Raw genomic sequence first — 57,671 nt, forward strand, 5'->3', positions numbered from 1 at the left:
ACCGAGCGCGGTCACGGCAATGCCGCCGGCGAAGTCGATATAGTCGCGGCCTTGCGTATCCCAGACGCGTGAGCCGAGACCGCGATCCGGCACGAACCCGGCGGGCGAAAACACCGGCACCATCACTTCGTCGAAGGTCTGGCGTGTCACAGTCAGGTCGTTCATGGCAAATCCTCGTTACAGGTGAGAGGTAATACACGTAGTGTAGGAAACCGCACGCGATACGTCTTGCGCATACGCGACGCTTTCTATGAGCTTCCGGGCGGATCGGCGTTGCATTAGCCGCAAACCGCGCGTTTTTTGCATGCTTCCCGGCGTGCCTAATCCGCCTCGCCGGGCCGTTCGATCAGCGCGGCCGGTCGGGGCTCACTGGCTGCGGCGCCGGTCGCGCCCGTCTGCTTATCGATCCAGTTACGACGATCCTCGCGTGGTGTGACACCAAAGCGTTCGCGGTAAGCATTCGAAAAGTGCGCCGCCGACGAAAATCCGCAAGCCAGGCTGATCTGCACCACCGATTTGCTGGTGCGTTGCAATTGCGTGCGCGCTTTCGAAAGCCGCAGACCCAGATAGTATTTGGACGGCATCGAGCCGAGATACTGGCGAAACAGCCGTTCCAGTTGTCGCCGCGACACACCGACGAGACCGGCAATGTCATCGGTGGTCAGCGGGTCCTCGATATTCGCTTCCATCAACATCAGCGCATCGTTCAGGCGCGGATGCCGCTCGCCCGGCGCGGTCACAAATGGAATGCGTTGCCGCTCTTCGCCCGCGCGCAATACGCCGACGCCCAGCGTATCGGCGATCCGGTCAGCCAACTCCGGCCCGTGATCGCGGCCGATCATTGCGAGCATGAAGTCGACTGTTGCCTGACCGCCCGCGCAGGTGGCGCGATCGCGGTCGATTTCGAAGATCTGCTGGGTGACGATCGAGCGTTCGAACTGCTCGGAGAACTGCTGATAGGTTTCCCAGTTCACGCTCACGCGATAGCCGGACAACTGCCCTGCCATCGCGAGCCACCAGACACCGTGATGAATGCCGGTGACGAGCGGCGTGCGCTGCCCGACCCGTGAAAGACTCGCGAGAAACAGGCGATAGTCGGCGAATTGCTGGAACCGTTCGCTGACGATGATCAGCCAGTCGCACGCAATCGCGTCGCCGAAGGCGGCATCGGCCGGCCATTGTGCGCCGCCCGACAGAGGCACCGCGCGGCCGTCCCACGAGCACACCTGCACGCGGTACAGGGCGCGGCCGTCGATTTCGTTGGCGAGATTGAGCGCGTCGACGATCGGCCCGACGCCCGACATCGACACCGGCGGCAAGGCGACGATCGCGACCTGGGTGGTGCGAGCCGGGTTGGACGTACGAGCCATCACTTATCGGTAAAACGCGAAGCGCGCGAGCGGCGCGTTACTTCAGGCTGCCGGACAGGAACTGCTTGAGCCGTTCGCTGCGCGGCGTGGTCAGCACTTCGGCGGGCAGGCCCTCTTCTTCGGTACGGCCCTGGTGCAGGAACATCACGTGGTTCGACACATTGCGCGCAAAACCCATTTCGTGCGTGACGACGATCATGGTGCGGCCTTCTTCGGCGAGCTTCTGCATCACTTTCAGCACTTCGCCGACCAGCTCGGGGTCGAGCGCGGAGGTCGGCTCGTCGAACAGCATCACGTCGGGGTTCATGGCCAGCGCGCGTGCAATGGCCACGCGCTGCTGCTGACCGCCCGACAGATGCGACGGGTACTGTTTTTCCAGACGCGGCGCGAGGCCTACTTTCTCGAGATATTCGCGGGCCCGGTCTTCGGCTTCGCGACGCGGCAGGCCGAGCACATGAATCGGCGCTTCGACGATATTCTCGATCACGTTCATGTGCGCCCACAGGTTGAAGTGCTGGAACACCATCGCCAGTTTCGTGCGGATGCGTTGCAGTTGCTTGTGATCGGCCACTTCCAGATTGCCGGCGCGGTCGGCTTTGGTCTTGACCATTTCGCCGTCGACGACGATCTGCCCCGCGTTCGGCCGCTCCAGAAAATTGATGCAGCGCAGGAAGGTGCTCTTGCCCGATCCGCTCGCGCCGATGATGCTGATCACGTCGCCCTTGTTCGCGTTTAGCGAGACGCCCTTGAGCACTTCATTGTCGCCGTAGCGTTTATGGATGTCCTGAACGGCGAGCTTGCAAGCTTCGGTTTGAGTCGTGTGGAGCAAGATGCTCTCCCTTTGAAAATACGGATCAATCTATATGACGGCGCGCAACGGGCCGCGCCGCTCAATCGAAACAGGCCTGCTCAGTGCGTACGCACCGCCAGGTAACCCAGCCAGTGACGCTCGGCGCGGCGGAACAGGGCCACCAGCGCGAACGACACCACGAGGTAAATCAGCGCCGCGAGGCCGAACGCATCGAACGACTGATAGGTGGCCGAATTCGCGTCGCGCGCCACCTTCAGGATGTCCGGCACCGTGGCCGTAAACGCGACCGTGGTGGCGTGCAGCATCAGGATTACTTCGTTACTGTACAACGGGAGCGCCCGGCGCAGCGCGGACGGTATCACAATGCGGCGGTACATCGTGAACCAGCTCATGCCGTAGGCACGGGCCGCTTCCACTTCGCCGTGCGAAGTCGAGCGGATTGCGCCGGCGAAAATCTCGGTGGTGTACGCGCAGGTGTTCAGGGCGAAGGCGAGAATCGCGCAGTGAAAACCGCTGCGGAAAAACGCGTCGAGCAACTCATGCGAGCGCACGAATTCCAGGCTGTACATGCCGGTGTAGATCAGCAGCAGTTGGACATACAGGGGCGTGCCGCGAAACACGTAGGTATAGAGACGCACCGGCGTCGACAGCCAGCGCTTCTTCGACACGCGCGCCACTGCGAGCGGAATTGCCATGAAAAAACCGATCCCGATCGACGCCACCAGCAGCCACAGCGTGACCGCGAGACCGGACATACGCTGACCGTCCCAGTAGAGGAACGCGCGCCAGAATTGATTGAGGATATCGATCATGGTGTTAGAGCTCCGCGTGGCGCACGCCGATCGAATAGCGCTTTTCCAGCCAGATCAGCACGAGGTTCGACGCGGTGGTGATCGCCAGATAGATCAGCGCGGCGATCAGGATGAAGAAGAACATGTTGAAGGTGCTTTTACCGGCGTCCTGAGCGGCTTTGACGACATCGGCGAGACCGATGATCGACACCAGCGCCGTGGCCTTGACCAGCACCTGCCAGTTATTGCCGATACCGGGCAGCGCGAAGCGCATCATCTGCGGAAACAGGATGCGTGTGAACACTCGCGCGCCGCTCATGCCGTAGGCACTGCCCGCTTCGAGCTGGCCGCGCGGTACGGCGAGAAACGCGCCGCGAAAGGTTTCGGTGAAGTACGCGCCGTAGATGAAGCCGAGGGTTAGCACGCCGGCGACGAATGGGTCGATATCGAACTGCGGCAGATTGAGCGCGTCGGTGAGATTGTTGACGGCGATCTGGATGCTGTAGAACAGCAGCAGCATGAGCACGAGGTCGGGCACTGAGCGGATCAGCGTGGTGTAGCCGGTTGCGATTGCCCGGAGCGGGCGATTGAACGAGAGTTTCGCCGCCGCGCCTGCGAGGCCGAGCAGCACGGAGGCTGCCAGCGACAGGACGGACAGCTCGATCGTCTGGATCGTACCGGCCAGTAGCACCGGACCAAAGCCGTAAAGGAACACGCGTGTCTCCATCCAGGTTTTATTGACGATGTCATGGATGGGGGCGGGTTATGGTCGCCCGACTCATCCGGCATGGCGCGGAGTCTCGCAAGCGGAAATTAATTTCTCAAAGAAGGTGGAGGGTTGTGCTGCGGCGCAGCAATTGCTTGTTTGGGGTGGGTTGCTGGCTGCAGGGGCTTGGTTTTGTGGGGGATATGGTTTTGTAAGGTGCAATGTGCGGCGGCGGCGCTGCCGCGATTTAGCAAGTTTTGAGTCGCTTTTTTGATAGGAGTAAGTGGGGGGTTTTTGCCTGCCCGGCAGGTGGGGGCCTTCGCGGCGCTTTTTTGTTGTTGGTCTGGGTCTTTGGGCTTTCCTTGCTGGGCTCGTGGTTTGTTCTTGGTGTTGGTCTTTTGGCCTTTCCTTGTTTTGTTAGCGGTCTATTAGCGTTCCCCCTGTGCGGGGGGGCACCTACTTTTCTTTGCCGGCCCTCCATGTCAGGCTAGTTGTCGCCTCACTCGAACGATTGATGTAAAGATGGAGGGCGGACAGCGAATGGAATATGAGACGCTATTCAGCAGAGACGCGGGAATGGGTAGTCAAACAGATGATGCCGCCGTTCAATCGTGCGGTCATCGAGCTGGCAGGGGCGACGGGCATCACGACGGTGACACTGCGTGCCTGGCGGCAGAGCGCGAGACAGGCTGGGGGATTCATGCCGGGCAATGGCAAGACAAGCGATCAATGGTCGAGCGCCGACAAGTTCAGGGTGGTGCTGGAGACGGCATCGCTGAACGAGGTGGAGACCTCAGAATACTGCCGTAGCAAGGGCATTTATCCGGAGCAGATCCGGCAGTGGCGTCAGGCGTGCGAGCAGGCCAACGTGCCGGAGGCGAAACTCACGGCTGCCCAGCGCAAGGAAGTGAAGGCTCACCAGAAGCGCATCCGTGAACTGGAGCGCCAGCTCAAGCGCAGCGATGCGGCCCGTGCGGAGGCGGCGGCGTTGCTGAACCTGCGAAAAAAAGCCGACGCGATCTGGGGCAAGGAAGAGGAAGACTGATCAGCAGCCCGGATCGCGATGAAGCCATGCAGTTGATCGATGAAGCCGTACGGCAAGGGGCATGCCGCTCGCGAGCATGCGAGCAGTTGGGGCTCAGCATACGCAGTGTCCAGCGCTGGCGCCTGTTGCCGCATGACGGGCGCACTCAGGTGAAGCGTGCAGCGCCGCCCAACAGGCTGAGTGAAGCCGAGCGGCAGGCCGTACTCGATGCGGCCAACCGCCCGGGCTACGCGAGCCTGACGCCGCACCAGATCGTGCCGAAACTGGCCGATGAGGGGGTTTATCTGGCTTCCGAATCGACGTTCTACCGGGTGCTGAAAGCGGCAGGACAGGGCCAGCGCCGGGGCCGCGCGCGTGCCCCGCAACGACGCACGCTCACGACGCATTGTGCCGATGGTCCGAATCAGGTGTGGTGCTGGGATATCACCTGGATGCCGACCACGGTAAGGGGCCGGTACTTCTACTGGTACATGATGAAGGACATCTACAGCCGCAAGCTGGTGATGAACGAGGTCTGGGAGCAGGAGTCGGCCGAGCACGCGAGCGTGCTGCTGGCCAAGGGGTGTCTGCGTGAAGGCGTCGCCGGGCGTCCGCTGGTGCTGCACTCTGATAACGGCAGTGCAATGAAAGGCGCCACCATGCGCGCGGCGATGATCGATCTGGGTGTGCAGCCTTCGTTCAGCCGGCCGCGTGTGAGCAACGACAACGCTTTTGCCGAATCGCTGTTCCGAACGGCGAAGTACTGTCCGTTGTGGCCAGAGCAGCCGTTCGACACGCTGGAGGCGGCTCGGCAATGGGTGCAGCGCTTCGTGCAGTGGTACAACGAAGAGCACTGTCACAGCGGTCTGAAGTATGTCAGCCCGGGCCAACGTCACCGGGGCGAAGCCAGTGACCTGCTGGCCCGACGGCGAGCGCTGTACCGGAGCGCACGCATGCGAAACCCGGCGCGCTGGTCAGGAGCTATCCGGAACTGGCATCTGGCAGACGCGGTCTATCTGAATCCGGAACGAACCTCGGCCTCGACCCAAATGTACAGGCAGGCAGCGTAACGGTTCACGCGACAACTACCTTGACACACACCGCAGGCAAAGAAAAGTAGGTGCCCCCCCGCACAGGGGCAACGCTAATAGACCACTAACAAAACAAGGAAAGGCCAAAAGACCAACACCAGAAACAAACCACAAGAACACCACAAGGCAACGCCAAAAAGAACCAGACAACAAAAAGCGCCGCGAAGGCCCCCACCTGCCGGGCAGGCAAAAACACCTACCCTATCCCCAACCGCGCCCGAATCGCCGGCAACATAACCTCCACCGCCGCCCGGCCTTCTTCAATGGCCGGCCCAGCCCGGTGAAAATCAAAAATCCCCATCCCGCCCAGCCGCGGCTGAATCAAAATATCGGCCGGCTCGCCAGCCAGGCGACTCCGCGTAATCCGCACCTGCATGATGTCAATACTCTGCGCAATCGAACTCAGCATCGAAGGCACCCGCGCGCTCGGCGGCGGCGGCACCCGCACATCGTCGGAAGCACGCCCCTCGGCAGGGGCCAGCCACTTCGGCCAAGGCTTGCCGTTACGCCGCAATGACCCCGGCGGCGGCGCATCCGGATCGAGCGCGGGTGTATCCACCACCGCGCCGTCAAAATCGCGCCCATTCAGAATGTCATTGTTCAAATCGACAGCAATCACGCAGTCCGCCCGCATGCCGCGCGCCACCGAAACCGGCACCGGATTGCTCAAGCCGCCATCCACCAGCCAGACACCGTTGTGAAACACCGGCGTGAAAATCCCCGGAATCGCAATCGAGGCGCGCACCGCGTCGACCACGCTGCCGTCCTGCAACCAGCTCTCGCGCCCCGAGTCGAGTTCGGTGGCCACCGCCGCGAACGGCATGTTCAACTGGGCAATCGAGCAACCGTTGAACTTGTCCGCGAATATCTTGATCACCTTGCGTCCGCCCAGCAAACCGCCCGACAGCCGCAGATCAAGTAGCCGCACCACCGTCTGCCAGGTCAGCCGCGAAACCCACTCCTCCAGCCAGTCGAGGTCGCCGTTCGCGTAGATCGCGCCCACCAGCGCGCCAATCGACGTGCCGCACACCACGTCCGGCTTGATGCCCGCATCGTGCAACGCGCGAATCGCGCCGATATGCGCCCAGCCACGCGCTGCACCGCCCCCCAACACCAGCCCGATCCGGTTATATCGACGTCGATGGATCATGTGTTCCCCGCCTTTTATCGACTATCGCCCACGTATCACATCCGAACGCGATGTCGTGTACACCTTCTGATACTGATCGAAATGCACGTTGAAAATACCCTCTTCAGTCACTCCCCGCTCGCGCCATTTCCAGCTCCAGACGGTTTCCGGCTTGAGCGGAAACACCGCGACCTGGCCTGGCTTGCCGAGCAGGCGGCGCACCTCGTCCTCGGTCATGCCGATGCGAATCTTCGCGAAGTTGTCGGCGGTCAGCACCTGGGTGATCGCCTGCAATTTGCCGTCACGGTCGATGTCGACCATGTACGTGTTCAGCCCTTGCGGCCCACGCGGATATTCGAAACGCTTCGAGCCGTCGGTAAACGTGCGTTCGGTTTCCGGTTTGCCCATCTGGTCGCGGATCTGCGCCTCGGTGGTCATGCCCGGCGTCATATTCTTGAGCAGTAACGCGTCCGGCTTGACGGCGTTGAAGAAATCCTTGAGTTTTTGCACGGCGCGGTCGCTCTGTTGGTCGTCGCAGCCGGTCAGTGCAACGCACCCGGCCAGCATGACGACAGTCAGCAATTTGAGGCTCACAGCGAGTTTCCTGTACGGACGCGAAGCGGTCATTCCACCCGCATCCCGTTGTGTAGGGGGTGCTACATAATAAACAGGATAACCGCGCACGGAAAAAACCGCGAGCGAGCGGCGCGCAGCCATAAGCGGTCGTCCGGCGTGGTATGGCGAAAGGGAGAGCAAAACCCGTGAAAACGGGCGCCACAAGCAAAAAGGCGACGCTGTGCAAAGCGTCGCCGGAATCGGCCGGTCGGGTCGATTGGGTCAATCGGGAATGTGATGGCGGCCAGCCAGCCGCCTGAAACGAAGCACCCTGGACGACGCGCAGCGGTCCGGTCCCGGGCAAGGCGGCGAGAGGCCTTGGCCTCTAACCTTGCGCCATCGCCGGAATGGCAGACCGCTGCTTGTTTGGCCGCCCTGGTCCCTCGATAAGCCTTCCAAGTGCAGCTAATCTAAACGGATTGGCGGATTTAGACGAGTGCGCGTTTACACCAAATCGGCAGAGGATTCGCCGCCAGCCGCACGGGCAGCGCTGCTCACGAGCGGAGCCACGCTGCGAAACCGGTGCGTCCGGCTCCCTGCAATACCGAATCGTTCTGTGGCGTATGGATCCGTGCGCACAGCACATCGCGATAGTGACGCTCGAGCGGATTGTCACGACTCAAGCCGGGATTGCCACTCGCCTCGACGGCCAGTTGCACCGCCTCGATGGCCTGATTCGTCACCGTGTATTTGACCAGCGGCGCTTCGTCGAGCGTCACGCGTTCGGCATGCGCGCTTGAGTCGAGCAACACGCGATTGCTGAACAGCAGCGCGTCGATACGGCCGAGCGTCTGCTGGAACGCGGGCAGACTCGCGAGCGGCGCGCCGAGATTGCCGGGTGTGCGCCCGGCCGCCCATTGCGCGAACCAGTCGCGCGCGGCCCGTGCGACGCCGTCATACACCGCGGACAACAGCACGCTCATCCACGCAAAGCCGAGCGGATCGAGTCCGGCACTCGGCTCGCCGGGTAGGTGAACGTCAACCGCGTGAGTGGCCGGCACCAACACGTTGTCGAATACAAGCTCGTGACTGCCCGTGGCGCGCATGCCCAGATGATTCCATTCGCTGCCGACCCGCACGCCAGGCGTATCGCGATGCACCAGCCACACGCCGACGCGCGGCGGCGTCTCGTCGCTGCGCGCCCATACCGCGAGCCACGTGAGGCCAGGGCTGCCGGTCGAGTACAGCTTGCTGCCGTCGATAATCCAGCCATCGGCGCTGCGCTTCGCGATAGTCGACGGTAAGCCGCCGCGAGCCGGCGTACCCAGCTCAGGTTCAACGCGCAACGAGTTGATCAGCGCGCCGTCGCGCACCGCTTCACGCGCCACCCGTTCGCGCAGCTCGACAGGCCAATGCGGATTGCCCTGCAAGCGATGATGAAACAGGTACTGCATCACCAGCACCAGCGCCGTGGACGGCTCGCCGCGCGCCACCGCGCGTACTACCTTCAAGGCCTGCGGCAGGCTCGCCCCGGCGCCGCCGAGCGATGCGGGCACCGTCAACGAAAGCAGATCGAATTCGTGCAGGCGCGCCAGGTTGGCGTGCGGAAATTCCGCCGTGCGGTCGTAGTGAGCCGCGCCGGCCGCGAACTCGCTCGTGAGCTGCGCGAGCAAGGCGTCGAATGTATCGCTATCGAGCGGTGGATGACGGCGCGTCACCGCGCTTTCGGCAATCGGGGCATTCATACGGGAACTCCAGGAGAGCGCATCGTCATCAAGGCAGAGGGAAGCTGCGATCGAAGCTTGTGCGCACATCGAGATGGGCCCGGATCACATTGGCGGCTTCGTAAGTATCGGCGGTGCGTTGCTGCGCGGCGACGACGCTGTCGTCGATCGCCACCGGATGCACCTGGCCACGCTGATAGACGGTTTTCAGCACGTCGGTCGGCAGACCCGTGACTTTCGATTGCATCGCCGCCACGTCGTCGGGATGCGAAAGCGCCCAACGCTGACCGGTCGCCACGCGTCGCAGGAAGTCGGCGAGTTGCGGGCGCTTGTCCGTAATCGCGCGTTCGGTCGCAACCTGATAGCTGAGTCCTTCGGAAAGACCGACGCCGTTGGCGATGATGCGATCGTGATCGCGCGCTTCGCCAAGCGCGGTGTACGGGTCCCACACCGACCATGCATCGACGCTGCCTGACGCAAGCGCCGCCTTCGCATCGGCGGGTGCGAGGAAGACGAACGAGACGTCGGTCAACGGCACGTTGGCCTTCTTCAGCGCGGCGAGCGCGAGATAGTGGCCAATCGAGCCGCGTGTGGTGGCGATGCGCTTGCCCTTCAGGCTCGCGGCATCGTTCAACGGCGAATGCGCGCCGACGACGATCGCGAGATCCAGCGGATTCGACCGGGTCGCCGCGACGGCCCGCACCCGGGCGCCGGCCGCGAGCGCGAACACGAGCGGCGCATCGCCCAGGCCGCCGACATCCACGGCACCGGCATTCAGCGCTTCACCGAGCGGTTGCGCCGCCGGGAAGTTGAACCATTCGATCTTGTACGGCAGGTCTTTCAGTTGGCCGGATGCTTCGAGAATGCCGCGTGTTTGCAAGGACTGGTCACCGACTTTGAGCACCGGTAAATCCGCGGCATGAGACTGCGTTGCGCTCACACTCGCGCATAGGGCGCATAGGGCGCACATCGCCGCGCCGAGCGGTTTGAACAACGCGCGCTGCAAAACGGATGAGGCGGACAAAGAGGAGCGGGAGGTCGGCATGGCGGCGATTGCGTCGTGGTGTTCAGATGATGTGCCATCGACGATAAGGCACACATCTGTATAAGACAAACGCATTATTCTGCTAAGCAAATATGCGAATTTTCTTGAGCGGCATAGCGTGCGCCCGCATCGATCCGGGTATCATCGAACGCACAAAACCTGCGCCTCTGGCGCACTCACTGAGTCACCGCTCACCATGAAGATCGACGATATCGACGCCTACGTCACCGTCATTCGCTGTCAGTCGTTGCAACAGGCGGCGCTATCACTCGGCCTCACGCAACCGGCGATCACGCGCCGCCTGCAGAACTTCGAAGAGGCGCTCGGCGTCGAACTGCTCGACCGCAATACACGTCCGCTCAAGGCGACCGCAACGGGCCGCATCGTCTACGAACAATGCCGCGTGATCCAGCGCGAACTCGACGTGTTGCGCGAGATCGTCGCCACGGATACGCCGCCGGTCGGCATGCTGCGCCTCGGCGTCGCGCAGACGATTGCCGATATCGCGCTCACCGATGCGATGCGCGGCCTCAAGACCGCCTACCCCGATCTGCAAGCGCGGGCGTCGACCGGTTGGGGCAGCCAGTTACTGCAACGCGTCGAGCAGGGCGAACTCGACGCCGCCGCGATCCTGCTGCCCAGCAACAAGACCTTCGACGAAACCTTGTCGGCGCGCTCGCTTGGCCGCGTCAAGCTGGCAGTGGTCGCGCAGAAAGGCTTGTTGAAGAAACGCGCGCATACGCTGGCGGAATGCCAGTCGATCGGGTGGGTATTGAATCCGGACGGTTGCGGCTTTCGCGACGGCCTGCAACGCGCGCTGACGGGCCTGGGGCTCGCGCTCAAGCTCAATCTGGAAACACTCGGCACCGAACTGCAATTGCAACTGGTTGCCGACGGCAACGGTCTGGGACTCGTGCCCCTACCGTTGCTGCAGGCCAGCGCTCATGCGGACGCGCTCGACATCGTCTCGATGAGCGACTTCAAGCCGCTCATCGATATCTGGCTCGTGCACCCGCGCGTGCTGGGTAAGTTGCAGCAGCCGGTCGAGCAGTTTGGTGCTGCGATCGAACGGCAATTCAAGGAGGCGCGGGCGCAGCGCGCCGCCTGAGCCCGCCCCTCAGATCACGCGAAAACCATGCGTCCCATCGCGTCCAAGCTGAGCGACCAATCCGTACTCCCACTCCAGATACGCGTTCATCGCTTCGCGCGCGTTATCGGTTCCCTCATACGGACGACGATAACGATCGATGCGCGGCGAAGCCAGACGCGCCTCGCCACTGTCCACGGCGAGACCCGCTTCGATCCACGCACTCGTGCCGCCGCTTAGCACCTGCACCGGCTTACCTGTCAACGCCGCCACGTCAGGCGCAGCGAAGCGCGCAAGCAGACTGCTGCCGCAGGTCACCACATACCGTTGCGCATCCGGCAGCTTGCGCAACGCCTCTTCGAGTTGCCCACGAATCGCGAACCATGCGCCCGGGATATGGCGCTTCACATAGTTCGCGCTAGTCGTGAAATCCAGCACGATGGTGCCGGGCGACTGCAGGAGCGCAACCAGTTGAGCCGGTGAAATTTCATCAACCTCGGGCGGCACAGGTGCATAACGCGCGGCGGGCGCGGGGCCTTTTTCAGCAAAGTCCGCATTGTTCAAGCCGTCTACGACGTACACCTCGACGTTCATCTGCGCGAGCCACGACGCAGTCATGTTCGCGCGCACGCCGTCGTTGTCGGCGAGAATCACGCGCGCGCCTCGCACCGGCGCGAACATGTCGGTCTCCTGCACAAGCTGACCGCCCGGTGCATTGCGAAAACCGGGCACGTGCCCCGCTTCGTATTCCTCCGGCGTGCGCACGTCGAAGCGATAGACGGTGCGCACCGCTTCGTCGGCCCAGCGGCGTGCTTCGTCACGCGAGGTGCGCCCCACTCTCGCACGATCGGCCACCTCGCGCGCGGAATCGGCGGCGGCGAGACGAAGCGTGTCATCGACAATCGGCTCGAAGCGGCGCGAACTGCCATGCGCGAGCGCTTGACCGGCCAGGGTCCAGCCGATGGTGCCATTGCGCAGCGCCGCCACCGGATTCGGCACCCCCGCATTGATCAGCGACTGCGCGCCGATGATGCTGCGCGTACGCCCCGCGCAGTTGACGACAATCCGCGTGGCGGGATTCGGCGCAAGCTGACGTGCACGCAGCACCAGTTCGGCGCCCGGCACGCTGATGCTGCCCGGAATATTCATGGTCTGGTATTCGTCGAAGCGGCGGGCATCGAGCACCACCACGTCAGCCTCGTGATCGAGCAGCGCCAGCACTTGCGGCGCGCCGAGAGACGGCGTGTGGCGTTCGCTTTCGACCAGTTCGCCGAATGCCTTGCTCGGCACATTGACGTCCTGGAACAGCTCGCCGCCCGCCTCGCGCCAGCCTTGCAAACCATTCTCGAGCAATGCCACGTCGGTATAACCCAGCTCGCTCAGACGGCTTGCAGCACGCTCGGCGAGCCCTTCGCCGTCGTCGAACACGACCAGCGGCACGTCGCGGCGCGGCAAACGCACCGGCGCGTCCAGTTCGAGCCGCGACAGCGGCAGATTCGCTGCGAACAACGGATGACTGCGTGCGTGCGGATCTTCCTCGCGCACGTCGACGAGCGCGATTTCCTCGCGTTCGAGCAGCGCGCGGCGCACGTCTTTGAATGATCGGATACGGAACTCTTTAGCGAAACTCATGAGATCAGGGACTCCCTCGAAACATTCCAGATATTCGGCAACACGTCGTTCGAGTAACCGGAGATAAATGTTTTGCACCCACCGCCGGCAGGATAGACGGAACGCGTCACCGCGCCAATATTTGCACCGTACACGTGAATGCTGATCGACGTACGGTCACGAAAAACATTACTCACACGATGGATATCGCCAATGCGCGGCGACACGGCATCCACGGCTCCGGTGTCGAGACGCTTTGGCACCCCGTCTTCCTCCAGCGCGCCGCCTGGCGTGATGCGATATCCCTGAGCAATTTCCGCACCACGCAACACGCCGATCAAACCCCATACGGTGTGATCGTGCACCGGCGTCGACTGGCCCGGTCCCCATACAAAACTGACGATTGAAAAGCGCTGCTGCGAATCGGCATGCAGCAGAAATTGCTGATAGCGCTCGGGATCGGGCTGCGCGAAGGCGTCGGGCAACCAGTCGTCGTGCGCGATCAGTTCGCGCAATGCGGCACCGCCCGCGTCGAGCAACTGTGCTTCGGGCCCACGTTCGTCGACAAGCGAAGCAATCCGGCCGACGAACGCGCGCAGCCGGTCCGGCCTCAAGGTTTGAGTCATTGAATGATCAGAAGGTAAGTTGGCTTGAATCGCTTACACACCGCGGGCGAGCGCGGCGTTGAAGGTATCGGTCCATAAGGGAGCGACGTCGACATGGCGGTCGATTACTGCCGCCCGCGCGAACGTATCGGCCACCTGCTGCTCGCTCGCGATGTCCGCCGCCGTGACGCCGGTGACGCGGCGTGGCTGGCTCTGGTTGCGATACAGCGAACGGATCGCCTCCTCGGGTACGCGCAACTCCGCCGACAACACCTTCGCGTACGCATCCTGATGCTGGCCGAACCACGCACAGGCACGTTGCAGCCGCACCAGCAGATCCGCCGACGCTGCCCGCCGTTGCGGATCGGCAAGCACCGACGGATGGCCGTAATACAGGTAATTGCCGGACAGATAGCCGTTGGCGTTTTTCAGCACGCGCGCGCCCGCTTGCGAGATCGCCAGCGGCACGTTGTAGCCGTAGATCGCCCACGCATCGAGCGACCCCGCGTTGAACGCCGCGAAGCCGTCGCGTGGCGCGAGCGAGGTGGCCTGAATATCGTTGAACGAGAGCCCTGCCTCTTCGAGCATGCGCAGCAGGTAGTAATGCGTCGTGGTGGCGCGCAGATAGCCCACGCGCTTGCCCTGCAGATCGGCGATGGAGCGGATTGCCGAGCCCTTCGGGACCAGCACGACCTGGTTGTTGACGTCGTCCTTGTAGACGGCGATCACACGCACCTGGGCGTTCTGCAGACGCGCGAAGATCGGCGGGATCTCGCTGCCCGAGGCGATGTCGAGCGAGCCGCCGTTCATCGCTTCGACCATCGCATTGCCGGACTGAAACTCGGACCAGTCGATGGCGTACGGCGTATCCGCGAGGCCAGCGGTTTTCAGCAGCGTAGCGTCGCCGCCTTTGTAGGTCGCGACACGCAAACGGACCTTGCTGAGATCGATGCGCGGCTCGGTTTTCTCACTGGCCGCGGGCGTGGTTGCGGCGGCCATTGCCGACATCGCGCCGGTGCCCGCTGCGCCGAGCAACGCGGCCGCCGGCAGCGCGGACACGAGCCGGCGGCGCCGGAGCGAAACCGGCGAATCAGAACGTTGGGTCATCTTGTGAGGGCCGTTCAGGTGAGGACGTCAGGCTCGGCTTCGACCAGCCCTTCCAGCAAGCTCTGGAACGCAAACAACGCACCGCCGGGGCGGCCTACCTGCTCGTGTGTGAGCGTGGCGACATCGTGCGGAATGGGCTGCGGCGTGCCCGCGGCTTCGGCGAGCAATTGCGCGTGGCAGGCGTTATCGAGTGCGATATACCACCAGGCCGCCGCCTCGACGGTCGGACCCGCGGTGAGGATGCCGTGATTCTTCAGGATCACCGCTTTTCGTTCGCCCAGCGCCGCGGCGATGCGCGCGCCTTCATCGGTATCGAGCACGACGCCGCGAAAGTCGTCGAACAGCGCGTGGTCCTGATAGAACGCGCACGAATCCTGTGTGAGCGGGTCAAGCGTGCGGCCGAGCGTCGACCATGCCTTGCCGTAGAGCGAATGCGTGTGGGCGGCGGCGACCACATCGGGGCGCGCCTCGTGAATTGCCGCATGAATCGCGAAGGCCGCCTGATTCAGCGGACCCTCGCCGACCACGATCTCCCCTTCTGCATTCACCAGCAGCAGATCGGACACGCGGATGCGGCTGAAATGCTTGCCGAACGGATTGACCCAGAAGTGATCCGGCCACTCCGGATCGCGCGCGGTGATATGGCCGGCGAGCCCCTGGTCGAAGCCATAGCGCGCGAACAGGCGGAACGCCACAGCGAGCCGTTCCTGCCGATAGCGCCGCTCTGCCGCGATGCTTTCACGCGGCGCAACGTCGTCGAACCAGAATTTGCGGACTGGCGCGTGACGCTGGAGCGGCGCCGTATCCGGGGCGTGGTACAACGCGGGCGCGCTGTGCGGCGCCGGGGTATTTTGCAGCACGGTGGACAGATCGGTCATTGTGACTCCGTTCAGGCGGCGACGCGCTCGACGCGCGCGATCCGTTCGCGGGCGGCCGGAATCAGTTCACGGCCGTAGTCGATGGCGTCTTCGAGCGGATCGAAGCCGCGCACGAGGAAGGTGGAGACGCCGAGCGCGTAATACTCCGCGAGCGTGTCGGCGACCTGTTCGGGCGTGCCGACCAGCGCGGTCGAATTCGAGCGTCCGCCGATTTCCTTGGCCACGCCGGTCCACAGACGTTCATCGACGCGATCCGATTCGCCGGATGCCGCGAGCAGCCGCCGCGCGCCTTCGCTTTGTGCCGGGCCGCCTGCACCGAGTCCTTGCACCGCGCGCAGGCGCTTCGTTTCCTCCAGGATGTGTTCCGCGCGTTCCCAGGCGGCCGCTTCGGTCGCGGCGAGAATCGGCCGGAACGACACTGAGAAGCGCACGGTACGACCGTGTTTGGCTGCTTCCGCGCGCACGCGGGCGACCTGCTCGCGGACTTGCGCTTTCGATTCGCCCCATAGTGCGTAGACGTCCGCATGACGCCCGGCAATTTCGAGTGCGGGCGCCGACGCGCCGCCGAAGTAGACGGGGATATGCGGTTGCTGCACCGGTTTCACTTCGGAGAAGCCTTGTTCGAAGCGATAGTACTGGCCGATATGATCGAAGGGTTTCGCCTCGGTCCAGATGCGGCGCAGGATGTGCAGGTATTCGTCGGTGCGGGCGTAGCGTTCGTCATGCGACAGGTGGTCGCCGTCACGGCGTTGTTCGGCGTCGTCGCCACCGGAGATGATGTGGACGGCGAGGCGTCCGCCCGAGTAGTGATCGAGGGTTGCCAACTGGCGCGCTGCGAGCGTGGGCGCGACGAAGCCTGGGCGATGCGCGAGCATGAAGTGCACTTTGCTGGTGACGCTGGCCGCGTGGGCCACGGTGAGAAGCGCGTCGGGGCTGGTCGAATGATGCGGCACGAGGATGCGGTCGAAGCCCGCGGCTTCGTGTGCGCGGGCGAATTGCTCCACGTAGTCGATGTCGATGACCGGGCCTTGCGGTAAGTGGGTTTCAGACACCTTGCGGGTCTGGATCATGCCGATGAATTCGATGGACACGGTGGGTGTCTCCCTAAGTGAGGTCTGTTTGCCCGGCGGGGCGGTGGCTTTTCTTTTCTGGCTGGATCTGTTGCTCTGTTCGAGGGGTTTAAGGTAGCAGCGCTACATGCGGTTGTTAAATATTGATCGGACATATCTATATCGGGTTTGCATGTAATGGGGTTTGGGGTCGTGCCTGCCCGGCAGGTTTGGGCCTGCGCGGCGCTTTTTGCTGTTGGTCTGGGTCTTTGGCCTTTCCTTGATTTGTTAGTGGTCTATTAGCGTTGCCCCTGTGCGGGGCGGCACCTACTTTTCTTTGCCTGCCGCAAAGAAAAGTAGGCAAAAGAAAGCGGCTCAAACCGCTAATTCTTAAGCGGGTCCCCTGGCTTGGAGGGGGTAGTGGTGCATCTGGAATCTGTCGCCTCGCACATTCGGCGTTAGTGACAAAGCAGTCATACCTCCGGCGGCCTGCGCCGCCGAAACCCGGTTTCGAAAACCATCAGTTATGCAAAGCGCCGGCCAGGTTTCCCAGGCAGACCCGTCCGCGACGCACGCAGTGCGGAGTGGGAGCTGATGAGCGCTTTGTCAACGGCGCGGAGTGTGCGAGTGCACGGATTCCAGATGCACCACTACCGTGGCTGCGCGGGGGACCCGCTTATGAGCTGGCGGGGTGAGCGGCGGATTCAACCGGTCATTGCAACACCTCTGTTCCAATACGGAAATGGAGTGTGGAGCACGATGGAACGACAAAGAAAACATTGGTTGAGCGCGGAGCAGAAGAACGAGATATGGAGGATGTGGCGCGAGGGTGAGTCGTTGAGCACAATCGCGCGCATGCTCGAGCGTCAGCCGAGTGGGGTTTATCGGGTTGTTCACAAGACCGGTGGAATCTCTCCGGTCGCTCGTACACGATCTGCCCGGTCACTGACACTTGCCGAACGCGAGGAGATATCGCGGGCCTTGGGGGCAGACAGATCGTTGGGCCAGATTGCCCTGCAACTGGGGCGCTCGAAATCGACCATCAGCCGGGAGATCGGGCGCAATGGCGGTATTCAGCGATATCGGGCGCACGAGGCCGATGCGAATGCCTGGGAGCGTGCACGGCGGCCCAAGGCGTGTGCGTTGTCGGGCAACGCGCGTCTGCGCCGGCTGGTGGCAGCCAAGCTCAAATTACAATGGGCTCCTGTACAGATAGCGGGATGGCTCAGGCGCGAGTTCCGGGTCAACAAGGACATGCAGATATCTCACGAGACGATCTACCGCAGCCTGTTCATCCAGGCGCGCGGGGTGCTTAAAAAGGAACTCGTCACCCATCTTCGTACGAACCGTACGATGCGTCAGGCGAAGAGCGCCTCGGCAAGCGGCCAGAACAGGGGCAAGATAATCGGGGCAGTGTCGATCAGCGAAAGACCCGCTGAAGTGGAGGACCGCGCGCTGCCCGGTCACTGGGAGGGCGATCTGCTGGCGGGTTCGAACAACACCTACATTGCCACACTGGTGGAGCGGCACTCGCGTTATGTGATGCTGGTCAAGGTGGCAGGCAAGGACACGGCAAGTGTGGTGTCCGCGTTGATAAAACAGGTGAACAAGCTGCCAAAAGAACTGCGTGGATCGCTGACATGGGACCGCGGCACGGAAATGGCGAGCCACCGGAACTTCACGATTGCCACGGACGTGCAGGTGTATTTCTGCGATCCGCGAAGTCCATGGCAACGGGGCAGTAATGAAAACACGAATGGCCTGCTGCGTCAGTACTTCCCCAAAGGCGAGCCGGTGGGCGGCTATTCGCAGTCAGAATTGAACAAGGTCGCCGCGCGCCTGAACGGTCGGCCCCGGCAAACCTTGCAATTTATGAACCCGGCTGAAAAACTGGCAGAAACGTTGGGTGTTGCGTTGACCGGTTGAATCCGCCGCCGCTTTCTTTGCTTATCTTTCTTTGCGGCGGTGTATAGACCGGAGACATAGCTGACAGGTGTGCGGGGACATGGTTGACACTTCCGGGTACTAAAACACCCGGTCCCGACCATGCCCTGGAACGCAAGAGACACTATGAGCCTCCGACAGGAATTTGTTCATCTGGCCAGTCAGGACACGCTGACGATGACCGAGCTGTGCCAGCGCTTTAACATCAGCCGGCAGACCGGCTACAAATGGCTCCATCGCGGCGAGCATGCGCTGGCAGATCAATCCCGACGCCCGCTCAGCAGTCCGTCGAAGACCCCCACTGCGATGGAGCAGGAAGTGGTACGGCTGCGCCAGGCCCATCCGCGCTGGGGCGGCCGCAAGATCAGCCGGCGCCTGCGTGATCTGGGCCTTGAGGCGGTGCCGCAGCCCAGCACCGTGACCGACATCCTGCACCGGCACAACCTGATCCTGCCGGCCGATTCAGCGATGAGCCAACCCTGGAAGCGCTTTGAGCACGAGCAGCCTAACGTACTCTGGCAGATGGACTTCAAGGGGCACTTTGAGACCCTCGGGAAGGAGCGCTGCAGCCCCCTGACGGTACTCGACGACCACTCGCGCTTCAGCATCCTGCTGCGCGCCTGTGGACCCACCGACACCGCTACCGTGCAGACAGGATTACGGGAGGCGTTTGGACACTATGGCCTGCCGTTACGCATCAATACCGATAACGGCTCGCCGTGGGGTTCGCCTGGCAGTCCGGGTCAGCTCACCGAGCTGGCCGTCTGGCTGATCCGGCTGGGTATCCGCATCAGTTACAGCCGGCCTTACCACCCGCAGACCAACGGCAAGGACGAGCGGTTTCACCGTACGCTGAAGGCTGAAGTACTGAACGGACGAAGCTTCGCTACCCAGCAGCACGTGCAACAGGAACTGGACCGCTGGCGCACCGTATATAACTGCGAGCGCCCGCATGAGGCGATCGGCATGGACACGCCCATCAGCCGTTACCGGCCGAGCCCCCGGGCGTATCCATCGATCCTGCCGGAGCCGGAGTACGGCCCGGATGACGTGGTGCTGCTGGTTAAATCGGATGGCCGGCTACGCTTTGAAGGACGGCACCTCAAGGTCTCGAATGCACTTTATGGACTGCCGGTTGCGGCACGCGCAAAGCCGGGCGAAGACGGCGTATTTGAATTCTGGTTTGCCCATCACCGCATCCTCACCCTTGACCTGAGGAGCGACAATCACTGACCATAAAGTGTCAATGATGTCTCCGCACGTTTGTCAACCATGTCTCCGGTCTATACACGGCGGCAAAGAAAGTAAGTGCCGCCCCGCACAGGGGCAACGCTAATAGACCACTAACACAACAAGGAAAGGCCAAAAGACCAACACCAGAACAGACCACAAGAACACAGCAAGGCAACGCCAAAGAGCCAGATCAACAACAAAACCGCCGAACAGGCCCAAACCAAACCCTTCTACAAACATGGAAATCGCAGAGCCATCTGCACAAAACCAAAACCTTTGCCAAAATGCCCCATCGCGCGAAAGCGCCCAAAACACCAAATGAACAGAAAATGATCCCCTTCTCAGTGCTGGACCTCTCGCCAGTCATCGCCGGCGCCACCCCCGCGGACGCGTTCAGAAACACGCTGGACCTCGCCCAGCACGCGGAAACCTGGCACTACCGCCGCTTCTGGCTGGCGGAACACCACAATATGACCGGCATCGCCAGTGCAGCCACCTCGGTGGTAATCGGCCACGTCGCCGGTGGCACGAAAACAATCCGCGTCGGCTCCGGCGGCGTCATGCTGCCAAACCACGCACCGCTCGTCATCGCGGAACAGTTCGGTACCCTCGCCTCACTCTATCCGGACCGCATCGACCTGGGCCTCGGCCGCGCACCCGGCACCGATCAAAGCACCGCCCGCGCACTACGCCGCGATCTGCAAAATAGCGCGGAATCCTTCCCCGACGACGTCGTCGAGTTGCAACGCTATTTCGCCGACCCCGTGCCGGGCCAGCGTATTCGCGCCGTCCCCGGTGCCGGCCTGCATGTGCCGCTGTGGCTGCTCGGCTCGTCGCTGTACAGCGCACAACTGGCGGCGGCACTCGGTCTGCCGTTCGCATTCGCATCACACTTCGCGCCCGACCACATGTTCACCGCGCTAAAGGTCTATCGCGAACAGTTCCGTCCGTCGGCAACACTCGATAAACCGTACGCGATGGTCGGCGTCAATCTGTTCGCCGCCGATAGCAACGACGAAGCGCGACGTCTGTTCACCTCGCTGCAGCAGCAGTTCATCAACCTGCGGCGCGGCACGCCCGGTCAGTTGCAACCGCCAGTGGAGCGGCTCGAAGCGTCGGAGATGGAGATGAACGGCGTCGCGCATTCGCTCGCCTGCTCCATCGTCGGTGATCGCGATGTGGTACGCGAAGGACTGCTGTCCGTGATCGACCAGACCGGCGCGGATGAATTGATGCTGACCGCACAGATCTACGATCACCAGGCCCGCTTGCGCTCGTTCGAAATTGCCGCTCAGGTACGCGAAGAATTGAGCGCGGACAAGTAGCCGCACCGGCAACGAATAATCCGACCGGCGCCTGGCAACGCCGGAAAAAGGTGAAAAGGGCAGCCCCTCAGCAAAGGACCGCCCTTTTTTGCATATCGCATGGCCGGTTGACGTTCGAGTCAACTCCCCAGCAACAACTCACCGATTAGCCGTCACCGCCGCCAGCCCGTCGAGGAGCGCCTTATGAAACGCCTGCGGATCCTGCATCTGCGGCGCGTGCCCCAACTCGGCGAATTCAACCAGCGTCGCATGCGGGATCGCCTTCGCAGCAGCCTTGCCCAACTCCGGGTAATGGCCGATCTTCGCGCGCACCTCGGGCGGCGCTGCGTCCTTGCCAATCGCGGTCGTGTCCTTCTGGCCGATCAGCAAAAGCGTCGGCATGCTCAGGTGGCCGAGTTCGTACACCACCGGCTGCGTGTAGATCATGTCGTACAGCAACGCGGAATTCCACGCGACGATCTGTTTGCCGGGGCCGCGGTACATTCCCGCCAGCATCTGTACCCACGGCTCATAGTCCGCGCGCCACTGGCCGGCGTAATAGGTAGCCTGTTCGTAACGGCGAATGCCGTCCGCGGTCGTTTTCAGCTCGCGTTCGTACCATTGGTCGACCGATAAGGACGGCACGCCCTTCGCCTTCCAGTCCTCGAGGCCGATCGGATTGACCAGCACCAGTTGTTCGGTCTCGTGCGGATACATCAGTGCATAGCGTATCGCGAGCATGCCGCCAGTCGAATGGCCGATGATGCTCGCGTTGGTCACGCCGAGCGATTCGAGCAACGCATGCGTGTTGCGCGCCAGTTGCTGAAAACTGTACTGATAGTGCTCCGGCTTGCTCGATTTGCAAAAACCGATCTGGTCCGGCGCGATCACCCGATAGCCGGCGTCGCTCAAACGATGAATGGTGGCGTCCCACGTCGCCGCACAAAAGTTCTTGCCGTGCAGCAACACGGCCGTACGGCCATTCGCATGCGCCGGCTTGATATCCATGTACGCCATGTGCAGCGCCACGCCTTGCGAGGTGAAGTCGTATTGTCCGACCGGCTCCGGATAGCTGAAACCCTGCAACTCGGGACCGTACGCCGGACCGTCGTTGTCGGCGGCGGCAACCGGAGCGGCACCGGCAGAGGCAGAACCGGACGCGGTAGCCGGAACACCGGAACCACCCGGACCACCGGCAAGCGCGGCGCTGGCCGGCGTGGCGGCAAAAACACCGGGCGCGGCAGCCAGCACGCAGGCGCTCACGATGGCAAACAAAGACAGGCAGCGGGCATTCATCGATAGTTTTCTTGCAAGGAGAAATCGGCGGCAGGAAGCATGCGGGTCGCGCACGCCGGCAAACCAACGCCCGCACCCCGTTCAGAGCGGACGATTCTACGACGCGCCGCCGGACTTTGCTGCCGGGCGCGCAAATCCACCACGGCATCGGCCGGTTTGGCACGCATATTGCGGAGGCTCACCTTGCGTTCTATGTGTCGTGGCGCACGGATGCGGCCGGTGCAAGGGTTGATCGTTCGCAAAGCGGCCGCACGAGAGGCATCCGCACAATCAACACTATTCGCTCACGGCAAATCGGTGCTAGAACTAGCAGACAGGCTCGCAAAAACAGGGCCGCCTGGCAGCACGAATCAATCGCACGGAGCGAAAAAAGCACAAGACCATCCGGGGCATACTAATCAGCAACTATGTTGCATCGGCTCAAAGTAGGCGCTAACACGCTCACTCTGGCCGACAAAGGAGATAGACATGGAAACTCCGGCACGGCTGAACGATCTGCAACGCACTACCCTCGCCATTGTCCTTGCAGGCGGACGGGGCACTCGGCTCGGGCCGCTCACCAACAAGCGCGTCAAGCCGGCGGTGCACTTTGGCGGCAAGTACCGGATCATCGACTTCGCGCTCTCCAATTGTCTGAATTCCGGTATCCGCCGTATCGCGGTCGTCACGCAATACAAGGCACATTCGTTATTGCGCCATCTGCAGCGCGGCTGGGGTTTCCTGCGCGGCGAATTCGGTGAATTCATCGATCTGTGGCCGGCGCAGCAGCGTGTGGAAGGCGCTCACTGGTACCGCGGCACCGCAGACGCCGTGTTCCAGAATCTCGACATCATCCGCTCGATCCGGCCGAAATACGTGGTGGTGCTGGCGGGCGACCATATCTACAAGATGGACTACACGCGCATGCTCGCGGATCACGCGGAAAGCGGCGCGGATTGCACGGTCGGCTGCATCGAGGTGCCGCGCATGGAAGCGGTAGCCTTCGGCGTGATGCATGTGGATGAAAACCGGCGCGTGACCGGCTTCGTCGAGAAACCTGCCGATCCGCCCGCCATGCCTGGCCGTCCGGACGTGGCGCTTGCGAGCATGGGCATCTATGTATTCAGCGCCGATTACCTGTACTCGTTGCTCGAAGAAAACATCTCGAGCGTCGATACCGATCACGACTTCGGCAAAGACATCCTGCCGCGCGTCGTCACGCAAGGCATGGCGATTGCGCATCCGTTCAGCATGTCCTGCGTGTCGTCGGACCCCAGCGTGGAGCCGTACTGGCGCGACGTCGGCACGATCGACGCCTACTGGGCAGCCAACCTCGACCTCGCCTCCACCATCCCGACGCTCGACCTGTACGACCGCAACTGGCCGATCTGGACGTACCAGGAGCAATTGCCGCCCGCCAAGTTCGTCCGCGACATGAAAGGCCTGCAAGGTACCGGCAACAATCTGATCGTATGCGGCGGCTGCGTGATTTCGGGTTCGCAGATTTCGCGCTCCGTGCTGTCGTCGAATGTGAAAGTGAGTTCGTTCTGTAACATCAATGAGGCAGTCTTATTGCCGCAGGTGACCGTCGGCGCGAGCTGCCGGCTGCAAAAAGTGGTGATAGACCGCGGCTGCACGATTCCGGACGGCACGATCATCGGCGAAGACCCGGTGGCCGACGCCGAACGTTTCTATCGCACCGACGACGGCGTGGTGCTGGTCACGCCCGAGGCGCTGCAACAGAAGCGAAAATGACGGAGAGCGTGACGCTCGCCGGAACGGCATGACGAACCGGCGAGCCTTGCCGCTACCGTTGCGCCAGTTACTCCGTTCGCACCGCTTACACGGTTTGCGCCGCTTACGCCGACCTGACGGCAAACCCGTCCTAACAGGAACGAGACCGAGCCTATGACGATTCGCGCCCTGCACGTCGCAAGCGAGCTGTATCCCCTCCTCAAAACGGGCGGTCTCGCCGACGTCGCGGGCGCGTTGCCGCCTGCGCTGATCGAGCGCGGCGCCGACGTGCGAGTGCTGCTGCCCGGCTTTCCCGCGGTGGTCGCCGGCTTGAGCAACTTGCGGCCGGTAGCGCAGATGGGCCGCCGTTTCGACGCGCCAGGCGTCACGCTCGAACTAGGCACGCTGCCGTCGAACGGCCTGAGCGTCTACGTGATCCGCGCCGGCACCCTGTACGACCGGCCCGGCAACCCCTATCTGAACGACGAACACGTCCCGTACGGCGACAATGCGCAACGCTTCGCCCTGCTTGGCTGGGTTGCCGCCCAACTGGCGCAGCATCTCGACCCGGCATGGGTACCGCAGATCGTCCACGCGCACGACTGGCACGCCGGCCTCGCGCCCGCCTATCTGAAGGCGGCCGAACGGGAGCATGGCCGACGGTTCGCGCGCAGCATCTTTACTGTGCACAACCTCGCGTATCAGGGAGTCTTTCCGGCGCATCAGTTCGGTCAATTGGGCTTGCCGGACGACTTCTTCAGCATGCACGGGGTCGAATTCTATGGGCAGTTGTCGTTCCTCAAGGCCGGCCTCTACTACAGCGACCGCATCACCACCGTGAGCCCGACCTATGCCCGCGAAATCCAGACCCTCGCCCAAGGCGGCGGCCTCGACGCGTTGCTGCGCCATCGCTCGCACGATCTGAGCGGCATCCTGAACGGCGTCGACTACTCGGTGTGGAATCCCGCCACCGACACGCTGCTCGAAGATCACTACACGGCCACCCGTCTGGCCGGCAAAGCGGCCTGCAAGGAGGCCTTGCAGAAGCGCTTCGGCCTCGCGCAGAAAAGCGATGCGCTGTTATTCGGCGTGGTGAGCCGGCTCACCGAACAGAAAGGCCTCGACCTGCTGCTCGAAACGGTCCCCGAGATTGTCAAACGCGGCGGCCAGCTGGTGGTGTTCGGCACCGGCGACCCGGCGCTCGAAAACGGTTTGAAACGGGTCGCGCACTCTCATCCGGAATCGGTGGCGGTCGAACTGGGTTTCGACGAAACCCTGGCGCATACGATCGTCGCGGGCAGCGACGTGATCGCGGTGCCGTCGCGCTTCGAACCTTGCGGGCTGACGCAACTGTACGCGCTGGCTTATGGGTCGCTGCCGCTCGTGCATTGCGTTGGCGGGCTGGCGGATACGGTGGTCGACGCGTCGCTCGAAAATCTCGCCGACGATCTCGCCACCGGCTTCGTGTTCGAACGTTTCGAGCCGAAAGGCCTCGCAGCGGCGATCCGCCGCGCGTTTGCGCTCCATAACCGCCGCACCGAGTGGAAAGCCACCCAACGGCGGGCGATGCGGCAGGATTTCGGCTGGGGCGCCTCGGCCGAGCGCTATCTGGCGCTGTATCGGGAACTCGCCTGATCCTTCTTGTGATGGTTCGACGCAACAACGCGGGGACGGATCAACTCGCCTGTGACAAACTCATGTATTGTTTTCTCTCTGTGCAGATCGCGCATTTTTCTTGCACTATCTAAAAGAGTAAGCCAGTAAAAGAGTCACGCCGCTTCGGGCGTCCGGCCATGGCCGGTTCGCCACCGCGGCCGTCCGTCCGTCCGTTCCCATTAATCGCGCATTCCTGCTTGCGCGGGCCACACCATGACGAAAAACGTTCTGAGCATTCAGTCACATGTCGTCTTCGGGCACGCCGGTAACAGCGCGGCCGTGTTTCCGATGCGCCGGCTCGGCGTGAATGTCTGGCCGCTCAATACCGTGCAGTTCTCGAACCACACGCAGTACGGTCATTGGACCGGTGGTGCGATTCAGGCATCGCAGATGGAAGATCTGGTTGAAGGAATCGGCGCAATCGGCGTGCTGCCCCGCTGCGACGCCGTGCTGTCGGGTTATCTGGGCACGCCCGAACAGGCGCAATCGGTAGTGGAAATCGTCAAGGCCGTGAAGGCCGCCAACCCGCGCGCGTGGTACTTCTGCGATCCGGTGATGGGCGCCACGAGCGGTTGCAAGGTCGAACCGGGCATCCAGGAATTTCTGGTTCGCACCATGCCGGCGGTGGCCGACGCCATGGCGCCGAACCATACCGAGCTGCAGCGCCTCGTGGGCCGCGAGATCGAGACGCTCGAAGAAGCCGTGACCGCGTGCCGCGAGGTCATCGCCCGCGGACCGAAGCTCATGCTGGTCAAACATCTGCTGGATCGCAACAGCCCCGCCGACCGCTTCAACATGCTGGTCGTCACCGAGCGTGAGGCCTGGATGGGCCAGCGCCCGCTCTACCCGTTCGCGCGGCAGCCGGTGGGCGTCGGCGATCTGACGAGCGCGGTGTTTGTCGCGCGCACGCTGCTGGGCGATTCGATCCGCGCGGCCTTCGAGCATACGCTGGCCGCCGTGAACGCTGTCGTCAAGGCGACGTGGCAGGCTGGGCGCTACGAGCTGGAACTGGTCGCCGCGCAGAACGAAATCGCGCAACCGCGTGAATGGTTCGACGCCTGGGTCGCGGAAACGGCCTGAGACGGTGTAACCGCCCGGCACTCGCGCGGCTCGACACGCACCCGGCCACCTCGCGTGTCTGTTGTGGTTCGAACCGGCACGCGGCGCCCAACCCGCATTTGTCAACTGAGCGTCCTATAATGCGTGCCGCGTAGGCTCAGGCCGCCAGCCGCCTACGCCGTATTTTTTGGCGTCCGGGCATCCGGCATTCAGCAGACGAGGCATTGATGGACGGTTATATCCGCAGTGAGCGGGAAGAATTTTTTGAGCAGTTGTGCATGAGCGTCGACGCGGACGAAGCGCACGAACAGGAAGCGATCGAGTTCTTCGAGAGCCAGTTCGACCAGGCCGACTTCGATCCCGCGCAGTGGCTCGACATCGCGCTTTACTATTCGCCGGCCGTGGCGCGCGGCATCGTCGATATGGTGACGCCCGACGACAAGGCGCGTAGCAACATCGCCGAAGTCATCGCCGACAACCTCGACATTTCGTATGGCGAGGACGAGTGCCAGCAGTTCGCCGAGACCATTGAATTCGCGTTGAACAACGGCGTGCCGGTGGATCTCGACCTGGTGCTCGACGGCTGCCAGCGCGCGCTCGACGATCTCGACACCTGGGCGGACGAAGAGACCAAGGCGCCCCTGCTGCGTCTGCGTGAAGAATTGCTGCGCCAGCAAGGCGAGCATTGAGCGCATCGTTTTAGCTTGCGGCCGGTCGCATCGGGCGATTCGGCCGGGCCGCAGATTTTTCGCCGGTGCTATGCGGACACCCGTTTGCGCGACCGCACCGCAGCAGTAAAGCCGGCGCGCTCGCACCGGTTTCCCAGGCGGCTTCTCGGAGCCGCCCTTCGCTTCTTCGGCAAATACAGGTCGCCCCGTTTCTTAAGCATATGCCGCAATCCGCACCCGCGTGCCGCCGCTGACAGGCCGCCAGCCCAAGCGCTGCGCGGCCTATGCCGAAATGCTCATTCAAAGCGCCGCGAACTGCCAAGACGCTCATAAATTGGCTTTCTATATTCGCGCCAGATTGACCGGCATGTGAACGCCACGGCACGTCGATCCAGCGTTACCGCTTGCTGCCTGCAAACCTGAAACTGTCGAAGGAGAGAGACATGAGTCTTCACAACACGCTGAAACCGCTTGCTCTATTTGTTGGCGCCGCCCTCGCGATTGCGCCGCTAGCCAGTTTCGCCGACGACCTGCCGGTGAAGATCGGCTTCGCCGCGCCGCTCACAGGCGCCAACGCCGGCTATGGGAAAGATCTGGAGAACGGTGTCCGGCTTGCGATCGAGGAAGCCAACGCCCAGAAGCTCAAGATCGGCGGCAAGGTCGCACAATTCCAGCTCGTCTCCGAGGACGACCAGGCCGACCCGCGTATCGGCGTGCAGGCCGCGCAGAAACTGGTCGACGCGGGCGTATCGGCGGTCGTCGGCCACTTCAATTCGGGCACGACGATTCCCGCCTCGCAGGTGTACGAGCAGGCCGGCATTCCGGTGATCGATCCGGCCGCGACCAATCCGGTCATTACCGGGCGCGGTTTCGCCAACACCTTCATGGTGATTTCCACCGATGCGCAGAACGCCGGTAACGCGGGCGTCTACGCCGTGGAAGTGACGAAAGCCAAACGCATCGCGATCATCGACGACCGCACGGCGTTCGGCCAGGGCGAGGCCGACGAGTTCGAGAAAGCGGTGAAGGCGCATGGCGGCAACATAGTGACGCGCGAATACACCGACAATCACGCGGTGGATTTCAGCACGCAGATCACCAGGATCAAGGCGGCCAATGCGGATCTGGTTTTCTTCGGCGGGCTGGATACCCAGGCGGCGGGCTTCGCGAAGCGGATGAAGCAATTGGGCTTGAACGCGCAACTGGTGGGCGGCGGCGGCGTGATGGACGAGGATTTCATCAAGCTCGCCGGCGAGCCGTCCGAAGGCGCGATGGCCTGGGAATACGGCAGGCCCTTGGCCCAGTTGCCGGGCGGCAAGGACTTTTCCGCGAAGTTCAAGAAGCGCTTCGGGGTGGACATCCTGTCGTACGCGCCGTTTGGCTATGACGGCGCATGGGCTGCGATCAAGGCGATGCAACAGGCGAAATCCACTTCACCGGCGGTTTATCGGCCGGTTCTCAAAGCGATCGACTACGACGGCGTGACAGGGAAGATTTCTTTCGACAGCACCGGGGCGTTGAAGAGCGGCGCTTCCACGCTGTACCAGGTCAAGAACGGGGCGTGGGTTCCGATCGTGACCAAGAGCGGAAGTTAAGGGTCTTCGTTTGCTCTTGACAGAGTAGTTTGGTATGGCCCGAGGCGGTGCTGTTTCACCGCCTCGGGCCATACCGGTGCCGCTGCTTCTGCGGATACCTCTGCCGATACCGCACGCGGGCCTATCTGACCACCTTCACCACCACCTCGGCATCGAGATCCCGCTCGATCCGCACAAGATCATCCTTCACACCGGCAAACTCATCGGCTGAGCACATCTGGTGCCCGAATACGGCCTGAAGATGGCGCCTCACCTGCAAGACCCGCGCAACAGGATCGAACACGTAGCGGGAAGAAAACTCGAAGAAACGATCCTTCACCGCGGCATCCGGCGGCACATCCGCCACATGGACGAAGTTCGGCAGCGTCAGTTCCAGAGTCTCGTCGAACGTTCCTCCCAGACACGCCCAAGGCTGCGTTCTCGACGGTTCCGCCAGCCACGCCTGCACCTGCCCGGCCATGCCGCCGGATAAGCTCGTCAGGGCCGGCACAGCGGTCGTCCCATCGGTCCAGACAAAATGCTCCACTCTTCCCTGCATCGAAGTGGAAAAGGGCCCATCCGTGGCGGCCACGTCGCCGGTCTGCAAATGCGCTGTGCCGTGCAAGCCGGTCTGCAACAGACGATTCGCGGCAATCTGCTGCGTGCCCTGGCGCGTTGCCCGTCGAAACAGATTACGCTCGAGCTCCGCCGTATAGCCGCCATCTTCCACGCGATAAGCGTAACTCGCCGCGCCATTCTCATCGACGTCGATCTGCAGGCGTGCCGTGCGTTCGCGCAACTGGGTGGCCGGCGTGCGCGCCAGCACACCCTCGTCGACCAGCAAAACCGGCCGGTCCATCACGCTCGGTGGCAGGTAGCCAAAACTCACGCCGCCCGCCGTCGTGTCGACAAACAACGATAGATCAGGAATCCAGACGATCGCATGATTGATCGCGCTGCTTCCATACCCCGGCACGGACGGCAAACTGTAGTACGGCCCGAGATTGAGCAGCACGGCCTCGCTGTGAATGCCGACCGCGGCCAATAGCGCGCTGTACAAGGCGACGTGATCCTTGCAGTCGCCATAGCGGTTGCGCAGGATGTCGACCGCCTTATGCGGGATCGCCGCCGTCTCGCCAAGGAACAGCGCCACGTAGCGAATATTCAAGCGCATCCAGTCGTACAGGATCCGTGCTTTCGCTCGCGGGTCGCTCGCCTGCGCGGTCAGGCCTTGCGCGAGCCGGACGATCGCCGGATCGCTCATCGTCGCGTCGGCAGCAGGACCACGATAGCGCGCGGCGAAGTTCGCGAAGTCCGGCACCGTCGACACCATCAGCCGGTCACCCCAGTTCGCATAGCCTACCGCGCCCGCTTCGAGCGGCGCGTAAGGACCGTGCCGGTAATCGAACTCATAGCGGGTGCGGCCGTTCGCGGTGACGGGCGGCAGCGCGACGTAGCCGCGCGCATCGGCGTAGAGGGGTACGTCGGCCGGCAGATCGAAGATCAGGCGCTGCAACTCGACGGGGTCGCGAGTCGGCTCGACCAGATAGGCGAACGTGCCCGCCTGTAGCGCTTTTGCGCGGGTTTTGCGAAACGCCAGATGAACACGTGCGCCGGGTTCGACGCCCGGAAAGATCACCGTGCGCAACACCCCGTCTTCGAAACTCGGCGCACCGGCCGAGCGCGGTTCCTGCACGTCGCGAATCGCTTCGGGGCCGACCGGATGCGCGACGCCATTCGGATCGATCGTTTCAGCCGCGAGCAATTGCACCTGCTCGATGTCCTTGTTGAACCACACGTAGCGTTGCGCGATATCGTCGACGCCGCTCGTCGTGTTGGCCCGCAAAACCGTATCGTCATGTTCTTCGACGGAGCCGTCTTTCTGGATCACGAAGAGATGGACGTCACGCTCGATCGTCGAAGGGGCAAGGTCGTCGTTGAGGGTGCCGGCGATGCTCGATGCGCCCGGGCCGCTCGCATCGCGGCTCTCAGCCTGCGCAGCGGCCACGCACACAAGCAGCGCCAACGCGGCGGCCACCGTCGCATACACCGCGCACCGGGTCATGTGCGACGCGCCCTGCCTCGCGCTCGCCACGCAAGCGGACTCGACGCGAACTCCGCGCGAAACGCATGATTGAAATTCGACAGATCGTTGAAGCCGCAATCGAGCGCGATATCGACGACCTTCGCGTTATCGTCGCGAAGCCGCAGCGCCGCCGCTCGCAAACGTGCCCGCAATAGATACTGATGCGGCGTCACGCCGGTCACGCGTTGGAACGTGCGCAGGAAGTAGAACTCGCTCAGGCCCGCGGCGGCAGCGAGGCTCGTCAGCGTGTGCGCGGCACCAGGTGTGTCGTCGATCAGGCGCACCGTTTGCGCCACGCGCGACCAGGCCGCGGCGCTCGCGGCGGGTTCCGCACGCGTCAATGCGCCCGCCGCCTTGAGCGTCGAGACGGCCAGTTCAACGGCGAGTTCTTCCCAACCCGCGTCGCCCGCGTCCAGCGCGCCGGCACAGGCTCGCGCGATCAGCGGCGACAAGGCGGGCAGCGATGGAATCCGCGCGCGCCTGAAGTTCAGATCGCCGCCCGCGATGCCCGCGTCCGCGGCAAGCCGCTCGAAGTACGCCGACGCATAATGAAAGGCGATGCAACGATCGCCAGGCGCATGCCGGTGGCCGCATTCGAAACAGTCGCCCGGATTGCCGAGCAGCAGCGCGCCGGGGGTCAGCAGCGCGCGTCCCGTGGCGCTCCGGTAGCCGAACGAACCGGCAACCACCATCGCAATGCATACGCCGGCGTGCCGCTCCTCGAACGGCTGATCGCGGGGGCCGAAGGTGCAGAGGATGTCCGCAACAGCCCAACTCGCACCCTGGGCCAACGGGCGTGCGTGGGTGCCGCCGCGCGTGCCTTCCCGTGCGCGTTGCGCCAGCGCCTGCTGCAAAGTGACGGCAATTTTCCCCAAGACGCACCTCGGCTGAGTCCGTATCGTGGTTTTAGCACATCGGCGGCCGGCGCGGTTTTGCCCGTTGCGGCGCCGGTGCTTTCACCCGACAACCGAAGGAGCACATCCGATGGACCTGCTGGACGACACTATCGACCGTGGTTTTCACGCTGCCTTGAGCGCCCCGGCGCGAGCCGCCGGAATCGACGCCGCCGACGACCTGTACGGCTGGCTGATCGGCAGTTGGGACATGGACGTACTGCATTACCGCGTCGACCTCCGCCAAGCCCCGCGCCGCGGCGAGATTCATTTCGGCTGGGTTCTCGAGGGCCGCGCCGTGCAGGACGTGTGGATCATGCCGCCACGCGGCGAGCGTCACGCCGGACTCTCGCCCGCCGACACCATGTACGGCACCACGCTGCGGGTGTGGGACCCGGCGCTGCGGGCGTGGCGCGTGACTTACCTGAATCCGCTGACCGGTCAGCGCGATGAACTGACAGGCCGGCGCGTCGGAGACGATCTGGTGCAGATCGGCACCCATGCCGACGGCACGCCGATTCGCTGGAATTTCACCGATATCACTCGGGATTCGTTCCGCTGGACCGACGTGGCGCTGGCGCAGGATGGCGTAACGTGGACACTCGAAGGCGAATTCCACGCGCGGCGCAGGCGTTAGGTCGCCAGCTTTCGGGCGCGGCGCTCAATCCCCTCCGCCGATTTGCCCGAGCAAGGCCTGTAGCCGCTCAACATGCCTGAGCAGCAAGTGCCGATGCTTTTCAATCTGCTCGAGCCGCCCGGCCAGGTCGGCCTGAATCGGGTCGTCGAGATCGGCGGCCGCGATCACGTCCTCCACCTTCGATCGCATCGTTGCAAGGTCCACGGGCGCATGACTCAAATGCCGCTCGAAGCGTCGCACGTCCTGCATCGCCAGATCGCGAACCTTGCGGAAGTGGGCCTGCCGCCGATGCGCTTCGGCATCGAGCGTCTCCTCTTCCACGCGCTTCGCCGGGTTCGCCTGACCGAAAATCGGCTCGGGCGGCCGCAGCACCGTCTTCTTGCGCACCGGATGCGCGGTGCCGCGAAACCGCGCGAGCGGCTGCTCGTTGTCGATCGCCTCGCGTGCATTGGCCGGGATGTCCTGCCCGGTATGCGACACGTTCATCCAGCCATTCGGCAAGCCCGTCACCGCCTCGATCCCGCGCACGAACTCCTCGCTGAATTCGCGCTGGCCGGACAACATCAATTTCAGGTAGCTGGCGGAAAAGGTCATCATGCGCGCCAGACGGGTCGCCGCGCCGACCTCGCGGGTCAGCAGCACCAGGTTCGCTCGCCAGACCGGGAGCAGCAATTCGTCGGAATCTTCCATCGCTGGGTCTTCCATCTTTTCGCCCGATGTATGGATGACGCTATGTGTACACGTCATCGTTCTGAAAGGGTAGCCGCTTCAGCGTATGGCGCGCAATGCCCGCACGCGTATTACGTACCGCTCGACGTGTTGAAATGACACGCTAGCGCACATTGTCCCGGGATAAACCGCCACGAAGCCCGGCGTTTTGAGTTGACCCATGCATTCGGTCAGCGTTCCCACGCGGCACGTGCGATGTGTGGCATCCTCTTGACCCGTTGCGGCACGCCACGTGCTGCAGCATTAGCACCATCACCATGATTTAAGGATTCTGTAATGAAGAAAATCGTTCTCGCCATCGCAGCAACCGTCGTCAGCCTGAGCGCGATCGCTCCCGCCCAGGCATATCAGCATCACCCCGTATGTCACAAAGTGCGCGTCCATCATCACTGGGAACGCCGCTGCCACTGATCGTTGTGCAGCGCCGTCACACGGCGCGTATCGGAGAGCCTCGCCATAAGCGGGGCTTTTTTGTGACCACTCCGCTTCGACGAGGTGCAGCTTCCAGGGTGGCCTGCGCGGCTCAACGCTGCAACGAAAGCTTCTTTGACGCTCTATACGTTCGGCGCGAACGCCGCAGCATGCAATCACGGACACATGCTGTTACACCTTTGCGGTGTGAGCCGACGCGGCTACGGCCTCGCGTAACGCGAAGCGCGGCGAGCCGCGTGGAGAGAGATGAAAGGAATATCCGCGACGGTAGCCGCTTCAGGCAGCTGCCGTCAGGCTGCGCGCACGCGCTGCAATGCCGTCGCCACCAGTTCTTCCAGCAAAGGCTCGACCTTCACCGCCAGCCTTTCGTCATACGCATACGGCATCTGCTCCTCCATATACGTAATCTGCGACAACTCGAGCTGTACCGCGTGCACGCCCTGCGACGGCTGCCCGTACTCGCGCGTGATATAGCCGCCCTTGAAGCGGCCGTTGGCGACAGCGGAATAAGCGCCATGCCGCTCGACTATCGCGGCCAATTCTTCAGCCACTCCGGCCACCGCGCTGGCACCGTTGGATGTGCCGAAGTTGAAATCCGGCAAACGTCCTTCGAAAAATCGCGGTACGTGCGAGCGAATCGAATGGGCTTCCCACAGCAGCACCTTGCCGTGCTTCGCCTTCAGCGCGGCGAGCTCGCCCACCAGCGCATCGTGATAAGGCTTCCAGTAAGCATCGCGCCGGCGCGCGACTTCGGCGTCGGTCGGCAGATGGCCTTCCAGGTAAAGCGGCTCCTTGTCGAAGGTATCGACCGGCAGTAAGCCGGTGGTGTCCTGCCCCGGATACAGATTCGCGCCGTCGGGCGGGCGGTTCAGATCGATCACATAACGCGCATACGTCGGCGCCAGGATCGACGCGCCCATGCGCTTCGCAAAAGCGTAGAGTCGGTCGAGATGCCAGTCGCAGTCGTCGGTGCGCTGCGCGGCCGGCGTCATCGTCGCGGCGATGTCGGCGGGAATTTGCGTGCCCAGATGCGGGATCGAAATCAGCAACGGCAGGCTTCCCCGATGCAGCGAGAAAACCGGCGGAGTGGTTGCGGTAGACGAAGCAGTCATATCAGTCCGGAATCGATAAAAGTCGAAGGCTCAGCTTACTCGGCTTACTCGGCCTGTTCAGCCATTCACGCGAGCATGCCGCTGCTGCCGGCAGCGTCGGCAAACAGCGTTGGCATCCTAGCGGAGCAAGTCGGCGAGCGTCCCACGATAGCGCGTAAAAGCGCCCTCCTCGTCGCGATGACGGCGGTTCTCGACAATCTTGTCGCCTCCCGTGTAGACATCGCGAATCGGCGACTCGCCGTGTTCGCAGAATACAACGCCCGAGAGCCACGCGTTGGGCGCGTGCTCGGCAATGCTCGAATGATCCGCATCGAGCACCAGCCAGTCGGCGCGGCGGCCTGCCTGCAATGCGCCGACAGCGCGCCCCGTGGCGTGCGCGCCGCCCTCGAGCGCGGCGTCGAACAAGCGGTCGGCCACGTGCGTCGCCTGCGGCGAGGCGAGCACATTGCGTTGCCGGCGCGTGAGGCGCTGACCATATTCGAGCAAACGCAATTCCGCACGCCAGTCGACTCCGATATGGCTATCCGAGCCGATACCGATGCGCCCTTGCGCGTCAAGATACTCGTGTGCCGGAAAAATGCCGTCACCGAGATTGGCTTCGGTGGTCAGACACAATCCGGCAACCGCGCCGCTTTTCGCAAGCGCCAGCGTTTCGTTCGCGTCGACATGCGTGGCGTGCACGAGGCACCAGCGGCTATCGACGTCGAAGCGATCCAGCAGCCATTGCACGGGCCGGGCGCCTTCGGTTTCGAGGCAGGCGTCGACTTCGGCGGTCTGCTCGGCGATATGGATGTGAACGGGTGCACTGCTATCGATACCGTTCAGCAAGGTACGCAGCGAATCGGCCGAGACCGCGCGCAACGAATGGGGTGCCACGCCATAACGCAACACAGCGCTCTCGGCACGTGCCGCGCGCAACGTGCCGAGCAGATCGAGCAGACTCTCCGGTGTATTGATGAAGCGCTGCTGATCTTCACGCGGTGCGCGCGAACCGAAACCGCTGTACTGATACAGCACGGGCAGCATCGTCATGCCAATGCCGCTTGCAGAAGCCGCGTCCACCACGCGCTGCGCCAGCTCCGCCTGATTCGCATAGCGGCTGCCATCCGGCGTGTGGTGCACGTAATGGAATTCGCAGACCGATGTATAGCCCGCCTTCAGCATCTCGATGTAGAGCCACTGCGCGACCGCAGCGAGTCCCTCCGGCGTGATCCGCGCGGCGAAGCGGTACATCAGATCGCGCCAGCTCCAGAAGTTATCGGTGGCGTTCGCCCGATACTCGGTGAGTCCGGCCATCGCGCGTTGAAATGCATGCGAATGAAGATTCGGCATGCCTGGCAATACGGGACCCGCGGCCTTTTGCACGCCGTCGGGAACAACCGCGGTATCGGGCGTAACCGATGTCAGCGTGCCATGTGCGTTCCATTCCAGCAGTACATTGCGACGCCAGCCGTCGGGCAGATAGGCGTGATCGGCGAATAGTGATTGTTTTGATTGCATCATCTCTCAGGCCCTAGCTCAAATCACGCCGCGTATAAACCGTCTCGCCCGCGCGCACGACTTGCGCGCACAGCGGACGCCCAATCCAGTAAGCCAGCTCCGCAAGCGTTTCTACTGACCACACCGCGAAATCCGCCGCGCGCCCAACTTCGAGCGAGCCATGCCGGTCCGCCTTGCCGAGCGCGCGCGCCGCGTGCACGGTCACGCCTTGCAGCACTTCGGGCACCGTCATGCGGAACAAAGTGGTCGCCATGTTCATCATCAGCAGCAGCGACGTAGTGGGCGACGTGCCGGGATTGCTGTCGGTGGAAATCGCAATCGGCACCTGATAGCGCCGCAGCAGGTCCAAAGGCGGCAATTGCGTCTCGCGGATGAAGTAGTACGCGCCCGGCAGCAACACCGCGACGGTGCCGGACGCTTGCATCGCGGCAACGCCGGCTTCGTCGAGGAATTCGAGGTGATCCGCGGATAGCGCATGGTGCCGCGCGGCCAATGCCGTGCCGCCGCTGTTCGACAACTGCTCGGCGTGCATTTTCACCGGCAGTTTGTAGCGCTCGGCGGCCTGAAACACGCGCTCGCTCTGTTCCAGCGAAAAGCCGATACGTTCGCAAAATACGTCGACGGCGTCGACCAGGCCTTCATCGGCGAGCGCGGGCAGCATCGTATTGCAGACTTCGTCGATATACGCATCGGCCCTTCCCGCGAACTCCGGCGGCAACGCATGGGCACCGAGAAACGTCGTATAGACCGATACCGGATAGCGCTCGCCCAACCGACGCGCGACGCGCAACATCTTGCGCTCGCCGGCGAGATCGAGGCCATAGCCGGATTTGATTTCGACCGCCGTAACGCCTTCGGCGAGCAGCGGTCCGAGACGCGCGGCCGCTTGGCGGAACAGCGTGTCTTCGTCGGCGGCACGCGTGGCGCGCACGGTCGAGACGATGCCACCGCCCTGCCGCGCGATTTCTTCATAACTGACACCGGCGAGGCGCTGCGCGAATTCATCCGCGCGCTGGCCGCCATACACCAGATGCGTATGGCAATCGACGAGACCCGGCGTCACCCACGCGCCGTGCAGATCTTCGCGCGGCCATGCGGCATAGTGAACGGGTAATTCGGAAGCTGCGCCGAGCCATGCAATCTTGCCGTTTTCAACGGCAATCGCGGCATCGGACAGCGTGTGTTGGGGGTCGCCCTGGGGGCAAAGTTTCAGGTGATGCCAGACGGTTTGCTTCATCGCGTGCTCTTTGCAGCTCGTTGCGTGTCTGTGGTGATTCGCGGCGCGCTTTGCCTGGCTTGTGCCGGGATTTAAGCGCGCACGCGAATCGTCGTCATCATTGTGGCTATCGCGTATAGCGGATGCTGATTGCGAGCACCGTGCCCGCGCCCTTCACTGTGCATGGCAACGCCTTCGGCGTGTCGATGCGCAATGTGTCGTCAGCCTCGAGCACATGCGTTTGACCTTCGTCGCCGAGTGCGAGCGAGACCGAACCGCCCGCGCAGAACAACACCACCACGTCGGCGGACAAAACGCGTTGCGTCGCACCGCGCCACACTTCGCTCTCAGCCACCGCCGCGCCGCGGCGGACCATCAGGTTGAAGTCGCGCGTGGCGCCGTCGACGAGACGTGCATCGATTCGCGCTTCGCCCGCGAACCGGGCGATATCGAGCGGCTGGGTCAACGCATACGTCTTCACGGCATGCGCGCCGGCGGCGTCGGTGGCATCGGTTTCATCGAGCAACATGCCCGCGCCCGACAACAGCGCCAGGGTGCGATCGATACCCGCAAAACGCGAGAACGGTCCGGCCTGCGCCACGTCGGCGATGCTCACCCGCCACGTGAACGCGTCGAGTCCCGCGCCGGCGGGAAACGCCACGACTTCACGCGTGACGCCGCCGCCGTTTTTCCACGGCGCCGCCACGAGATCGACGCCACGAATCAGCGTGGCGGCTGCCATGCTACCGGCAAGCGTGCTGTGAAGCGTGCTTTGAAGCGCCACGATCAACGGCCCAGCATCGGCAGATTCAGACCTGCCTCGCGTGCCGTTTCCTGCGCGAGTTCATAGCCCGCATCCGCATGACGCATCACGCCGGTTGCCGGATCGTTGAACAGCACACGGCCGAGGCGTTCCTTCGCGGCATCCGTGCCGTCAGCGACGATCACCACACCCGAGTGCTGGCTGAAGCCCATGCCGACGCCGCCGCCATGATGCAGCGAGACCCACGACGCGCCGCCTGCCGTATTCAGCAATGCGTTGAGCAGCGGCCAGTCGCTGACTGCGTCCGAGCCGTCTTTCATCGATTCGGTTTCGCGATTCGGGCTCGCAACCGAACCCGTGTCCAGGTGATCGCGGCCGATCACGATCGGCGCCTTCAGTTCGCCGTTCTTCACCATTTCGTTGAACGCCTGGCCCAGACGATAGCGATCCTTCACGCCGACCCAGCAGATCCGCGCCGGCAGCCCCTGGAACGCAATGCGTTCGCGCGCCATGTCGAGCCAGTTGTGCAGATGCGGATCGTCGGGAATCAGTTCCTTGACCTTCGCATCGGTCTTGTAGATATCTTCCGGATCGCCTGACAGCGCGACCCAGCGGAACGGCCCCTTGCCTTCGCAGAACAACGGACGGATGTACGCCGGCACAAAGCCCGGGAAATCGAAGGCGTTTTCGACGCCCATTTCCAACGCCATCTGGCGGATGTTGTTGCCGTAGTCCAGCGTGGCCGCGCCGCGCGCCTGCAGCGCCAGCATCGCCTGAACCTGCTTGGCCATCGACTGCTTGGCCGGCGTCACGATGCTGTCCGGCGCGGTCTTCTGACGCTCGCGCCAGTCTTCGACGCTCCAGCCTTGCGGCAGGTAGCCATTAATCGGATCGTGCGCGCTGGTCTGATCGGTGACGCAATCCGGCGTAATGCCGCGCGTCACGCATTCGGCGAACACGTCGGCGGCGTTGCCGAGGAGTCCGATCGAAACCGGCTTGCCGGCCTTCTTCGCTTCGTCGAGCATGGCGAGCGCTTCGTCGAGCGTCTTCGCCTTCTTGTCGACATAACGGGTCTTCAGACGGAAGTCGATGCGCGTCTCGTCGCATTCCACCGCGATCATCGAGAAACCGGCCATGGTCGCGGCCAGCGGTTGCGCGCCGCCCATGCCGCCCAAACCACCCGTCAGAATCCAGCGGCCCGACGGATCGCCGTTGAAATGCTGGTTCGCCACCGAGAAAAACGTTTCGTAGGTGCCCTGCACGATGCCCTGGCTGCCGATGTAGATCCAGCTGCCCGCCGTCATCTGGCCGTACATCATGAGGCCCTTGCGATCGAGTTCGTGGAAGTGTTCCCACGTCGCCCAATGCGGCACCAGGTTTGAATTCGCCAGCAGCACGCGCGGCGCGTCCGCATGCGTGCGAAACACGCCGACCGGTTTGCCCGATTGAATCAGCAGCGTCTCGTCTTCGTTCAGATCCTTCAACGACGCGAGGATCTGATCGAAGCAATCCCAGTTACGCGCGGCACGGCCAATACCGCCGTACACGACCAGCGCGTGCGGATGCTCGGCGACTTCCGGGTCCAGATTGTTCTGGATCATCCGGTACGCGGCTTCCGCAATCCAGGTCTTGCAAGTCTTTTCCGCACCGCGCGGTGCGCGGATCGTGCGGGTCGGGTCCAGACGCGGGTCGATGTGTTTCGGGTTGTTCATGGTGGCCCTCGGAATGCGTGAAAAAGTTCGGGAAGAATTCGGGAAATTAGGTCGAAAACGGGTCGATAACGGGTCGATAAATACGGCGAAATCAGAAATGACCGGTGAAGCGATAGCGGCTGCCGGGATGCCAGAGATTGGCAATCGAGGCGACCTGGCTTTGCGACCACGTGCGCCGATGCAGCACGAGGCACGGTTCGAGTTCGTCCATGGTCAGCAACTCGCGCGTATCCGCGTCCGCCGCCAGGGCTTCAATGCGATACTCGACGCGCTGCAGCGGCGCGACGCGCACCAGATACTGATTCGGTGTGGTGTTCGTGAAGTCCTGCAACGCGTACTCAGGCGCAACCACCGGATTGACCCAGCGCTCTTCGAGTTGCACCGGTTCGTCGTTTTCAAAATGCAGCACGCGCGAATGAAACACCGGACTGCCCGCGCTCACCTGCATTTCCTCGGCAAGCGCCTCGTCGGCGATGCTCGCGCCGATGTGCAGCACCTTCGCCAGATAGCGATGGCCGCGCGCAACGATTTCGTCGGAGATGCTGCGGATCGCCACCAGCGTCGATTCGTACTTGGGCCGGGCCACGAAGGTGCCCGAGCCCTGCACCCGCGTGAGAACCTGCTCCGAGGTCAACTCGCGCAACGCGCGGTTGACCGTCATGCGCGCGACGTTGAATTCACGCGCGAGTTCGTTTTCGGAGGGCACCTGGTCACCTTCGGCCCATTCGCCCGCGTGGATGCGGCCGAGGATGAAGTCCTTGATGCCCTGATAGGCCGGTGCGTTCATTGGCTGGTTCTGCCTGGCTGAGTGTTTATTGTTCGGAGGCAAACGAGAACGGGCTCAGCTTCGCGATCGTGCCGTTCTGCACGAGCCGCGTGACCGCCGCGATATCCGGTGCGAAGTAGTGATCGAGTTCGTAGTGCGCGACATCCTTGCGCACCGCGTCCATCACTTTCTGCAGGCTCGGGCTGGTCTTGTGCGGCGCGCGCAGATCGACGCCCTGCGCGGCAGCAAGCAACTCGATCGACAGGATGTTCGCAACGTTTTCGGCAATGTCGCCGAGCTTGCGCGCAGCGAACGTGGCCATCGACACGTGGTCTTCCTGATTCGCGGAAGTAGGCAGCGAATCGACCGACGCCGGGTGCGCGAGCGTCTTGTTTTCAGACGCGAGCGCGGCCGCCGTCACGTGAGCGATCATGAAGCCCGAATTCACGCCACCGTCGCGTACGAGGAACGGCGGCAGACCCGACAGCGTCGCGTCGATCAGCAGCGCGATGCGGCGTTCGGCCAGCGCGCCGATTTCAGCGACGGCCAGCGCGAGGTTGTCGGCCGCGAACGCAACCGGCTCAGCATGGAAATTGCCGCCCGACAGCACTTCGCCCGTATCCGGGAAGATCAGCGGATTGTCGGACACGGCGTTCGCTTCGATCAGCAGCACCTCGGCTGCGTGACGCATCTGGTCCAGGCACGCGCCCATCACCTGCGGCTGGCAGCGCAGGCTGTACGGGTCCTGCACCTTGTCGCAGTCGGCGTGCGAAACATTGATCGCCGAGCCTTGCAGCAGCGAACGGTAAGCCGTTGCCGCGTCGATCTGGCCTTGATGGCCGCGCAGTTCGTGAATGCGCGCGTCGAACGGCTTGACCGAACCCGCCGCCGCGTCCACCGACAACGCGCCCGCCACCAGCGCGGTGCGATATAGGTCTTCGATGGCGAACATGTTGTAGAGCGCGAGCGCGGTGGAGGCCTGCGTGCCGTTCAGCAGCGCCAGACCTTCCTTCGCCTGCAGCGTGAGCGGCTTGAGGCCGACCAGCGCGAGGCCCTCGGTGGCCGGCATGCGTTCGCCCTTCGCGAACACTTCGCCAACGCCGAGCAGGGTGGCCGACATATGCGCGAGCGGCGCGAGGTCGCCCGAAGCGCCGACCGAACCCTTGACCGGAATCACCGGCAGCACGTCGGCGTTGTACAGCGTAATCAGTGCTTCCATCACTTCGCGGCGGATACCGGAGTGGCCGCGGCCCAGGCTCGAGAGCTTCAGCGCGATCAGCAGGCGCACCACCGGACGCGACATCGGCTCACCCACGCCAACCGCGTGCGACAGCACCAGATTGCGTTGCAGCAGTTCGAGCTGGTCGTGCGGAATGTGCGTGCTGGCGAGGCGCCCGAAACCCGTGTTGATGCCGTATGCCGGCTCGCCCTTCGCGGCGATATCGGCGACGGCTTTGGCGCAGGCGTCGATGGCGGCGTGGCTGGCGGGATCGAGTTGCAGCGCGACGTGTTCGCGTGCGATCTGGCGCAGTTGCGGGAGGGTCAGGTAGCCGGGCTTCAGAATCATCATGGTGTTGTCCTGTCTTGTCTATACAATTTGAGAGAAGTCTAGCGTCGTCATCCTGTATATACAACCTGTTTTTGCAGCTTCCGACCTAGGGGTTTCCATTAGAACCGAATGCCGGCGCCATGCATGCCACATCTGTCAGCGTTTCGAGCGCTGGGTATGCCGCACCGGACCCGCTCACCTTGCGGGATAACTTGTATATACACATTCAAAATAGGCAGCGGCAAGCGGCCAAAAAGATTCGACCCGGCGGCCGCCGCAGTCGGGCCTGCCCATACGTGCGTTACTGAGTTATAGGGGAGCCCGCTGCCGGCGCAAGAAAGCCCGCGCACCCACACCGGAAGCCTGTATTGTTGATTTAAAATCAAGATTGATTTGAGACTAATACGCTTTTTGCGAGAATCAAGACGGCGGATACTGCGTGCATTGCATCGTGTTTCCGGTGTTTCCACCAAGGAGAACGTCTTGAAGATTTTCATTACTGGCGCAAGCGGCTTTATCGGCGGTTCGATCGCGGCGCACCTCGTGCGCGCCGGCCATCGAGTACGCGGTTTGATCCGCAAGCCCGAACACAGCGCCGAACTACAACGCCTCGGTATCGAACCCGTGATCGGCACGCTCGACGACCGCGAATTGCTGATCGCCGAAGCACAAGCTGCCGACGCGGTGATCAACGCCGCGAGCAGCGACCACGAAGGCGCGGTGAAAGCGCTGATCGAGGGCCTCGCCGGTTCCGGCAAACCGTTTCTGCATACGAGCGGCTCGAGCATCGTGGGCGATGCGTCGGGTGGCGAGGCCGGTGAGGCGCGCATCTATCACGAGGACGCCCTGCCCCAGCCGACGGCGGATAAAGCGGCGCGCGTCGCCATCGATCAACTCGTGCTCGCGGCCGCACAGCAAAACATTCGCTCGGCGGTGCTGTGCAACACGCTGATCTACGGCCATGGCGCAGTGCCTGGCAGTGCTAGCGTGCAGTTGCCGCGGCTCGTGCGTCAGGCGCAAAAGAGCGGCGTGGTGCGGCATGTGGGCAGCGGCGGCAACATCTGGTCGAACGTGCATATCGACGACGTCGCCGAACTCTATCGCCTCGCATTGGAAAAGACGCCGGCTGGCACCTTCTATTTCGTCGAGAGCGGTGAAGCGTCGTTTCGCGACATGAGTACGGCCATCGCTCACGTGATGAAACTCGGTGAGCCGCAAGACTGGCCGCTTGAAGCAGCGCAAAAGGAATGGGGTTACGAAATGGCTTCGTACGGGCTCGGATCGAACAGCCGCGTACGCGGTGAGCGCGCGCGCAAGCTGCTCGGCTGGCAGCCGAAACGCAACTCGGTGATCGACTGGATCGAGCGCGAGATGGTTTGATGTTTCGCGAGGGGACGCCCGCCAGGGCGTAAGCAGTGTAAGCCGGGGTGTTGCGAATCCGTAAGCTCACCTCGCTAGAATCCGGCTCACGTAATAGTGCGATTCGACGATACGAGTCGCGCGTGAGCCCGGATTTGATCGATGACCTTGGCGCTGAATTTCTACTGGCTGACCAACCTGCTGGCGATTCTGTTCGTTGTGGCGTGCGTGTACGACGCGCACTACGACGAATACGGCACGCTCACGCTGGCAGCGGCCGCGATGAGTCTTGTCGTGATGGCGATCGAGGTGTTCCTCAAGCCCGCGTTCGACATGGCACTGTGAGTTCGACGCTGCGCAACGCAGCGCCGCCCGCTTCAACTCGCACCTCGCTTCGCAACTGACCGGCACCGGCACGCTGGCAGACAATCACGACTACAGCACGAGTACGGGCACAAACGACTGCCTCAAACCGCGACTTCCGGCGGCGCCCGGCGGAAACAGCGCGTGATCCAGCCGAGGTAGCACAAGCCCAGCACGAACCACACCGCGCCGAGCACCAGCGCGGTTTTCTCGAGACTCACCAGCAGCCAGATATCCGCTACCGCACCGGCCAGCGGAAACAGCAGGCCGCCGATCACACCCATCGCATTCGCACCGCCCTTCGCGTTGAAGAACTGACGGATCACACACAGATTGACCGCAGTGAACGCGAGAAACGCGCCAAAGTTGATGAACGAGGTCGACGTCGCCACATCGAGTTTCAACGCGACCAGGCCGATTGCACCCGCGATTGCGATATTCAGCGCCGGCGTCTTGAACTTCGGATGCACGAAACCGAAGATGCGCCGGGGCAATACTTCGTCGCGTCCCATCGCATACAGCAGACGCCCCACGCTTGCCTGCGCCGAGATACCCGAAGCGAATTGCGCGAGAATCAGGCCGGCCAGAAACACCGTGACGAAAATATCGCCACCCACTTTTCGCGCGACTTCGAAGGCGGCCGAATCCGGATCCTTGAACACCGCGCCCGGGTGCGCGAGTTGCACCGTGTACGCGGCAATCACGAAGATCGCGCCGCCGATCAGCGCGATCAGCACGATCGCGCGCGGCATGGTCTTTTCCGGAGCGATGGTTTCTTCGGTCAAAGTCGATACCGCGTCGAAGCCGAGATACGAATACGCGGCAATCGCAGCGCCTGCCATCGTCGCCGAGAACGGCACATGCGGCTTGAAGAAGGGCTCAGCCGAAATCAGGCCGCCAGGTCCCGCCGCGGCGGTCACATAGTGACAGCACAGCACGACGAACAACGCGACAATCGCGAGTTGGACGACCATCAGCACGATGTTGAAACGGTTCGCGAGTTCAATGCCGAGAATGTTCAGCGCACTCGTCAGCACAATGAACGCGACGATCCAGATCCAGCTCGGAATGTGCGGAAACGCGGCACTGAGATACGCGGCGCCGATCAGCCAGATCACCATCGGCAGGAAAAAATAATCGAGCAAGGTGGCCCAGCCGATCATGAAACCCAGATGCGGATTAAAGGTTTTGCGCGTGTAGGTATAAGCCGAACCCGCCACCGGGAAAAGCCGCGCGAGCTTGCCATAACTGAGCGCGGTGAACACGATCGCGATCAGGGCGATCAGATACGCGAGCGCGGCGGTATCGTTGCTGGCGCTCGCCAGCACACCGTAGGTGCCGTAGACGATCAGCGGCGCCATGTAGGCAAGGCCGAACAACAGGACTGAAGGCAGCCCGAGGGTGCGCTTCAGACGCGCGGCCTCAGGCGCGGCGGATGCGCCGGCGCGCTCGGTGGGCGATGTCGGGGTCATGCGGTGTCTCCTCATGCGAATGGGCGAGCGTCGCCGGAGGCGGCGTGGAACGCGCCCCGGTCGAGCCTGGTCGATCAGATATGCTGGAAGCGCGTGTGCCGCGCCTTAACGCGCGCGAATCACACGCGCGGGTTGCCCGTACTCGTCGTTCAGCGTCGCGAGATCGAGTGCAATACGGGCGTCGTGCAGATAACGATAATGTTCACGCGCGCCTTCGAGGCGCGCCGGATCGAGCGTGGCGCGCAGGACTGCTTCTTCATGCCCGGCGTCGCACACCACCTCGCCGAACGGATCGATCAGCGCCGATTCGCCGGGAAACGTGAGGTTGTCGTCGCCGGAACCAATACGATTCACAAGCGCCGCGAACATCTGGTTCTCCATCGCGCGGGCCACGATTGCCCGGCGATGCACCGGCCCGAACGGCTCCATATTGCCGTTCGTCACGATCAGCAGATCGGCGCCGAGCGAGGCGACCGCGCGCGCCGTTTCGGGAAACTCGATGTCGTAGCAGATCAGCAGGCCGACGGTCAGTCCCTTGAAATTGCATACTTCGTAACGGTCGCCCGGCTCAAATACGCCGACGTCCGACGCCCACAGATGCGTCTTGCGATAACGCAGCGCGATCTCGCCGCGTTCGTCGACCAGCACCGTGGTGTTGAAAAAGCGCTTGCCGTCGCGCTCGGCGAGACCTACCGCCACCGCGACACCTGCTTCGCGCGCCGCATCGCGGACTGCGCTCAGCGAAGGCCCGTCGATCGTTTCGGCCACCTCGCCAATGGTGTCGCGCGTCGGAAAGCCCGACAGCGTGGTCTCCGGAAACACGATCAGATCGGTTCCGGTCGCGCGTTGGCCGATGGTTTGCAGCACGCGTTGCACGTTTGCCCCGCCGACGCCCATCGCGCCATCCACGATCGGGATCTGTGCCAGTTCGAGTTGAAGCATTCTGTCTCCTGTACTTGCCGGTTTGCTTCGCGTTGAATAGCGGCTATTGTCAGGCCGCCCGCGTTTTCAGGTTGGGCCTATTATTACCAGACATATTTTTGTTCGTAATCACCCGGCTGGGTTACCCTCAACGGAGCACGCATGGAACTCGAATGGCGCGATCTGGCCTTTCATCGCGAGATCGGCGCGGTTATCGAAGCGCTCGACAGCGCGCAATTCTGGACTCGTCTCACGCGCGCGCTCGAACGCTATGTCGCGTTCGATAACTGGGTCGCTCTGCGCTTCACACCCGGCGCGGCGCCGCTCGTCTGCGCCGAATCGCCCACGCCGGACGGCACGGTGGACGCGATGTTCCAGGACTATCTCGCCGCGCTTTATCAACTCGACCCGTTCTACATCGCCGCGACCGAGAGGCCTGCCTCGGGCTTAGTTACGCTTGCGGACGTCGCGCCCGACAACTTCTCGATGACCGATTACTACCAGCGGTACTTCAGGAAAAACATCGTCGGCGACGAGGTGCATTTCAACTACATGATCGATGCGCGGCATACGCTGGCGTTCTCGCTGGGCGCAACGCATCGCTATGGCGAGCGCGACCTCGCGGTACTCGCGCTGTGCGCGCCTTGGGTGATCGCGTTGCTGCGGCAGCGCCTGCCGTATGAGGTATTCGGCGCGCCGCCGTCGGGCGAGGCGGCGACGCAAACAGCAACGGAAACCCTGACGCAGACAGAAACGGAGGCGCCCGCCTATGCCGCGCGCTTCGAGCAGGTGTCGTCGGCGAGCGGCCGTTCACCGCTCACGGCGCGCGAAGTCGAAGTAGCCATGCTGACCTTGAGCGGATTTTCAACGCGCGCCATCGCGGAGAAACTGGCGATCTCGTTCGAGACGGTGCGCGCGCACAAGAAGCACATTTATACCAAGCTCAATGTCAACTCGCAGTCGGAGTTGTTCGCGCTGTTTTATGAAGCGGGACGCAAAGGGGCATGACGTCCCGCTGATTCGATGCCGGCGCCGCTCACCCGCATCACGAGCCGCATGCGGCACAACCGCCCGCTTTCTCTTCGTAGCGGTCATGATGCTTGAGCCATTCGCCCATATTCTTCTTCTCGTTGCGGCCCTTCGGCGTGACGTCGAAATGCGCGTACGCACTGAGGAACTGCTCGCCGCCTCGTCCGTAGGTGGAATACGTGTGATAGACGTCGCCCGCCTCGTCTTTGTAGAACACACTGTGGCCGGGTAGCTCGTCGATGCCGACATCCTGTTCGGTGAAGTTGTAGAACGCCTTCTTGCTGGCAACTTCCTCCGGCGTGAACGACACGTGATAGTCGAAATTGAAATCGCTGTCATTCGACGAGACCCACGGAAACTTCCAGCCCATACGCTTCCTGAAGGCCTCGATCTTCGCGAGCGGCCCTCGCGAGACCGCCACGTACGATACGTCGTGATGTTCGAGATGCGTCAGGATGCCGTCCATGTGATCCGATACGAACGAGCAGCCGAAGCAGCCCTCCTCCCATTCCGGGCCGAACATGAAGTGATAGACGATCAACTGACTGCGGCCGCCGAACAGATCGGCGAGTGTCTTGCGGCCTTGCGGGGTATCGAACACGTAGGTCTTGTCGACTTTCACCCAAGGCAATGCGCGGCGTTTGCGGGCGAGTTCATCGCCGGCGCGCATGTACGCTTTCTCTTCGACCAATAGCGCCTTGCTGGCGGCCAGCCATTCTTCTCTCGTACCGATCCGGTGTTGCGGGTCCATTTGCGTCTCCTTGTCTGCGTCGTACAGGTTCAATAGAGCAAAATCAGCCGAAGTAGCGTTCCAGCTCATCGAGGCCATAGCGCCTGCCAAATCGATGTGCCCCACGGGTGGGCTGCCCCCGCGTCACGAATCGCGCCGCTTCCGTCCGGGCGCGGAAGGCTTGCGCTGGCGTGCCGTCGAGGCGCCGCCGGAGGGTGACGCCCGGCCTGGTGGACAGGGTGTTTCCTCTTCGACGAAAGCAGCCAGACGATCAAGCGATTCCGACCAGAAACGCTGATAGCGAGTGAGCCATTCCATGGCTTCCTCCATAGGCCCGGCGGACAAACGGCACGCTACCGTGCGGCCGGTTTTGCTGCGCGTGATGAGACCGGCCTCGGACAATACGTCGAGGTGTTTCATCACCGCGGGCAACGACATCGCAAAGGGCTCGGCGAGCTCGCTGACCGACAGATCGTTCAAATCGGACAGACGCGCGAGCAACGCACGCCGCGTCGGATCGGACAGCGCGGCGAAAGTGCGATCGAGTAACGCTTCATTAAACTTAACCATGAGGTTAAGTATAGAAACATGCGTAGGGATGTCAAGGACAGGTGCGTGCTTTTCCAAATAACGTGCGGAAAAGAGGAGCGAAGCGATGAAGCGGACGCCGCAAAAAAGATACGCGGCGCATCGCAGATAAAACCCTGCAACACGCCGCGTCAAGGTGGAGAACAACCGACTACACGTTCGAGCAAAGCGGCACGGAAAACCTGCTCTGCTCTCGCGCTACAGCAAAACCGCGTAAAGCGCAGTGCGGCAGAATCAGATCGCCCAGCCGCCGAGATAGAAACCGACCAGCACGGCAGCAATGACAACCGTGCCCACGTTCAGCTTGCGATACTCACCGCTCACCACGCGGCCGATCACCAGTGTCGCGAAGCCGAGCATGATGCCCGTCACGATGTTGGCGGTCAGCACGATGAATACGGCGCACATCAGGCCCGACATTGCATCGACCATGTCGTCCATGTGCAGCTTGCTCACGTTCGAGAGCATCAGCAGGCCCACGTACATCAGCGCGGGAGCCGTGGCATACGAAGGCACGAGACTGGCCAGCGGCGAGAAGAACATCACCACGAGGAACAGCAGGCCGACCACTGCGGCAGCCATCCCGGTCTTCGCGCCGGCAGCGACGCCGACCGTCGATTCGATGTAAGCAGCCGCCGGTGCACCGCCGAGCAGGCCCGAGAAAATCGAGCTCAGCGAATCCGCCGTCAGCGCCCGGCCGCCGTTGATGATGCGGCCGTTTTCGTCGAGCTGACCGGCTTGTCCGGCAACGGCGCGAATCGTGCCGGTTGCGTCGAACACGGCGGTCATCACCAGAGCCAGCACGCTAGGCAAGACGGCCATCGACAGTGCGCCCTTGATGTCCATCGCGCCAATCAGCGAAGCGTGGCCCGGCGCGCTCAGCGACGGCAGTGCGAACACGCCGTGGAACACCACCGTCGGATCGATCACGAGCGCGATCGCCGAGATCGCGACGATCACGATCAGGATCGAACCCGGCACGCGACGGCGCACCAGACCGAAGATCGCAGCCAGACCCGCCACCGACATGATCGCCGGCAAGGCCGTGATGTTGCCGAGCGCCACCGGCAGGCCGGCGCCCGGATTCTTGACGACCAGACCCACGTCATTTGCGGCGATCAGCAGCAGGAACAGGCCGATGCCGATCCCCGTGCCGTGCGCGATGCCGGTGGGCAGATTGCGCAGAATCCACGAACGCACGCCCGTCACCGAGATCGCGGTGAAGACGACGCCCATCAGGAACACCGCGCCGAGCGCGACGGTCGGATGCAGACCTTTGCCGAGCACGAGACCGAACGCAGTGAACGCGGTCAGCGAAATCGCGCAACCGATTGCGATCGGCAAACGTGCCCACACGCCCATCAGCAGCGAACCGAAGGCGGTGGTCAGGCACACGGCGACGAACACCGCGCTGGTATCGAAGCCCGCTTTGCCGAACATGCCCGGCACGACGAACACGGAGTAGACCATCGCGAGGAAGGTCGTGATGCCCGCGACGATTTCCGTACGCTGCGAACTGCCGCGTGACGAGATTTCGAAGTAGCGGTCGAGAAAGCCCTTTCCGTCGAATGATTCGGCGCCGACTTCAGAAATCGGTTGGGCGTGGGGTTCCATCATGATGAGTGCCTCCTTTATCAGCGTGCTGAAACGGCCCGTTTTCCGGCCGCCATCAGGTTCGTCTCGTTGCGTTGATCTAATGTGGTGTGGCAAGGTTTGAACGTCGGCTTGCGATGCGTCCGGACAACCCGCATGCTCCGTTCTTGTTTTGCTGTCCCGAAATGTAGGGCAACACAAATATGTCTCCCATCGCATGAATGGCATGCCCGACATGTCGCGATGCTTATATCGTTTAAGGGACGGCAAACCGTGAGGACGCTCCGCGCGTTTACACCTACGGTTTGTCATGAAGTTGTGAAAGGGTTTCGGGGTCCGGATTGCGGAAAACCGGCGATAAACCGGGGTTCATAACGCTCGATGGACGCGCAATACAGCGTGAACGGCGCTCGTCGGCACCTGTCAAAAAGCCTGCAAATCCGGGCCGCCCAAACGCCACGGGTTACACTCTGGCCCTTACCTGACTTAATTGCGTGACATAGAGCGGCGCTCCACAGCGCCCGTGCGCATTGGCCCATGGAGTCCTTCTTGATGAGCGGCGGTTTTTCGCGTCCTGCCTGGCGTCTTCCGATTCTTGCTGTGTTCGCGCTGTTCGCGCTGTCCGGTTGCAGCTTGCTGTGGGGCCCGCAGCAGGCGCCGATTGTCGACGCCACGGTCATGCCCGTCGAGCCCGCGAGCGCCCCTGTGGCGGCTTCGGCGCCGGAACCTGTCGAGACTGAGGCGACCGAACCCGAACAGCCGAAGAAGCCGAAGAAGCCGGTTGTCAAACCGCACAAGGTCGAACCTCCACCGCCGGTCGCCACGCCCGCGCCGCCGCCCCCTGCGCCCGCGCCCTTGATCGTGCTGCGCACGATCGAGCGTAGCGACGCACGCACTTTGCTCGATAGCGAAGTGCAGAAACCCGACGGCAAGGTGGTGGGCCGCGCGGTCGACATGATCGCAGATGCGAGCGGCAAGCCGCGCGAGATGGTGGTCAATCTGCAGGGCTTCCTGGGCGTCGGCGACCGCAAGGTCAATTTCCCCTGGAGTGCGTTCCGCTTTACGCCGACCGCGAAAACCGCGCCAATCACGCTCAACGCGGCGGCCGTGCCGGCTCCCGCGGCGAAATCCGCTGTGTTGCAATTACCGCTGATCGACGCCGATGTCGAGCGTTCGAACGGCGCCAAGGTCGGTCGCGTGATCGACGTGCTGATCGACGCCAACGCGCAACCCCAGGCGGTCGTGCTCGACGTCAACGGCATGGTCAGTACCGAGCGGCGCACGATTGCCGCCAACTGGTCCGCGCTGCGCTTTGTCACGAAAGACAAGGAGCTGCATCCGCTGATCGATTTGAGCGACGCGCAGATCAACGCGACGCCACCGTACGCCAGCGGCAAACCGGTTCGCGCGGTGTCGCCCGCGCCGCCTCCGGCGCCGGCACCCGCTGCTGCGGCCTCTGCTGCGCCGGCCAATGTCACTGCGAGTTCCAACGCAAGGGCGGCCCGATGATAGGTCGCACTTTGGTAACCACGCGCAGCCTGCGCGCACTCGACTGGCTGAATTTCTTCGTCGCCAACGTGCAGACGGGCTTTGGGCCGTTCATCGCGTCGTACCTCGCGTCGCATAAGTGGACCCAGGGCGAGATCGGCATGGCGCTGTCCGTCGGCACTATTAGTGCGATGGTGAGCCAGGTGCCGGGGGGCGCCGCAGTCGACGCGTTGCGCAACAAGAAGGGCGCGGCCGCATGGGCGATTGCCGCAATCATTCTCAGCGCGGTGCTGCTGGCCGCGAGCCCGACGGTATTGCCGGTGATTGCCGCCGAGGTATTCCACGGCTTTGCCAGTTGCATGTTGACGCCGGCATTGGCCGCGATCTCGTTCGCTCTGGTGGGGCGTGCGAATCTGGGCGACCGGCTGGGACGCAATGCGCGCTGGGCGTCGATCGGCAGCGCTGTCGCGGCCGGGCTGATGGGCATCTTCGGCGAATACTATTCGCCCCGCGCGGTGTTCTGGTTGACTGCGGCGCTTGCCGTGCCGGCGCTGTTTGCGCTGACGATGATTCAGCGCACCGATACGATCGAGCTGCCCAAAACCGGGCCGACGCCGGAGCAGATCGAGCGGCGCGAGAGTTTGCGCGAGTTGTTGCGTGACAAGCGGATGCTGCTGTTTGCGGCTTGCATCGTGCTGTTCCACTTGTCGAATGCAGCGATGTTGAATCTCGCCGCGGGCGAGGTGACGGCCGGCATGGGCGACAACGTGCAGCTCGTGATTGCCGCGTGCATTATCGTGCCGCAGGCGATTGTGGCAATGATGTCGCCATGGGTTGGGCGCTCTGCCGAGCGGTGGGGACGCAGGCCGATTCTGCTGCTGGGGTTTTCGGCGTTGCCGATACGGGCTTTGTTGTTTGCCGGGATCAGCAGCCCTTATTTGCTGGTGCCGGTGCAGATGCTGGACGGCCTGAGCGCGGCCGTGTTCGGTGTGATGCTGCCGTTGATTGCCGCCGATGTTGCCGGCGGCAAGGGGCGGTATAACCTGTGTATTGGGCTGTTTGGATTGGCTGCCGGGATTGGGGCGACGTTGAGTACGACGGCTGCGGGGTTTGTGGCGGATCATTTTGGTAATGCTGTAAGTTTCTTTGGGCTTGCCGCGGCGGGCGCGTTGGCTGTTTTGCTGGTGTGGGCGGCGATGCCGGAGACGCGGGAGGCAGCGGTGGCTGAGGGCGCCGCGCCTGTGGGGGATGGGAAGTCGGCTGCTCGATGAAGGGGGTTGCCTGCCCGGCAGGAAGGGGCCTTCGCGGCGCTTTTTTGTTGATCTGACTCTTTGGCTTTTTCTTGAGTTGTTAGCGGTCTGGTCTGGTGCTGGTCTTTTGGCCTTTCCTTGTTTTGTTAGTGGTCTATTAGCGTTCCCCCTGTGCGGGGGGGCACCTACTTTTCTTTGCCTGCCGCAAAGAAAAGTAGGCAAAAGAAAGCGGCTCAAACCGCTAATTCTTAAGCGGGTCCCCTGGCTTGGAGGGGGTAGTGGTGCATCTGGAATCTGTGTTCCCGCACACTCCGCGTTAGCGACAAAGCGCTCATCAGCTCCCACTCCGCACTACGTGCGTCGCGGACGGGTCTGCCAGGGAAACCTGGCCGGCGATTTGCATAACTGATGGTTTTTTGAACCGGGCATCGGCGCGCGCAGCGCCGCCGGAGGTATGACGCCCTTGTCACTAGCGCCGAATGTGCGAGGACACAGATTCCAGATGCACCACTACCGTGGCTGTGCAGGGGACCCACTTATGAGCTAGCGGTTTGAGCCGCTTTCTTTTGCCTACTTTTCTTTGCGGCAGGCAAAGAAAAGTAGGTGCCCCCCGCACAGGGGGAACGCTAATAGACCACTAACAAATCAAGGAAAGGCCAAAGAGTCAGATCAACAAAAAAGCGCCGCAACGCCCCCACCTGCCGGGCAGCCAAAAAACCAACCCAAAACCCTCAGCCCGCGCAGCCTCATCTTTAATCTATAGCCTTCCCCGCAGTCTCCCGCATAAACGGCAACGGCAACAACGACACCACTCCGCACCCGATCAAATACCACGCAGGAGCCAGATGGCTCCCCGTAATCTGAATCAGCCAGGTAGCAAAAAACTGCGCAAAACCACCAAAAATAGACACCCCTAAACAATAAACAATCGACATGCCAGTAGCGCGAATCGCACGCGGAAACAACTCGGGCAACATGACGATATTAGGCACCGCCGTAAAAGCCACAAACACCGCCAGCACCGCAACAACCGACAACAAAACCGGCACCGTCGGCGAAGCATTAATAATGAAAAAAGCCGGATACACAGCCACAATCAACAACACCCGCGAAATCCACAAAACACGCTTACGCCCCACGCGGTCGGATAACGCCCCCGCAAATGGCGAACAGATCACCGTGACGATCGCCGCAGTCCACGCAGCCCACAGCGCCGACGACATCGGCAACTTCAAAATCTGAATCGCATAGGTAGACAGATAAAACAGCACGATGTAGTTCGCCGCCGTGCCGCCAATCGTCGTCAACACACCCGTCGTAATCACGCGCGAATGCTCGCGGAACAGCTTGCGAACCGGCTGCGCATCAGGCGCCTCACCCACCGAACTCGTGCCGTCTTCCACACCCGGCAACGTTTCGTTCAGATGCCGCCGGATGTAAATACCAATCGGTCCCATCGCCATGCCGATCACAAAGGGCACCCGCCAGCCCCAGCTCTCCAGCGCGGCGGTGGACAGCGCCGCGGCCAGCGCTACACCCAGCAGCGAACCGCATACGGTATTCAATCCCTGACTCACGAATTGCCAGCTTCCGTAGAATCCGCGCGTCTTGTCGCTGCCATATTCAAGCAGCAACGAGGTCGATGCACCGATTTCGCCGCCCAGCGCAAACCCCTGAATCAGGCGCGCCAGGATCACCAGTAACGGCGCGGCAATGCCGATCATCGCGTATGTCGGCGCAAACGCGATGATCGCCGAGCCGAGCGTCATCAGCCACAGCGTGAGACTCATCGCGGCCTTGCGTCCGGCGCGATCGGCATACCCGCCGAGCACAATGCCGCCCACCGGCCGCATGATGAAGCCCACACCGAAAGTGCCGACCGCCAGCATCAGTTGCGCAAGCTGCCCCTCCACCGGGAAATACAGCTTGCCGATGATCGTCGCGAAGAAGCTGTAGATCGTGAAATCGAAAAATTCGAGGCCGTTGCCAAGCGTGATCGCAGCAATCGCTTTGGCGTGGCTCGCGCGTTTAACAGGCTGCGCGGCCGACGCGCCAGCGAGATTCAGCGCCTCAGTGCCTGCGGGTTGCGGTGTAGCGGAATAGTCCATCTGTGTCTCCATGTAGCACCTGCCGATGCGCGGCTCTGCGGCCGCTTTGGCAAATATCCAACCCGCCTCAGACGAGGAAGGTCTGCGCAAGCCGCACCCAGTAAGCCGCGCCCGTAGCGAGGCAAGCGTCGTTGAAGTCATAGCCCGGGTTGTGCACCATGCAGCCGCCCTCGCCGTCGCCATTGCCGATGATCAGGTAGCTGCCGGGGCAACGCTCCAGCAGGAACGCGAAATCCTCACTGCCGGTCAGCGGTTGCATCTCGGTGATCAACCCGTCTTCGCCGAGCCAGTCGAGCGCGACTTGCCGTGCAAGGCCGGTCATCTGTGCATCGTTGACGAGCACCGGATAACGGCGCTGATAGTCCACGTGCGCCCGCGCACCGAACACCGCCGCCTGCCCACAGGCGACTGCCGTGATGCGCTCCTGCAACAGGTCGCGAACCTCGGGCCGAAGCGCGCGCACGGACAGGCGCATCTCCGCGGTTTCAGGAATCACGTTCGGCGCTTCACCAGCGTGAATCGCCCCGACCGTGATGATCGCCATATCGAGCGGCGCAACGTTGCGCGACACGATCGACTGCAACGCCAGCACGATCTGCGCGCACACCACCACAGGATCGACAGCCTTATGCGGTACCGCGCCATGACCGCCGCGGCCGGTCACCGTGATGATCACCGTGTCCGACGAGGCCATGAACGAGCCCGGCAGGAAACCGAACTTGCCCGTAGGAAAGCCCGGCATGTTGTGCATCGCGAACACCGCGTCGCACGGAAACTTGTCGAACAGGCCGTCTTCGAGCATTTTTTTAGCGCCGGCCTGACCTTCTTCAGCAGGCTGGAAAATCAGGTTCAACGTGCCGTCGAAATTCTTTTCCTGCGCGAGGTGCTTGGCAGCCGCCAGCAGGATCGCCGTGTGGCCGTCGTGGCCACACGCGTGCATCTTGCCCGGCACCGTGCTCGCATAAGGCAGCCCGGTGGTTTCGTGGATCGGCAACGCGTCCATGTCGGCGCGCAGGCCGAGTCTGCGGGTACCGCTGCCAACTTTCAGTTGCCCGACAACGCCCGTTTGACCCAGCCCGCGATGCACGGTGTAGCCCCATTCCTGCAAGCGCTCCGCGACCAGATCGCCGGTGGCGAACTCTTCGTAAGCCAGTTCGGGCTGCGCGTGGATGCGGCGGCGCAGCGCGATCATTTCGTCTTCGAGTTCGGCGATGCCCGCCGGAATAGCCATGGTGTTCACGATGTCGTCTCCGTCTATGAAAGCGTGCACCAAGCATAACGACGCCGATTTACTGGCGGCAGGCGTAAAATCGTTACAGCGGCAACCAGTAGTTGCCACCCTTCTACGGGTTTTCCAGATGAAACTCCATCAGCTCAGCACCTTGGCGGCCATCGCGGATACCGGCAGTATCCGGGCCGCTGCGCGTTCACTCGATCTGTCGCCCGCCGCCGTGACCAAGGCCATGCGCGAACTGGAAGCCGACCTGCAGGCGCCCTTGCTGTTGCGCGGCGCGAGCGGCGTCGCATTTACGGAATTCGGCCGCGCGCTGGTTGTGCATGCCCGGCTGGTGCTCGGTCAGTTGCAACGCGCGGAAGCGGAGATTGAAGCGCTGCGCGGCGCGGCGGCCGGCAAACTGTCGATCGGTGTGACGCCATGGGTGGCGTTGACGTTTCTGCCGCATGCGGTGCAGCGGTTCCGGCGGCTCATGCCGGAAGTCCAGCTGGAATTTTTCGAGGGGCTGCTGGGCGTCGTGCAACCGCGCCTGCGCGACGGCAGCCTCGATTTCTCGATCGGCCGTCCGCCGCCCGCATCGCCGCAATCGGAATTTCACAACGTCCCGCTGTTCTCAACGCATTCGGCGGTGTGCGCGCGCCGCGATCATCCGAAGGCAGGTTGCCGCACGCTGCTCGAACTGGAAGACGCCGAATGGGTACTGAACTGGGACCCGGCAAGCCGCGAATCGATCTCGGACAATCTGTTTCGCAAGCGCGGCATGAAGGTGCCGCACACGATCCATCTCGCGCATTCGCTCTCGGTCGTGCTCGGCCTGCTCGCACGAACGGACATGGTCAGCATCTTCCCGTGGCCGCTCGTCGAGGTGCTCATCGCGAAGGAAAATCTGTGGGCGCTGCCCTTGCGCGAAACCGTGGATGAAACCATCGTCAGCATCACGTCGCGGCGTGGGGCGCCGACCAGTCCGGCAGCGGCCTGTTTTCTCGACTGTTTGCGCGAAGTCATCGACGAAGGCGCCCGCTCGCAAGACCCCGAGATGCGCCGGCTGTTTCATTCGATCGAGTTGCTGCTGTAGGGGCGCGATCGGATGGCTTAGGCGAACGACCTGGTT

General features: G+C 62.8%; 50 protein-coding genes (1 of these 50 running past the window's edge). 18 read left to right on the forward strand and 32 right to left on the reverse strand.

Annotation, left to right across the window (positions count from 1 at the left end):
- The 5 genes from GH665_RS13670 to GH665_RS13690 all read right to left on the reverse strand — a co-directional run.
- Positions 1 to 165 carry the start of an aspartate aminotransferase family protein gene (locus tag GH665_RS13670; protein WP_153136315.1) on the reverse strand. It extends 1,071 nt beyond the left edge of the window, so 165 of the gene's 1,236 nt are visible here — the first part of the coding sequence; the start codon lies at positions 163 to 165; its stop codon lies off the left edge, out of view.
- 155 nt (positions 166 to 320) lie between these two features.
- Positions 321 to 1,370, reverse strand: coding sequence for a GlxA family transcriptional regulator (locus GH665_RS13675; protein WP_153136316.1), 1,050 nt, complete (start codon positions 1,368 to 1,370; stop codon positions 321 to 323).
- A 37-nt stretch (positions 1,371 to 1,407) separates the two neighbouring features.
- Positions 1,408 to 2,199, reverse strand: coding sequence for an ABC transporter ATP-binding protein (locus GH665_RS13680; protein WP_153136317.1), 792 nt, complete (start codon positions 2,197 to 2,199; stop codon positions 1,408 to 1,410).
- A gap of 80 nt (positions 2,200 to 2,279) precedes the next feature.
- The gene (locus GH665_RS13685) at positions 2,280 to 2,993 is read right to left on the reverse strand and encodes an ABC transporter permease (RefSeq protein ID WP_153136318.1); all 714 of its coding nucleotides are present in this window, start codon (positions 2,991 to 2,993) and stop codon (positions 2,280 to 2,282) included.
- A 4-nt stretch (positions 2,994 to 2,997) separates the two neighbouring features.
- The gene (locus GH665_RS13690) at positions 2,998 to 3,687 is read right to left on the reverse strand and encodes an ABC transporter permease (RefSeq protein WP_120343413.1); all 690 of its coding nucleotides are present in this window, start codon (positions 3,685 to 3,687) and stop codon (positions 2,998 to 3,000) included.
- A 538-nt stretch (positions 3,688 to 4,225) separates the two neighbouring features.
- Between GH665_RS13690 and GH665_RS13695 the strand changes: the two genes are divergently transcribed.
- A protein-coding gene (locus GH665_RS13695) for an IS3 family transposase (RefSeq protein ID WP_425496036.1) occupies positions 4,226 to 5,772 on the forward strand; the annotation gives its coding sequence in 2 pieces (ribosomal slippage) (positions 4,226 to 4,691 and positions 4,691 to 5,772; 1,548 coding nt in all).
- Between the two features lie 217 nt (positions 5,773 to 5,989).
- Here GH665_RS13695 and GH665_RS13700 read toward each other — a convergent pair.
- The 4 genes from GH665_RS13700 to GH665_RS13715 all read right to left on the reverse strand — a co-directional run bounded on the left by GH665_RS13700 (position 5,990) and on the right by GH665_RS13715 (position 10,246).
- Positions 5,990 to 6,943, reverse strand: a complete 954-nt coding sequence (locus GH665_RS13700; protein WP_153136319.1) for a patatin-like phospholipase family protein — start codon at positions 6,941 to 6,943, stop codon at positions 5,990 to 5,992.
- Between the two features lie 21 nt (positions 6,944 to 6,964).
- Complete coding sequence (bamE, locus tag GH665_RS13705) at positions 6,965 to 7,516, reverse strand: outer membrane protein assembly factor BamE domain-containing protein (protein WP_153136320.1); 552 nt, start codon at positions 7,514 to 7,516, stop codon at positions 6,965 to 6,967.
- A 515-nt stretch (positions 7,517 to 8,031) separates the two neighbouring features.
- Complete coding sequence (locus tag GH665_RS13710) at positions 8,032 to 9,222, reverse strand: acyl-CoA dehydrogenase family protein (protein WP_153136321.1); 1,191 nt, start codon at positions 9,220 to 9,222, stop codon at positions 8,032 to 8,034.
- 28 nt (positions 9,223 to 9,250) lie between these two features.
- Positions 9,251 to 10,246: an ABC transporter substrate-binding protein gene (locus GH665_RS13715; RefSeq protein ID WP_153136322.1), complete on the reverse strand. Its 996-nt coding sequence runs from the start codon at positions 10,244 to 10,246 to the stop codon at positions 9,251 to 9,253.
- Between the two features lie 196 nt (positions 10,247 to 10,442).
- On the opposite strand from GH665_RS13715, the gene GH665_RS13720 reads away from it, so the two are divergent.
- Positions 10,443 to 11,354: a LysR family transcriptional regulator gene (locus GH665_RS13720; protein WP_153136323.1), complete on the forward strand. Its 912-nt coding sequence runs from the start codon at positions 10,443 to 10,445 to the stop codon at positions 11,352 to 11,354.
- Positions 11,355 to 11,363: 9 nt separating this feature from the next.
- Here the strand turns inward: GH665_RS13720 and GH665_RS13725 are convergent, their stop codons facing one another.
- From GH665_RS13725 to GH665_RS13745, 5 genes are read right to left on the reverse strand one after another with little or no spacing between them, the layout of a single operon-like run.
- Positions 11,364 to 12,965, reverse strand: coding sequence for a rhodanese-related sulfurtransferase (locus GH665_RS13725; protein ID WP_153136324.1), 1,602 nt, complete (start codon positions 12,963 to 12,965; stop codon positions 11,364 to 11,366).
- Positions 12,962 to 13,570: a cysteine dioxygenase family protein gene (locus GH665_RS13730; RefSeq protein WP_153136325.1), complete on the reverse strand. Its 609-nt coding sequence runs from the start codon at positions 13,568 to 13,570 to the stop codon at positions 12,962 to 12,964. Before GH665_RS13730 ends, GH665_RS13725 begins: the two co-directional genes overlap by 4 nt.
- Positions 13,571 to 13,603: 33 nt before the next feature.
- The gene (locus tag GH665_RS13735) at positions 13,604 to 14,656 is read right to left on the reverse strand and encodes an ABC transporter substrate-binding protein (RefSeq protein ID WP_217361878.1); all 1,053 of its coding nucleotides are present in this window, start codon (positions 14,654 to 14,656) and stop codon (positions 13,604 to 13,606) included.
- Between the two features lie 14 nt (positions 14,657 to 14,670).
- Entirely contained in the window at positions 14,671 to 15,525 is an 855-nt protein-coding gene (locus tag GH665_RS13740) for a class II aldolase/adducin family protein (protein WP_408278871.1), read from the reverse strand.
- A gap of 20 nt (positions 15,526 to 15,545) precedes the next feature.
- The gene (locus tag GH665_RS13745; protein ID WP_153136326.1) at positions 15,546 to 16,625 is read right to left on the reverse strand and encodes an LLM class flavin-dependent oxidoreductase; all 1,080 of its coding nucleotides are present in this window, start codon (positions 16,623 to 16,625) and stop codon (positions 15,546 to 15,548) included.
- Between the two features lie 717 nt (positions 16,626 to 17,342).
- Between GH665_RS13745 and GH665_RS13750 the strand changes: the two genes are divergently transcribed.
- The 3 genes from GH665_RS13750 to GH665_RS13760 all read left to right on the forward strand — a co-directional run bounded on the left by GH665_RS13750 (position 17,343) and on the right by GH665_RS13760 (position 21,085).
- Positions 17,343 to 18,509, forward strand: a complete 1,167-nt coding sequence (locus GH665_RS13750; protein ID WP_153134736.1) for an IS30 family transposase — start codon at positions 17,343 to 17,345, stop codon at positions 18,507 to 18,509.
- A gap of 120 nt (positions 18,510 to 18,629) precedes the next feature.
- Positions 18,630 to 19,760 carry an IS481 family transposase gene (locus GH665_RS13755; RefSeq protein ID WP_153134442.1) on the forward strand — a complete coding sequence of 377 codons (1,131 nt, stop codon included), beginning with the start codon at positions 18,630 to 18,632 and terminating at the stop codon, positions 19,758 to 19,760.
- Positions 19,761 to 20,089: 329 nt separating this feature from the next.
- Positions 20,090 to 21,085 (forward strand): LLM class flavin-dependent oxidoreductase, encoded by a 996-nt coding sequence (locus tag GH665_RS13760; RefSeq protein ID WP_153136327.1) that lies wholly within the window; start codon positions 20,090 to 20,092, stop codon positions 21,083 to 21,085.
- Between the two features lie 138 nt (positions 21,086 to 21,223).
- On the opposite strand, the gene GH665_RS13765 is transcribed toward GH665_RS13760, so the two are convergent.
- Entirely contained in the window at positions 21,224 to 22,360 is a 1,137-nt protein-coding gene (locus GH665_RS13765; protein ID WP_153136328.1) for an alpha/beta fold hydrolase, read from the reverse strand.
- Between the two features lie 468 nt (positions 22,361 to 22,828).
- Between GH665_RS13765 and glgC the strand changes: the two genes are divergently transcribed.
- The 5 genes from glgC to GH665_RS13790 all read left to right on the forward strand — a co-directional run bounded on the left by glgC (position 22,829) and on the right by GH665_RS13790 (position 29,051).
- The gene (glgC, locus tag GH665_RS13770; RefSeq protein WP_153136329.1) at positions 22,829 to 24,094 is read left to right on the forward strand and encodes a glucose-1-phosphate adenylyltransferase; all 1,266 of its coding nucleotides are present in this window, start codon (positions 22,829 to 22,831) and stop codon (positions 24,092 to 24,094) included.
- Positions 24,095 to 24,247: 153 nt separating this feature from the next.
- Positions 24,248 to 25,708: a glycogen synthase GlgA gene (gene glgA, locus GH665_RS13775; RefSeq protein ID WP_153136330.1), complete on the forward strand. Its 1,461-nt coding sequence runs from the start codon at positions 24,248 to 24,250 to the stop codon at positions 25,706 to 25,708.
- Positions 25,709 to 25,942: 234 nt separating this feature from the next.
- Positions 25,943 to 26,809 carry a pyridoxal kinase PdxY gene (pdxY, locus tag GH665_RS13780; RefSeq protein ID WP_153136331.1) on the forward strand — a complete coding sequence of 289 codons (867 nt, stop codon included), beginning with the start codon at positions 25,943 to 25,945 and terminating at the stop codon, positions 26,807 to 26,809.
- Positions 26,810 to 27,015: 206 nt separating this feature from the next.
- Positions 27,016 to 27,477 carry a hypothetical protein gene (locus GH665_RS13785; RefSeq protein ID WP_153136332.1) on the forward strand — a complete coding sequence of 154 codons (462 nt, stop codon included), beginning with the start codon at positions 27,016 to 27,018 and terminating at the stop codon, positions 27,475 to 27,477.
- Positions 27,478 to 27,899: 422 nt separating this feature from the next.
- Entirely contained in the window at positions 27,900 to 29,051 is a 1,152-nt protein-coding gene (locus tag GH665_RS13790) for a branched-chain amino acid ABC transporter substrate-binding protein (protein ID WP_030103575.1), read from the forward strand.
- A gap of 121 nt (positions 29,052 to 29,172) precedes the next feature.
- Here GH665_RS13790 and GH665_RS13795 read toward each other — a convergent pair whose 3' ends face one another.
- Together GH665_RS13795 and GH665_RS13800 are read right to left on the reverse strand one after the other, a co-directional pair.
- Positions 29,173 to 31,095, reverse strand: coding sequence for a DUF3857 domain-containing transglutaminase family protein (locus GH665_RS13795; RefSeq protein WP_153136333.1), 1,923 nt, complete (start codon positions 31,093 to 31,095; stop codon positions 29,173 to 29,175).
- Positions 31,092 to 31,991: a helix-turn-helix transcriptional regulator gene (locus GH665_RS13800; RefSeq protein ID WP_153136334.1), complete on the reverse strand. Its 900-nt coding sequence runs from the start codon at positions 31,989 to 31,991 to the stop codon at positions 31,092 to 31,094. Before GH665_RS13800 ends, GH665_RS13795 begins: the two co-directional genes overlap by 4 nt.
- A gap of 109 nt (positions 31,992 to 32,100) precedes the next feature.
- Here GH665_RS13800 and GH665_RS13805 point away from each other — a divergent pair, with 109 nt between their 5' ends.
- Positions 32,101 to 32,646, forward strand: a complete 546-nt coding sequence (locus GH665_RS13805) for a hypothetical protein (RefSeq protein WP_153136335.1) — start codon at positions 32,101 to 32,103, stop codon at positions 32,644 to 32,646.
- Positions 32,647 to 32,670: 24 nt separating this feature from the next.
- Here the strand turns inward: GH665_RS13805 and GH665_RS13810 are convergent, their stop codons facing one another.
- A complete protein-coding gene (locus tag GH665_RS13810) occupies positions 32,671 to 33,336 on the reverse strand; it encodes a hypothetical protein (RefSeq protein WP_153136336.1) in 666 nt (221 codons plus the stop codon).
- Positions 33,337 to 33,651: 315 nt separating this feature from the next.
- Here GH665_RS13810 and GH665_RS39425 point away from each other — a divergent pair, with 315 nt between their 5' ends.
- Complete coding sequence (locus GH665_RS39425; RefSeq protein ID WP_281357239.1) at positions 33,652 to 33,786, forward strand: hypothetical protein; 135 nt, start codon at positions 33,652 to 33,654, stop codon at positions 33,784 to 33,786.
- A 311-nt stretch (positions 33,787 to 34,097) separates the two neighbouring features.
- On the opposite strand, the gene hutG is transcribed toward GH665_RS39425, so the two are convergent.
- The 7 genes from hutG to hutH all read right to left on the reverse strand — a co-directional run bounded on the left by hutG (position 34,098) and on the right by hutH (position 42,446).
- Positions 34,098 to 34,919 (reverse strand): N-formylglutamate deformylase, encoded by an 822-nt coding sequence (gene hutG / locus GH665_RS13815; RefSeq protein WP_153136337.1) that lies wholly within the window; start codon positions 34,917 to 34,919, stop codon positions 34,098 to 34,100.
- A gap of 117 nt (positions 34,920 to 35,036) precedes the next feature.
- The gene (locus GH665_RS13820; RefSeq protein WP_153136338.1) at positions 35,037 to 36,422 is read right to left on the reverse strand and encodes a formimidoylglutamate deiminase; all 1,386 of its coding nucleotides are present in this window, start codon (positions 36,420 to 36,422) and stop codon (positions 35,037 to 35,039) included.
- A 10-nt stretch (positions 36,423 to 36,432) separates the two neighbouring features.
- Positions 36,433 to 37,656, reverse strand: a complete 1,224-nt coding sequence (gene hutI, locus GH665_RS13825; RefSeq protein WP_153136339.1) for an imidazolonepropionase — start codon at positions 37,654 to 37,656, stop codon at positions 36,433 to 36,435.
- 106 nt (positions 37,657 to 37,762) lie between these two features.
- The gene (locus tag GH665_RS13830; protein WP_153136340.1) at positions 37,763 to 38,377 is read right to left on the reverse strand and encodes a HutD/Ves family protein; all 615 of its coding nucleotides are present in this window, start codon (positions 38,375 to 38,377) and stop codon (positions 37,763 to 37,765) included.
- Between the two features lie 44 nt (positions 38,378 to 38,421).
- Positions 38,422 to 40,110 (reverse strand): urocanate hydratase, encoded by a 1,689-nt coding sequence (hutU, locus tag GH665_RS13835; protein ID WP_153136341.1) that lies wholly within the window; start codon positions 40,108 to 40,110, stop codon positions 38,422 to 38,424.
- Positions 40,111 to 40,201: 91 nt separating this feature from the next.
- Positions 40,202 to 40,897 carry a histidine utilization transcriptional repressor HutC gene (hutC, locus tag GH665_RS13840; RefSeq protein ID WP_102857374.1) on the reverse strand — a complete coding sequence of 232 codons (696 nt, stop codon included), beginning with the start codon at positions 40,895 to 40,897 and terminating at the stop codon, positions 40,202 to 40,204.
- A 25-nt stretch (positions 40,898 to 40,922) separates the two neighbouring features.
- Positions 40,923 to 42,446, reverse strand: a complete 1,524-nt coding sequence (gene hutH / locus GH665_RS13845) for a histidine ammonia-lyase (RefSeq protein ID WP_174771718.1) — start codon at positions 42,444 to 42,446, stop codon at positions 40,923 to 40,925.
- A 462-nt stretch (positions 42,447 to 42,908) separates the two neighbouring features.
- Here hutH and GH665_RS13850 point away from each other — a divergent pair, with 462 nt between their 5' ends.
- The gene (locus GH665_RS13850; RefSeq protein ID WP_153136342.1) at positions 42,909 to 43,805 is read left to right on the forward strand and encodes an NAD-dependent epimerase/dehydratase family protein; all 897 of its coding nucleotides are present in this window, start codon (positions 42,909 to 42,911) and stop codon (positions 43,803 to 43,805) included.
- Between the two features lie 141 nt (positions 43,806 to 43,946).
- Positions 43,947 to 44,129: a hypothetical protein gene (locus tag GH665_RS13855; protein ID WP_153136343.1), complete on the forward strand. Its 183-nt coding sequence runs from the start codon at positions 43,947 to 43,949 to the stop codon at positions 44,127 to 44,129.
- Between the two features lie 122 nt (positions 44,130 to 44,251).
- On the opposite strand, the gene GH665_RS13860 is transcribed toward GH665_RS13855, so the two are convergent.
- Positions 44,252 to 45,619, reverse strand: a complete 1,368-nt coding sequence (locus GH665_RS13860) for an APC family permease (protein WP_153136344.1) — start codon at positions 45,617 to 45,619, stop codon at positions 44,252 to 44,254.
- A 105-nt stretch (positions 45,620 to 45,724) separates the two neighbouring features.
- On the reverse strand, positions 45,725 to 46,561 hold the full coding sequence (locus tag GH665_RS13865) for a carbon-nitrogen hydrolase family protein (protein ID WP_153136345.1): 837 nt from the start codon (positions 46,559 to 46,561) through the stop codon (positions 45,725 to 45,727).
- A gap of 141 nt (positions 46,562 to 46,702) precedes the next feature.
- Here GH665_RS13865 and GH665_RS13870 point away from each other — a divergent pair, with 141 nt between their 5' ends.
- On the forward strand, positions 46,703 to 47,548 hold the full coding sequence (locus GH665_RS13870; protein ID WP_153136346.1) for a helix-turn-helix transcriptional regulator: 846 nt from the start codon (positions 46,703 to 46,705) through the stop codon (positions 47,546 to 47,548).
- Positions 47,549 to 47,585: 37 nt separating this feature from the next.
- On the opposite strand, the gene GH665_RS13875 is transcribed toward GH665_RS13870, so the two are convergent.
- The 3 genes from GH665_RS13875 to GH665_RS13885 form a co-directional block, all read right to left on the reverse strand.
- Entirely contained in the window at positions 47,586 to 48,320 is a 735-nt protein-coding gene (locus GH665_RS13875; protein ID WP_153136347.1) for a DUF899 domain-containing protein, read from the reverse strand.
- Positions 48,321 to 48,443: 123 nt separating this feature from the next.
- Positions 48,444 to 49,034, reverse strand: coding sequence for an ArsR/SmtB family transcription factor (locus GH665_RS13880; RefSeq protein WP_246216207.1), 591 nt, complete (start codon positions 49,032 to 49,034; stop codon positions 48,444 to 48,446).
- An 87-nt stretch (positions 49,035 to 49,121) separates the two neighbouring features.
- Positions 49,122 to 50,504, reverse strand: coding sequence for an NCS2 family permease (locus GH665_RS13885; protein ID WP_153136348.1), 1,383 nt, complete (start codon positions 50,502 to 50,504; stop codon positions 49,122 to 49,124).
- A 528-nt stretch (positions 50,505 to 51,032) separates the two neighbouring features.
- On the opposite strand from GH665_RS13885, the gene GH665_RS13890 reads away from it, so the two are divergent.
- Together GH665_RS13890 and GH665_RS13895 are read left to right on the forward strand one after the other, a co-directional pair.
- Positions 51,033 to 51,989: a PRC-barrel domain-containing protein gene (locus GH665_RS13890; RefSeq protein WP_153136349.1), complete on the forward strand. Its 957-nt coding sequence runs from the start codon at positions 51,033 to 51,035 to the stop codon at positions 51,987 to 51,989.
- Positions 51,986 to 53,239: an MFS transporter gene (locus GH665_RS13895; RefSeq protein ID WP_153136350.1), complete on the forward strand. Its 1,254-nt coding sequence runs from the start codon at positions 51,986 to 51,988 to the stop codon at positions 53,237 to 53,239. Before GH665_RS13890 ends, GH665_RS13895 begins: the two co-directional genes overlap by 4 nt.
- 731 nt (positions 53,240 to 53,970) lie before the next feature.
- Here the strand turns inward: GH665_RS13895 and GH665_RS13900 are convergent.
- Together GH665_RS13900 and GH665_RS13905 are read right to left on the reverse strand one after the other, a co-directional pair.
- Positions 53,971 to 55,326 (reverse strand): MFS transporter, encoded by a 1,356-nt coding sequence (locus tag GH665_RS13900; RefSeq protein WP_153136351.1) that lies wholly within the window; start codon positions 55,324 to 55,326, stop codon positions 53,971 to 53,973.
- A 67-nt stretch (positions 55,327 to 55,393) separates the two neighbouring features.
- Positions 55,394 to 56,566 (reverse strand): M20 aminoacylase family protein, encoded by a 1,173-nt coding sequence (locus tag GH665_RS13905; RefSeq protein WP_035520684.1) that lies wholly within the window; start codon positions 56,564 to 56,566, stop codon positions 55,394 to 55,396.
- A gap of 118 nt (positions 56,567 to 56,684) precedes the next feature.
- Here GH665_RS13905 and GH665_RS13910 point away from each other — a divergent pair, with 118 nt between their 5' ends.
- Positions 56,685 to 57,635: a LysR family transcriptional regulator gene (locus GH665_RS13910; protein ID WP_153136352.1), complete on the forward strand. Its 951-nt coding sequence runs from the start codon at positions 56,685 to 56,687 to the stop codon at positions 57,633 to 57,635.
- Positions 57,636 to 57,671: the final 36 nt, after the last annotated feature.

Source organism: Paraburkholderia agricolaris, assembly GCF_009455635.1.
In the GTDB taxonomy this organism is placed as follows: domain Bacteria; phylum Pseudomonadota; class Gammaproteobacteria; order Burkholderiales; family Burkholderiaceae; genus Paraburkholderia; species Paraburkholderia agricolaris.

Bases quoted from the DNA above. Each gene is read 5' to 3' on its own strand.
- GH665_RS13675 (WP_153136316.1), bottom strand. From the start codon at position 1,370: ATGGCTCGTACGTCCAACCCGGCTCGCACCACCCAGGTCGCGATCGTC.
- GH665_RS13685 (WP_153136318.1), bottom strand. From the start codon at position 2,993: ATGATCGATATCCTCAATCAATTCTGGCGCGCGTTCCTCTACTGGGAC.
- GH665_RS13700 (WP_153136319.1), bottom strand. From the start codon at position 6,943: ATGATCCATCGACGTCGATATAACCGGATCGGGCTGGTGTTGGGGGGC.
- GH665_RS13710 (WP_153136321.1), bottom strand. From the start codon at position 9,222: ATGAATGCCCCGATTGCCGAAAGCGCGGTGACGCGCCGTCATCCACCG.
- GH665_RS13715 (WP_153136322.1), bottom strand. From the start codon at position 10,246: ATGCCGACCTCCCGCTCCTCTTTGTCCGCCTCATCCGTTTTGCAGCGC.
- GH665_RS13720 (WP_153136323.1), top strand. From the start codon at position 10,443: ATGAAGATCGACGATATCGACGCCTACGTCACCGTCATTCGCTGTCAG.
- GH665_RS13725 (WP_153136324.1), bottom strand. From the start codon at position 12,965: ATGAGTTTCGCTAAAGAGTTCCGTATCCGATCATTCAAAGACGTGCGC.
- GH665_RS13730 (WP_153136325.1), bottom strand. From the start codon at position 13,570: ATGACTCAAACCTTGAGGCCGGACCGGCTGCGCGCGTTCGTCGGCCGG.
- GH665_RS13735 (WP_217361878.1), bottom strand. From the start codon at position 14,656: ATGACCCAACGTTCTGATTCGCCGGTTTCGCTCCGGCGCCGCCGGCTC.
- GH665_RS13750 (WP_153134736.1), top strand. From the start codon at position 17,343: ATGGAACGACAAAGAAAACATTGGTTGAGCGCGGAGCAGAAGAACGAG.
- GH665_RS13755 (WP_153134442.1), top strand. From the start codon at position 18,630: ATGCCCTGGAACGCAAGAGACACTATGAGCCTCCGACAGGAATTTGTT.
- GH665_RS13760 (WP_153136327.1), top strand. From the start codon at position 20,090: ATGATCCCCTTCTCAGTGCTGGACCTCTCGCCAGTCATCGCCGGCGCC.
- GH665_RS13765 (WP_153136328.1), bottom strand. From the start codon at position 22,360: ATGAATGCCCGCTGCCTGTCTTTGTTTGCCATCGTGAGCGCCTGCGTG.
- glgC (WP_153136329.1), top strand. From the start codon at position 22,829: ATGGAAACTCCGGCACGGCTGAACGATCTGCAACGCACTACCCTCGCC.
- glgA (WP_153136330.1), top strand. From the start codon at position 24,248: ATGACGATTCGCGCCCTGCACGTCGCAAGCGAGCTGTATCCCCTCCTC.
- pdxY (WP_153136331.1), top strand. From the start codon at position 25,943: ATGACGAAAAACGTTCTGAGCATTCAGTCACATGTCGTCTTCGGGCAC.
- GH665_RS13785 (WP_153136332.1), top strand. From the start codon at position 27,016: ATGGACGGTTATATCCGCAGTGAGCGGGAAGAATTTTTTGAGCAGTTG.
- GH665_RS13790 (WP_030103575.1), top strand. From the start codon at position 27,900: ATGAGTCTTCACAACACGCTGAAACCGCTTGCTCTATTTGTTGGCGCC.
- GH665_RS13795 (WP_153136333.1), bottom strand. From the start codon at position 31,095: ATGACCCGGTGCGCGGTGTATGCGACGGTGGCCGCCGCGTTGGCGCTG.
- GH665_RS13805 (WP_153136335.1), top strand. From the start codon at position 32,101: ATGGACCTGCTGGACGACACTATCGACCGTGGTTTTCACGCTGCCTTG.
- GH665_RS13810 (WP_153136336.1), bottom strand. From the start codon at position 33,336: ATGGAAGATTCCGACGAATTGCTGCTCCCGGTCTGGCGAGCGAACCTG.
- GH665_RS39425 (WP_281357239.1), top strand. From the start codon at position 33,652: ATGAAGAAAATCGTTCTCGCCATCGCAGCAACCGTCGTCAGCCTGAGC.
- hutG (WP_153136337.1), bottom strand. From the start codon at position 34,919: ATGACTGCTTCGTCTACCGCAACCACTCCGCCGGTTTTCTCGCTGCAT.
- GH665_RS13820 (WP_153136338.1), bottom strand. From the start codon at position 36,422: ATGATGCAATCAAAACAATCACTATTCGCCGATCACGCCTATCTGCCC.
- hutI (WP_153136339.1), bottom strand. From the start codon at position 37,656: ATGAAGCAAACCGTCTGGCATCACCTGAAACTTTGCCCCCAGGGCGAC.
- GH665_RS13830 (WP_153136340.1), bottom strand. From the start codon at position 38,377: ATGGCAGCCGCCACGCTGATTCGTGGCGTCGATCTCGTGGCGGCGCCG.
- hutU (WP_153136341.1), bottom strand. From the start codon at position 40,110: ATGAACAACCCGAAACACATCGACCCGCGTCTGGACCCGACCCGCACG.
- hutC (WP_102857374.1), bottom strand. From the start codon at position 40,897: ATGAACGCACCGGCCTATCAGGGCATCAAGGACTTCATCCTCGGCCGC.
- hutH (WP_174771718.1), bottom strand. From the start codon at position 42,446: ATGATGATTCTGAAGCCCGGCTACCTGACCCTCCCGCAACTGCGCCAG.
- GH665_RS13855 (WP_153136343.1), top strand. From the start codon at position 43,947: ATGACCTTGGCGCTGAATTTCTACTGGCTGACCAACCTGCTGGCGATT.
- GH665_RS13860 (WP_153136344.1), bottom strand. From the start codon at position 45,619: ATGACCCCGACATCGCCCACCGAGCGCGCCGGCGCATCCGCCGCGCCT.
- GH665_RS13865 (WP_153136345.1), bottom strand. From the start codon at position 46,561: ATGCTTCAACTCGAACTGGCACAGATCCCGATCGTGGATGGCGCGATG.
- GH665_RS13870 (WP_153136346.1), top strand. From the start codon at position 46,703: ATGGAACTCGAATGGCGCGATCTGGCCTTTCATCGCGAGATCGGCGCG.
- GH665_RS13875 (WP_153136347.1), bottom strand. From the start codon at position 48,320: ATGGACCCGCAACACCGGATCGGTACGAGAGAAGAATGGCTGGCCGCC.
- GH665_RS13885 (WP_153136348.1), bottom strand. From the start codon at position 50,504: ATGATGGAACCCCACGCCCAACCGATTTCTGAAGTCGGCGCCGAATCA.
- GH665_RS13890 (WP_153136349.1), top strand. From the start codon at position 51,033: ATGAGCGGCGGTTTTTCGCGTCCTGCCTGGCGTCTTCCGATTCTTGCT.
- GH665_RS13895 (WP_153136350.1), top strand. From the start codon at position 51,986: ATGATAGGTCGCACTTTGGTAACCACGCGCAGCCTGCGCGCACTCGAC.
- GH665_RS13900 (WP_153136351.1), bottom strand. From the start codon at position 55,326: ATGGACTATTCCGCTACACCGCAACCCGCAGGCACTGAGGCGCTGAAT.
- GH665_RS13910 (WP_153136352.1), top strand. From the start codon at position 56,685: ATGAAACTCCATCAGCTCAGCACCTTGGCGGCCATCGCGGATACCGGC.